Origin of the sequence: Acrocarpospora pleiomorpha, assembly GCF_009687885.1 — a bacterium.
GTDB lineage: Bacteria > Actinomycetota > Actinomycetes > Streptosporangiales > Streptosporangiaceae > Acrocarpospora > Acrocarpospora pleiomorpha.
Genome location: NZ_BLAF01000048.1, coordinates 1 through 57671, shown reverse-complemented (window position 1 = coordinate 57671; position 57671 = coordinate 1). Strand labels below are relative to the sequence as shown.

Below are 57671 nucleotides of genomic sequence, written 5' to 3'. Positions count from 1 at the left end.
GAAGGGCTGGATGCCCCGGTGCATGGAACTGTGCACCTGGAGCCCGAGCTGGCGGAGCGAGTAGTCAGACAGTTTGACGTTGGTGACCAGCACGCTGATCGTGGTGTTGCCGTGCACGGGGGCGAGGTTAGCGCCGTTGATGCCGTTCTCGTAGTCGGTGAGGGGATGACGCCGTTCGAGGGGCTCGCTCCAGAGGTTGCCCCGCACAACCCTTCCCTCACGATCGACGATGACGCCGACGGCGTTGAGCACAGTCACGAAGAGCATCTTGATCTGACCGTACTGCCGGAAAGCGGCGCCCTGACCGGCGAATTCGGCCCGGACATGGTCGACCTTTCCGACGGTCGCGCTGGCCCCGGCCCCAGCCCTGCCGACGGCGATCCGGTCGGCGCGGGCATGGCGCAACGCGGCCCGGCCCAGCTCCTCGTCGGGGGTGATGGCGTTGTCCCTGGCCGAGTAGTCATAGATGACCGCACCCGACACGCACTGCAGCACATCCCAGCGCGTGCAGTTCTGCTGCCGTTCCAGCAACTCCGCGCTGACCCCGGCCACAGCCGACAGCCCGTAAACCGACCCGCCGGTCAGGCAGATCGCATGGTTCCGGTCATACGCGCCGCTCATCCCGACCGCACCGCCCCGCGCGTCCGTGAACGTACGAGCGCCGGCCGGAACATGCACCACCGTGCACCCGGTCGGCCCTTCCGCGTATTCGGCCGTCCCCACCTCCACCCCCGGAAAGTCGAACGCGACCGTACGCGCACCGGGACTCGCCTGCGGCACCAGGCGCAGGTCCCGGTTGCCGATGACGCCCTGCGCGAACCGGGAGAAGGGCGCGAGGTGGGAGCGGGTGGTCACAATGCCTCCAGTAGCCGGCGTGAGTATTCGTGCTGGGGATGGGTGTAGAAAACTTCGGTGTCGGCGGTCTCGACGACCTCGCCGGCGCACATCACGGCGATGCGCGCGGCGACGTACCGCACGGCCGCCAGGTCGTGGGAGATGAACAGCGCGCCGAACCCGAACTGGGCCTGCAGGTCGCGGACCAGGTTGAGGATCTGCGCCTGCACCGAGACGTCGAGCGCGCTGACGGGTTCGTCGAAGACGATGAACTCCGGCCTGGTGATCAGCGCCCGCGCGATCGAGACGCGCTGCCGCTGCCCGCCGGAGAGTTCGTGCGGGTAACGCCGGGCGAGGCTGGGGTCGAGGCCGACGTCGGCGAGCAGGTTCGGCACCCGCTCCGCCGTTTCGGCTTTGGACGCGCCGCCGAGCACGTCGAGCGGTTCGGCGACGCTCTGCCCGATCCGCATGCGAGGGTTCAGCGACCACTGCGGATGTTGCAGCACGGCCTGCAGCCGACCGGCCAGCAAACGCCGATTCTTGGGAAACGGCACACCGCCGAACCGCACTCGTCCGGTCGTCGGGCGGCGCAGCCCGAGGGCGGCCATGCCGGTCGTGGTCTTGCCCGAGCCGGATTCGCCGACCAGGCCAAGCGTCTCGCCAGGCCGTACCAGCAGGGAGACGTTGCGCATCGCGTCGTGCGCGTGCCGCCGGAACGGCGGACCGGTGCGGAACCGCACGGTCACCTCGTCGAGTTCGAGCAGTGTCATGAGACTCCTTCCGCCACGCGATGGCAGAGCACCGTACGACCGTCGACCTGTGTCGGGACCGGGCGTTCGCTGCGGCAGCGATCCTCGGCGAAGGCGCAGCGTGCCGCGAACGCGCACCCGGCCGACTCTGCGGTCAGCACCGGCGGACGCCCGGGGATCGCCTCCAATCGCTCGCCGCGCACGGTGTTACCGGGCACGGAACGGGCGAGCGCCGCCGTGTACGGATGCAACGGAGCCCCCAGCACCGCCGCGGTCGGACCGTCCTCGACGACGCGGCCGCCGTACATGACGGCCATGCGCGAGCAGCGGCGGGAGACGGCCGACAGGTCGTGGGTGAGCAGCAGGATGCCGGTTCCGGCCTCGGCGGCCAGCGCGAACACGGTGTCGAGCACGTCCTGCCGGACCTGGCTGTCGAGCGCCGCCGTGGGTTCGTCGGCGACCAGCAGGCGGGGGCGGGCCGACAGCGCCATGGCGATGCCAACTCGTTGCGCCATGCCGCCGGAGAGCTGGTGCGGGAACGCCCGCATGACACGTTCCGGGTCGCCCAGGCGCACCCGTTCGAGGCTCTCGCGATCGCCTCCCGCCAGCCGCATCTGGCGGCCGATCCGCATGGTCGGGTCGAGGGCGCCGATCGGGTCCTGGAAGACGAAGCCGAGCCGCTCTCGCCGTACCTGCCTGATCCGCGCGTTGGACAGACCGGTCAGCGACTCGCCCAGCACCGCGACGTCGCCGGACCGCAGGTCGGCGGAGGGCGGCAGCAGCCGGCCGGCGGCCGAGCCGAGCGTGGACTTGCCGGAGCCGCTCTCGCCGACCAGCGCCACGCTCTCCCCCTCCGCCATGGTGAGGCTGGCCCCGTCGAGGGCGCGCACCCGGCGATCGGCCAGCACGTAGTCGACGACCAGGTTCCGCACGTCGAGCAGATGTGTCATGTCAGCGACCTCGAAGTTCGCGGGTCGAGCTGGTCGCGCAGGCCGTCGCCGAGCACGTTGATGGACAGGATCGCCAGCACGAGCACCATGCCGGGGACCGAGCAGCAGCCACGGCGCGTATGTCAGGTAGACGGTCCCTTCCGAGATCAGCACGCCGAGGGAGGCCTGCGGCGGTTGCACGCCCAGCCCCAGGAAGCTGAGGCCACCTTCGACGAGGATGCCGATGGACAGCGCGTACGTGCCCTGGACGGCGACCGTTCCGGCGACGTTCGGGAGGATGTGCCGTGCGAGCACGCGGGGCAGGCGCGCGCCGCTGATGATCGCGGAGGTGACGTAGTCGCGGTGCGAGACGGTGAGCGCCGCCGCCCGCACCACGCGGGTCATGAGCGGGATCGTCACCAGCACGATGCTGGCCACGGCCGCGTCCAGCCCCGGGTTGACCAGCGCGGCGACCAGAATCGCCAGGATGATGGCCGGAAACGAGTACAGGACGTCGACGACGCGCATCACGATCTCGTTCAGCGCGCCACCCTTGTATCCGGCCAGCACGCCGAGCGCGGTCGCCACCACGGCCGTCGCGAGCACGGCGACCGCCGACAGCAGCAGCGAAGTCCCGGTGCCCTGCAGCACCCGGGGCAGCGTCGAACGCCCCAGACTGTCGGTGCCGAGCCACCACTCCGGCCCCGGCGGCGCCAGCCGAGGCCCGACGATCTTCTCGGGGTCGCCGCCGAGCCCGGTCAGCTGCGCGACCACGACGAGCACCACGAGCGCCAGCAGGAATATGAGCCCGCTCCGCGCGATCCCATCGAGCCGCTTCATTTCGACACTCCGAGCCGCGGATCGATCACGCCCACGAGCAGGTCGACGACCGTGTTCGTGAGGATGAACAGCGCGGCGGCCAGCAGCACCCCCGCCTGCACGACGGCGTAGTCGCGGCGGCTGATGGCCTGCACCACGTAGGACCCCACTCCGGGCAGATTGAACAGATACTCGACGATCACGGCCCCGCCCAGCAGGTACGCGGTGACGGTCGACGCCACGACCAGCACCGGAATCGCGGCATTCCGCAGCACGTGATACCGGACGATCGACCACGGCGACTGGCCTCGTGACACGGCTGTCGTGATGTACGGCTCGTGCAGCACGTTCAACACCGCGTCCCTGGTCGTACGCGCGGTCGCCGACACCACGAACACGGCGAGCACGCTCGCGGGCAGCACCATCGCGGCCAGGTTGGTGGCCGGATCCTCACCGAACGGCACGTAACCGCCGACGGTGAGGCCCAGGGCGTACCTGGAGAAGAGGTACACGGCGATGCCGCCGATCACGTATTCCGGCAGGCTGACGCCGAGGGCGCTGGCGATCCGGCCCAGGGCGCGGCCGCGGGTGCCGCGCCGTACGGCGATGAGGATGCCGAGGGCCGCGCCGATGAGCACGCCCGGAATGGCGGACATGAGCGTGAGCTGCAACGTCACCGGCAGCCGGGAGCCGAGCTCGGCGGCCACCGGATCGTTGCTGACCAGGGATCGGCCGAAATCGCCGCCGAAGGCCGTCTGGATCCAGTGGGTGTACTGCACCAGAACCGGGTCGTTCAGCCCGAAGCTGGCGGTGAGTTCGGCGCGCTGCTCGGGCGAGGCGAGCGGTCCGAGCACGATGGTGGCGTAACCGCCGGGCATCAGCCGCATCGCGCCGAAAATGAGGATCGACACCCCGAGCAGCGTCAGCGCGGCGCTGAGCAGCCGGGTGGCCGACCACACGAACAATCTCATCGGCTCAGCTCACGGAAGGTGGAAATCATCCGATACGGGTTGCCGTAGCCCTCGCTTGCCATGATGTTCGGACTCAACGTGTCCGACCGGTAGGCCAGGTACTGCGGCCGGGTCGCCAGCGGGATCATCTCCGCGTTCGCGTCGGCGCGGTCACACAGCTGCTGGAACGTCGCGGCCCTGGTCGGACCGGGCAGATCGGCGGCGGCCTTCTCGATGAGGGCGTTCAGCTCGGGGTCGGTCTTCATGAACGCCTTGTTGAAGTGCGAGGTGTCCGGGTTCCACCAGCGGGAGACCATCGCGCCATCCACATACCCGGCGAACCAGGTCATCGAGGCGTCGAAATTGGGAGGGCTCTCCACATACACCCGGTTGGCCCAGGTGCCCTCGTCGAGCAGCTCGATCTTCATGGTGACGCCGATCCGCTGCAGGTTCTGCTGCATGATCTGCGCGATCTGCCCCAGCACCGGATCCGTCGTATACGTGACGAGGGTGAACGTGAGGTTCTCCGCGCCCGCCTCCTTGAGCAGCGCTTTCGCCTTCTCCAGCCCGGCCGTCGCCGACGGGACCTTCGCGGGGTCGCAGGCGTCGGGCAGGCCTTCGGGGGTGACGCCGGTCGGCTTGCTCTGCCCGCCGGTGGCGACCTCCGCGATCTGCTTGCGGTCGAGGGCGATATTGACCGCCTGCCGTACGCGCTGGTCGGCGAAGGTCTTCCCGAGCGAGTTCAGGTTCAGGTAGTGGTAGTCAGTGGTGGCCTGACCGGCGACCCGCACGTTCGGCACACCCTCCAGCAGCTTCGCCGTGTCGGCGTTCACGAACGCGGACATCTGCGCGCTACCATCCCGAAGCGCCGCCAGCCGGGTCGCCTCCTGCGGCACGATCTCCACGGTCAGCGTGTCCACCACCGGCTGCTCTTTGTTCCAGTACGCCGGGTTCTTCTTGAACGTCCACGCCACGTCCTGCCGGTGCTCACCCACCACGAAAGGACCGGTGCCCAGCGTCTCCTTGGTGATGTCGATCGACTTCTCGTCGATCTCCTTCATCGGCAGGATCGACGCGTTGATGTTGGCGAGCGCCCCGAGCAGCGGCGTGTACGGCGACTTCAGCTTGAACGTCACCTCGTTGTCGCCCGTCTTCTCCACCGACTCGACCGGACCGAGCTGACCGGCCCAGACGGACTGGCCGGCCAGCAGGCGTTTCATGCTGCCGACCACGTCGTCGGCGGTCAGCGCGCGGCCGTTGGAGAAGGAGACGCCCGGGCGGAGGGTGAACACGTAGGTGGTGGGATCCGGGGTCGCCCACTTCTCGGCGAGCAGCGGCTCGATCGTGTAGTCGGGTCCCACGGTGACGAGCGGCTGGTAGACGAAGCTCATCAGGTTCCACGAGGCCGCCGCCTGGGACATCTGCGGATCCAGCCCCGCCGCCGCCGCGTTGTCGATCGCCACCTGCAGGGTGACCTTGCCGCCCGGGGCCGCGGAGTTGTCCGCCACCGCCAGGAAACCCGGCGTCGACGGCGTGGAGGAGGCCGCGGCCTGGCCCGGTTGCCCGGCCCGCTCCGCGCATCCGGTGGCCAGCAAGGTCGCGGCGACAGCGCAGCACAACAGTCTGCTTCGCATGGCTGATCGACTCCCTGTTCATGGGTCTGGTGCATGGGTCGGCGTTGGAAGGCGCGCCCCGAGGCGACGTAGCCAGCGACCTTCTTTCTTCGTACGGGCAAGTAAAGAATGATGGATTGGGGCATGTCAATACCCTGGACAAGACCGTCTGAGCAGCCCGTTACGGTTCAATTAATTCTTCGCTCGTCTGTACGGCGGATTGGCAGTAGGGTGTCGGCATGTCACGGAAGAAGGATCAAGTTGCCCGGCGGAAGCACCTGCTGGAGGCCGCCCGCAAGGCCATACTCAAGCGCGGGCTGGAGACGGTCGGTGTCCGTGACATCGCCCAGGCGGCGAGCATGTCGCCGGGGTCGGTGACGTACTACTTTCCGACGATCGATGAGTTACTGCGGCAGGTGCAGGCGGATGCGATCGCGCGGTTCGCACACTCGCGCTGGGAGCTCGTGCGGACGATCGATGATCCGGTGGAGCGGTTGCGGGCGCTGATCGAGCGGGGTGTCGCGACCGGTCCGGACGATGAGCTGGCGTGCCTGATCAACGAGTTCACCGGGGTGATTCGCCGCAATCCGATCTACCAGGTCTCGTGGAAGAGCCTCCACGACAGCCAGGTCTCGATCTACGAATCCGTGATCACTACCGGGGCGGCGCTCGGCGTCTTCACCCCCAGCTCGCCCGTGCTGTCCATCGCCCGAAATTTCGTAGGTCTGGAGGATATTTACGGGTTCCATGTGGTCATGGGGGCCAGTATGACCAGGGACCAAGCCTTGGAGCTCATGTACGACTTCGCCATGGGCGCCGTCGGCTGCGACCTCCGCGATCCGCGCCCCCAAACGGAAGTCCTCTCCGGACCTTAGCGTTATGCCCCGCGAACGTTGGTCATGATCGCGTACACCGAGGTGGTCGCCGTCATGAACAGCCAGTTGCGCTTCAGGCCGCCGAAGACCAGGTTCGACGTCTTCTCGGGAAGCTTGAGCTTGCCGATCAATGTCCCATCCGGGGCGAAGCAGTGCACACCTTCGCCCGTCGCGGCCCAGATCCGCCCTGCCGTGTCGAGCCTGATCCCATCGAAACTGCCCGCCGAGCACTCCGCGAGCACCCTGCTGTGTCGCAACACCTGCCCGTCCACGTCGAAGACCCGTAGGTGCTTACGACGCGTGTCGACGACATAAAGCAGGGACTCATCCAACGAGAACGCCAGCCCATTCGGCCTGACGAAGTCAGCCGCGACAACGGTGACCTGCCCCGTCACCCCATCGACCCGATAAACCTGATCGTTGCCGATCTCACTCTCCGCCTGATGTCCTTCGTAGTCGCTGTCGATCCCATACCGCGGATCGGTGAACCAGATCGAACCATCCGACTTCACCACAACATCATTGGGACTGTTGAACCGCTTCCCCTCCCACCGATCCGCGACCACTGTGATCGACCCATCATGCTCGGTACGCGTCACCCGCCGATTCCCATGCTCACAAGAGACCAGCCGCCCCTGCCGATCAATCGTGTGCCCATTCGTATACCCCGCAGGCACCCGAAACGGCCCCACGTTCCCCGTCATCTCATCCCACCGCAACATCCGATCGTTCGGGATGTCACTCCACACCAGATACCGCCCCGCCGCCACGTACGCCGGCCCCTCAGCCCATCGGCACCCGTGATAAATCCGCTCAACCCAGTGATCCCCACCCACCCCAGCGAACCGCTCATCAAGCACCTCAAACTCCGCCGCAAAAGCTCCCATCGGAGTGCCCCTTCCTCTCGCCGACACCTTCTCGGACGCCAACCCTAGGCACGTCCACGGTCTCTCACCAGGGGTCGTTCCAGATCCGAGTCAGAGCCAGAAGATCGCCAGAACGGTGAGACCCAGGCTCAGAGCGACCAAGCGAAATGTTCTGGGTTGCCGGGCGGCCTCCCGCTGCGAGGAGATCACCAGCACGGCGCCCACGGCCACCGCCACCAGCAGGTGCAGGCCGTACCACCAGGGAGTGGGCAGCCTTCCCAGAGCGGTCCCGCTCAGTAGATCGTCGGCGGCCCCATAGCCGGAAAGCCCTCCGAGCACGCCTAGGCACAGCATCGCGAGCGCATACCGGAAACGGCCGAGCAGGGCCCAGACGACGGTCCCAAAGACGAGCAGGTAAGTGGAACTTTGGTGCAGTTGTCGCATGAGTAGGCCGCCGCGCACCTCGAAGCTGATCTCCAGGATCGAGTTGTAGGCGGCGCTCATGGGCATAGTCCGCAGCGGCTCGTAGGCGCCGTCGTAGAACACCATCTGGTTGCCAGGCGTGTAGAAGAACGCCAGGAAGCCGCCGGTGAGCAGGACGACCACGAAACAGCAGACCAGCATCTCGCCCACCAACTGCCTCGCCTGCTCCATGCGGCATATTTCACCACAAGGAGCTACGTTCGGGCTGGGTAGCGGAGGGCTTGACGGTGCTGGTGGCACAGGTAGACGATGCCGCGGTTCTCCGGGAGTTCGCGTTCGCGGAGCCCGCCCCACTCCGCGGTGGGGTCGAGTTCCAGTAGCGCTTCGCGGAGTTGGGTGAAATTCGCGGTGACCCGCTCCGCGTCTGGATGGCCTGCGCCGTCACGGCCTATCGCACGCCGCTCGTGCAGCGCGAAGCTGTCGTCCTCGGGGAGGTCGGTCAGATTGTCGAGGAGCTTGCATGAGAGTTCGAGCCGGGATTTGTCTTCCTCAGTGAGTACGACGCCGAACATGCCCGACAGGACCGGCCCCGCCAGGGGAACGGCCCGGCGAATGCCAGAGAGGATGAATCGCAGGTAGGGGGCGTAGGGGCGCAGCCATTGGGGCAGTCGCTTGAGCTCGTAAACGCCGGCGTTGTCATCGAGGGGATGAGGGCCGTCAGGTTGCTCGCAGAAGAGTCGAAGTTCGTAGGTCAGCGTCCGGGTTTTGGTGATGGTGAAGATGCTGGGGCACTGGGCTGCCTGCTCGCCACGATGACGAAGGAGATCTCTGACACTGTCCAGGACGTGAAGTTGGGAGCGCTCGATCCTGCTCGTGGCATCGGAAATCTGGCCCAGGCTGTCGTTGATGCCGGCTAACGCGGATTCCAGGCGGAGAGGACGAAGACCCAGAAGCAGGGTGCGCGGGTCGACCATGGTGAACGATTCCCCGCATTGCAGGTGTGCGCCGCGCTCCAAGGCGCGCAACACCATCGCGTAGTCGAATTCGTGCCCGCACACAGCCGGGAGTTCAGCGCACCCACACGGGATGAACCGGCGGACCAGCAAACCCGGATAACGCTCGGCCAAGATGCCGGTGAACGCCTCATCCAAGATCGAGTAGAAGGTGTAGGGCGCCGTCCCTCGCACGGTGAGGTGAATCGTCGGCTGGGCCGCGTCATCGTCGATCAGCAACGCCATCGACCGAATGCCGTCCCCGTCGGTAGCACGGGCGGCGTGATCATGGTGGCGCAGCAGCACCCCACGCGCCCAGGCGACGCCCGTGGTGAATCGATGCTCACGCGCGATCAACCACGAGGGGATCCCCGCCTGACGCGACGACAGCCGATAGGTCAGACGCACCTCTGACGTGCCAGGCACGTCCAGGATCCGATCCCACTCGTCAGGTAACCGTTCAGGAGCGCCGGCAGGCAAACGTTCGACCACCAGCGCCGCATCTTCGTGATCAGGAGAATCGACCCGATAGGCCAGATCGAACCGCTCCATCATCGCCGTCAACATCTCCGCCAGCCCCGGATCGGCCAGATCACGCCAAAGCTCGGCTCGGTGCGTACGACTGAGCAGTCCGGCACGGTCGGCGATCTGCTGGCTGTCCAGCACCCGCGTGATCATGCCGTCGACCCAGGCGGGCTGCAGCACGATGGTCTCGCGCAACTGCGGATCATGAGCGAAGTGCAGGATCTCCCCACGGTCATGCAGCGCTGCTCGAAGCACCTTACGCTCCGTCTCGTCATGAACGCCGCAATCGTCCATGATCTGATCGGCCTGCTGGGTCCCGATCCACCGCCCAGGCTGACTGGTCAATTTCTCAGCAGCGGCCATCCAGGTGGTGGGCCACCGCTGCCCCATCAACGGCAGCGCCGCAGCCTGCCGCGCCACCTCCTCCCGCAGCGCATCGATACCGGTGCCGTCGCCGCAATCCACCCGGAATATCCCGGCGATACAGGGATAGCGCCGACGCAGATCCGCTTCGTCCAGATCAGCGACAGACTCCGCGCAGTGGGTCGCCACGATCAGAACAGGGGAATTCGGTGCGGCATTGACGATGGTCTGCATCCATGCCTCGACCTGCCCGCCACTCCGCCACCCACGACGACTGTTCCACACCAGCACAAACAGCGAACGATCGGTCAAATAGAAGCGCTGAGTAGCCCGATACTCCAGCTGCCCCCCAAAATCCCACACGTTCAACCGCATGCCCGGACCCGGCTGATCGATGTGAGAAGGGTGCGGCAGGTCCAAGGGGTCAAGATGCACCCCATGCGTCTGCGGCTCGCGCGGATCATAGGGCAGACCGCAGAGGGCCTTGGCAACCGAGGTCTTGCCCACCGCGGCCTCTCCGACAACCAGCATCTTCGACAACCACTGCTCTGCGCTTCCCCCTTGCAGCGCACGCAGGAAAGCCAACGCCGATCCGCCACCAGCCGCACAGATTTCCGGCGGCGGACTCACCAGCTGATTGCCATTGATGTCCAGGGTGGTGAGCTTGGGAAGGGCGCCGAGCCAATCGGGCAGCACCGTCAGCTGAGTGTGATCGAGGTCCAGGCGGACGAGGTTGGTGAGATTGGCGAGCCAATCGGGTAAGACCGTCAACTGATTGCCATTGAGGTACAAAATGTCGAGGTTGGTGAGGTTGCCGAGCCAATCGGGCAAGGCCGTCAACTGCATGCCGCTCAGGTATAGGGTGGTGAGCTCAGTAAGGTTGCCGAGCCAATCGGGTATGACCATCAACCGATTGCCGAAGAAGGCCAGAGTGGTGAGCCCAGTAAGGTTACCGAGCCAATCGGGTAAGACCGTCAACTGATTGCTGTAGAGGTACACGACGCTGAGGTTGGTGAGGTTACCGAGTGACTCGGGTAGGACGGTCAGTTGATTATCGCCAAGGTCCAGAGCGGTGAGGCTGGTGAGGCCACCGAGCCAATCGGGTAAGACCGTCAATTGATTGCCGCGGAGGTACAGACCGAGGAGACTTGTGAGGTTGCCGATCCAATCAGGTAATACCGTCAACTGATTGCCATGGAGGGCCAGGGTGGTGAGGTTGGTGAGGTTGCCAAGTGACTCAGGCAGGACGGTCAGCTGATTCCCACCAAGGTCCAGAATGGCGAGTTCCCTAAGGTTGCCGAGCCAATCGGGTAAAACTGTCAACTGATTGTTATTGAGGTTCAGGGTGATGAGGTTTGTGAGGTTGCCGAGCCAGTCGGGTAAGACCGTCACCTGATTACCACGGAGGTCCAATTTGGTCAGGTTGGTGAGGTTGCCGACAGACTCAGGCAGATATCTGATGCCGAGGCCCGATAGATCTAGGTCGGTGGATTGTTCACGACCCGCTTGCTCGATTCGGCGGTTCAGTTCTTCGATCTCTTCCGTCATCGATGTCCTCGCCGTTCGTCCACCATCGGGTTGGATGTTCACCCTTTGCTTATCGCACACCTGGCGCGCGCAAGCCAGAGTGGGCATCATTTCACGAAATGACTCCCCTGCGAGGTTGATCGGTTTTGGACGAGCGTCGGCGGTCCCATTGAGTATCAGAACCGCAGGATCGCGCCCACTCCCTCGGGAGAGTCGAGTTCGGGGACGAACCAGAGTTCGGCGTCGGTGGTGGCGACGGCTCGGGCCAGGGCGGCGTCTGCGCGCTCGTTGATCGGATCTGCCACGCCCCAAGCGCACATTTCCTCGCGATCAGGGGAGAACTGCGGACCTTCGGGGCCGATCCACACCATCTCCTCGTACGACGGGCCTTCTGCCACGAGCACCTTGGCGACCTGGCTCACCCGAAGCGCACGAGCCGTCTCGTGCAACCCGCTGACCGCGGGTCCATTCCGGTAGGCGTCGACCAGCTCGTTCTGGCGCTGAACCAGCCAGGACCTGAGTGCTTCGTCGACTTTCCGCAGGTAGCTTTTGGGCATCTCGCCCGGTGAACGCCCGCCGTTCTCGGCCACCACCACCCGCTGAGCCACGTCCCTCCCCAGCCGATCCAGCACCATATGCCGAGATTTCGGATCTCCCCCGAGAACGATCAGTTCGGCCTCGCTCTGAACCGCCTCCTTCGCGATGACCTCAGCGGTCGCGACGGCATTACGCCGCCAGGTCTCCTCGACATCCCGCTCATACCGGGGCTGCGACCTGCCTCCCTGCGCGGGCTTGTGAATCGGCCAGTCCTCAGCCTGAACAACGAGCTCCCGCCGCTCCCCACCACTGAGAACGATCACATCGGCGCCGAGGTGATCCACCACCACCTGCATGTACGGCACCCGCTCCCCCCGCTGCGCCAGCAACGGCATCACGTGCGGAAGCGCGGACCACCGAGCGATATCCCACTCCGGCCCAGCCGCCAGCGGTTCACTGAAGATCACTCCAGAGGAGGAGCAGAAAACCGCCCTCCCCGGCGCAGGATCGCCGACGAACTCCCCGATCCGCGCGATGACCTCATCGGGAGCCCCCGCCTCCGCGAGCCCTTCGCTGATATGCCGCCACCGCAACCCGACCATGACGGCCACCGCCTTGGTGATCCGATTCGTCGGCATATACACGGAAGCGAACGGCCCCCGCTCCTCGTACAGAGATCTGATGAAGTCAAGCCTCATCAAGGCCTCACCACCTCTGGCGTCCGCTCCCGAGGCCAAGCCCCCTCAGCGATCCCGCCGATGTCACGAAATTTCAGGACATCTACATGAGCTCCAGGGAAACCTTGGTCCACCCGGGTTCGCGACGATCGAAAGCCTCGTAGGCGGCGATCGCCGTAGGCAGTTCCTCGTGCTGCGTCAGGATGGTCGTCGGATCGGCAGCCCCGGTGGCGACCTTGCTGAGCAGCCCCGGAACGTAGTGCCGGTGATGGCAGTTACCCGCCTGGATGGTGAGGTTCCGGTTCATGGCCATACCAAGCGGGAAACTATCGAAGTTCGACGGGTACACCCCGATGATGCCGATGGTCCCCGCCTTTGCCGCCATCTCCACCGCCCAGCGCAGCGCCTGGCTCGGCGCGTCCCCCGGCACCCAGTGGCCATCCTCGACGCCGGTCCGCGGCGCCACCTGCCGCCGCTCCCGCTCGAAGGCCGCCTGATCGCCGTCCCGCGCCGCAGGCCCCGCCTTCGGACTCTCGGCATCGACCCCCACCGCTTCGATCACCCGATCGGCCCCGACGCCACCGGTCAGCTCGCGTACGACTTCGACGGGATCCTCCGCGTTGAAGTCGATCGTTTCCGCGTTCTGCAACCGAGCCGTCTCCAGCCGATCGGCGTTACCGTCCACGATCAGGACCCTTCCGGCCCCCTGCATCCTGGCCGACAGCGCCGCCAACTGCCCGACCGGCCCCGCGCCGAGCACCACGACGACGTCCCCGCTGCGCACCTGCGCCAGCCGGGCCCCGAACCACCCCGTGGGGAAGATGTCGCTGATCAGGATCGCCTGCTCGTCCGTGACACCGGGCGGAATCGCCACCATCCCCGTGTGCGCGTAGGGAATCCGCGCGAACTCCGCCTGCAGCCCATCGAAGGGCCCAGTGGCCGCCGGCCCACCGAAGTACGCCGTCCCCGCGTTCGGCCCGTTCGGATTCGCAACATCACATTGCGCGAAATATCCGGCCCGGCAGTACACGCAGTGCCCGCACGCGATCGTGGAACACACCACGACCCGATCGCCCGGATTGAAGTTCCGCACCTGCGTCCCCAGCTCCTCGACCACGCCGACCGCCTCATGCCCGAGCACGGTCCCCGGCCGCATCCCCGGCACCGTCCCCCGGGCAAAATGCAGGTCAGTACCACATATCGCACTGGTAGTGATCCGGACCACGGCATCCTGCGGCCCCCGCACCGCCGGATCCGGCACCTGCTCCAGCGCAATCTTCCCAACGTCATGCCAGACGACCGCCTTCATGAATCTCCCCCTCCGGCTGATGCCTGCACGTACCCCCATGCCCCGCGTGTACGGCCTAAGCCCACGCCCCCATTCCACCGGCCCACAGAGGGACAAACCCACCCCCACAGCACCGACACTCGCCAGGCTACCTGCCACAAAATCGCGACCTTCATCCCGCGCAAACCCTCGGTGAAGTGGAGTTAACGCCCCCAGCCCAAGAACCACTCATCCGCGCCAACAACCAGTCAAGACCGCCCGACAAGCCTTAAATCCGCAGGTTCAGGGTTCGAATCCACCACCTGCATTGCCGCAGTCGTCGACAGAAGGGGTCGAGCGCGAGTAGTTCCCTCAGGCAAGCAGGTCGAAGTGGTCGACCGCCGCGGCGCCTCCGAAGGTGTGGCTCCACTTGACGGTATGACGCTCACCGTCTTCCTGAAGCAGCGATCGCCCCGGCTCCGGGAGCGGTTTTGCGTTACCCGGTCTCCGGTCAATCGTTTCTCGTCGCACTGTGCGGGAGTGCCACTAGGCTTCCGCTGGTAAAAGTGAGCTGTGATACAGGAGTGACCAGGAGTGCAGGAGATCGAGGTCAAGTACCGGCTCTACGACCTGTGCGGCCTGGAGCGCGCCCTGGCGGATCGCGGATTGGTTCTCTCTGCGCCGATATTTCAGGACGATCAAGCCTACGCACACCCCGATTGGGCTTACGGACAATCCAAGATCGGCGTGCCGTTCGCGCGTCTGCGCACCCAGGGTGACCGGCATCTGTTCACAGTGAAGACGCCCCTGGCCAACGAGCTGGCCTGCCTGGAACACGAGTCCGAAGTGGCCGACCGCAACCAGATGCACCAGGCGATCATTCAGATGGGCTTTCGTCCGACCGTACGGATCGTGAAGACTCGGCGGACCGCCCAGGTAGCCGGAATGGCGTTGTGTGTAGACGAGGTCGAGCACGCCGGACTGTTCCTGGAGATCGAAAAAGTCCTCGACGCGGACGAGTCCGGCACGGCCGCTCAGGAGCGACTGAACGCCTTCGCCTGTTCCCTCGGGGTGGAGCTGGAGCGGACCACCGACACCTACGACTCGCTGGTGCGGGCGGCACTGGCTCCGGCCTAGAACAAAAGGATCTCCCCCGACTCGGCCGGGTCGTGCGGTAGCCGTCTCCGGTCCGGCCGATCCAGCTGTAGGGCTGAGAACCGGGCCAGCACTGCTCGTGGGCGTCGGCCAGTCCGTGCTCCTGGAGGGCTTCCAGGAGCACCGCGACCGACCACGCGGGAACGAGACCATCGAGTCCGTCACCTTCGACGCCAGCACGTCCTCGACCGACCTGGCGGCGCTGGTCGACCGGTTCACCGTGGCGGGCAGGCTCAGCCAGAAAGCCGCCGCCAAGCTCCACGACCGCATCCGGAAGCTGATCGACGCCGAGGCGGACGGCAAGACACCCAAGATCCTCAAAGCCCTCAACCGGCTCCGTGAGGAGACCGCAGACGTGGAACTCGTTCCCGACGCGGAGGTCAGGGACATTCTGACCCGTGACGTGGATGAACTCCTCGACCGGCTGCCCGGCGGACAGGGATAAGGTACGGCGCGTTCGCCTGGTCGGGCTGATAGACCACCGCCCTTCCACCAGGCGCTCATACCTCTCCGAATCCGGATTAAGACCGGTCCGCAGGCTTACGATTTTCGACGTGCAGAAGATGGACGGTGGTCGGCGGAACTAGTAGCGTCGGGGGCGCAGCCTGACAGCAGGAGGAGCGAGGATGTCCACCAAGGCACGTCGGAAGCCTGTGGTTGCGTCGCCGCCGGTGGGGGCTCGGGCCGGGCGGGTGAGTCGTCTGGTGGTTGTCGTTGCTGTGGTGGCGGGGCTGGGTGGAGCGGCGGCCGGGTATCTTGTCGCGGTGCCGGACGCGAGTGAGGTCGCTATCGCCGATCTGCGCAAGGCTGACGCGGATCGGGATGTGAAGCAGATCGGCGAGTTGACCACGCTGGCCAAATCGACGGCGGCGGAGCTGGACAAGGTTCTGGCCGCGCTTGCCCTTGCGGTTCCGCGGGACACCACTACCGCGGCGCAGCCGGCCGTGCCGGAGATCGTTCGTGGCTGGCAGGATGTCGTGCGAAAAGTCGCAGAAAAGCATGCTGAATCGCCTTCTGGGATGACTGCCACCAATGTTGCCCGGGGTGGGTTCCGTAGTGCCGTCAACGCGTTGGGGGGCGCGCTCGATACGTACGCGCTCGTGCAAGCCCTTCCCGAGGATCAGCGCAAGCCTCTGCTCGATCTGGTCTCTCGCCAGCGGTCCACCGCCGTCATGATGTGGTCGGTCGCCGCGACGCAGCTCGACCAGCTCAACGTCGACGCTGGTAACGGCCACCAGCACGCCTACCTGACGGGCGTCCCGGGCGACGGAGCGATCGCCCCCGACCAGATTCCGGAAGGAACGCAGTAACGTTCTCCCCCTGACTCGCGGACTACCGTTGATGTGGTCGGCGATCGGAGAGCTGGATGTCGCGTGTGCTGCTGATGGGCGTGAGCCGGTTCGGCCAGGCCGTCGACGCGGACGAAGAGCCCGAGACGGGTGCGCGCACGTGGGCCGACCTGCCTTTTGTCGAAGCGCGTATGCCCCGGTTGGAGCAGGCGTACCGGAAACTGGCCTACGAGGTGACCGCCGTCGCCAATCCGGATCGGGGCGCGGTGCTCGCGCACACTGACGCGGCGCTGGACGGCGGGCATCGCATCATCCACGTGATCTCGCATGGCCACACCAGGCTGTCGGACCGCGGGCGTTCGCGGGACGCGGAGCTGGGGGACAAACTCGACATGGTGCCCTCGTGTGGGCGGACCGGGTTGGGCACCGACGTGGTCGCCTGGGTTCGCACGGCCCACGGCGCGCCCGAGCCGATGCTGTTCATCGTCGACCTGTGCGGGGCGGGGCGGGCCGCGCGGGTGGGCGCGCTCATCGACGTGCCCGAGGACGAGTTACACGCCTGGGTGATCGCCGCCACGGGCCCGAACGACTCCACGTACGACGGGCTGTTCAGCGAGGCGGTCGCCGAGACCCTCGAACGTGTCGCCGAAAATGGTCTGGACACCGACGAGACGCTGCGCCACGTTCGCTGGGACCGGCTCGTCAACGACATCCGATTACGGTTGAGCGCGCTCGGCGCGACCACGCGGCTGCGGACCACGAAGGTCGATTTGGGTTCTCCCCTGCCCGACCTGCCGTTCTTCCCTAACCCCAACTGGCGGCCCGACCCCCGCAGGGAACGGCTGATGGAGGTCGTTCCCCCGGCCCGCGCGTTCGTCGCCGACCTGGACGCCGAGCATTTCATCGACCGCGTGCGCGGCCATTTCGTCGGCCGCCGGACGCTGCGGTCCCGGCTCGCACCCTGGCTGGACGACCCGGCCGCGACGGGGTTGTGCGTGGTCACCGGCGCGCCGGGCTGCGGCAAGTCGGCGCTGCTCGCCTCGCTGGTGTGCGCGGCGCACAAGAAGATCATCGAGGCTGCCCCGGACATCCGGGACTATCTGCTGGCGCAACATCCCGAGGGTGTGCCCTCGCCCAATGACGCGCTGGTCGCGATCCACGCGCGTGGGCGGGGCCTTGAGGAGATCGCCGCCGCGGTGGCCGAGCAGCTTGGCTTTGCCGTACGCGATGAGGCGGTGACCGAGCTGGTCGAGCACATCCAGCAGATGGAGACACCGCCGCCGCTGGTGTTCGACGCCCTCGACGAGGCCGACAATCCAGGTGAACTGGTCGATCGGCTGCTGCTGCCGCTGGCCAAGGGCGCGTGCAAGTTGCTGGTCGGCACCCGGCGCAGCACCCGCTTCGAGCCACTGCTGGCCGCGGCCAAGGGCATGCTCATCGACCTGGACGAGGTCGATCCCGGCGAGCTCCGCGCCGACCTGGAGCAACATCTCGGGCAGCGCCTGGAGGAGGTCCCCGGCTACCAGTCGCGTACCATCCGCGCGGCCATGGCCCGCGCGGTCGCCGCGGCGCTCACCGACGACGTTTCCAGCCGGCGGGGCTGGGGCGCTTTCCTGGTGGCCAGGATCTACGGCCGGGCGCTGGAGTCGCTGCCGGTGCCCGGCGACGCCGCGGCGGCCGAGCGGCTTGGCGGCAGTGTGCCGCGCACGCTTCCCGGCGTGCTCGAACTCGACCTGGGGCTGCGCCCCGACGGCGAGCGGCTGCGGGCCGTGCTGGCCACGCTCGCCTGGGCGAAAGGCGACGGCTTCCCCGCCGACGTCGCGGCGGCCGTCGTGCCGGAGTTCGCGCCCGGCCTGACCGAGAGCGAGGTGCGCCCGCTGCTGGAGGCCGGACGTTTCTACATCTGGACGGGGGTCGACCACGACGGCTGCAAGCTGTTCCGGCTCTTTCACCAGGGCCTCGCCGACTACCTCCAGGACCACCCCTACGAACCCGGAGACATCAGATGAAAATCGTGGGCGTCCACGGCATCGGCAACTTCCGGCAGGGCGAGACGGCCGAGCAGGCCGCGGCGCACCTGTCGGCGCTGTGGGCCAAGCGGCTCGCCGGAGGCTGGGATGTGTCCGTGGTCTACTACGCCGACCTGCTGCGCGATCCCCGCCGGCAGAGCGGCGACGACGAGCTGGAGGACCTCACCGACGAGGAGGGCGAGCTGCTGGCGCAGTTCCTGACCAGCTTCCCGGCGAGCGAGCGGGCCGCCCAGGGCTGGATCTTCTCCCTCGTTCGCGCCCACATCGCTGAGGTCGCCGAGTCGCGGCTGCTGCGCCCCCGGATGGTGGAATGGCTGATGACGCGATTCATCAAGGAGGCCGCCGCCTACCTGCGCGATGGGACCGCCGTGCGAGAGCGGCTGGCGGCCACTCTCAGGGAGGTACGCCCCGATGTGCTCATCGCGCACTCACTCGGGACGGTTGTCGCCTACGAGACCCTGCATGCCGAACCCGACCTCAAGGTCCCGCTGTGGGTGACGCTCGGCTCGCCGCTGGCCGCGCCCAAGGCGATCTTCGAGCGGCTCACCCCGCCCCCGGTCGCGGGCCGGGGCGAGCGCCCGCCCGGCGTCGCCCGCTGGGCCAACCTCGCCGACCCTGGCGACCTGGTCGCGATCCCGCGCAACGGGATCTCCCAGCGGTTCGCCGGTGTGGACAGCGACGACCACGACGTGGTGCACGCCTTCGACTTCCACAAGGTCGCCAACTACCTCCGGACGGCGCGGCTGCGCGCGTTGCTCGAGCCGTGACCAGGGAGCGCGCGGCCGCCGCCGTTTTCCGCCGCCTGCTGGGGACCGCGGCCGTCAACCGCAAGGTCCGCTGGGATCTGGCCTCGCCGTACCTGCGTCGCCATGCCGCCGAGCACGCCGCCGACGCGGACCAGCTGGGGCAGCTGCTCCGCGACCCCGAATTCCTCGTGTACGGCGATCCGATGTCGATCCTCAGCTACGACCTGAAGCTGACCAGGCAGCGTGAGCGCGAGCCGGAGGAGGGTGTGCTGGATCTGAAGCGGATCTTCGACGTCTATCGCGCCTCCCTCCCCCGCCACCTGACCGCGCACCCGGAGGCGCGGCGGCAGATCCTCGCGGTGGACGCCATCCGCTACCGGGAGGGCGATCTCAGCGCGATGCTGGCCAATCCCCGTACGGTCAGGGTGTTGCCCTGGCAGTGCGAGTGGTCCACGTCCGGCAACGTGAGCCGAGCGCTCCGTACCACGCTGACCGGCCATGAACGGGCGGTGCGCATGGTCGCGACCGGGCGGCTGATCGCGATCACCGGTGGCGACGATCCGGTGGTCCGGGTGTGGGGCCTGCGGGGCGGGCTGCTGCTGCGTGAGCTGGGTGGCCATGCCGGGGCTGTGACCGCTCTCGCGTACCTGCCCGGCCACGAGATAGCGATCACCGCCGACGCGGCGGGGGTCGTGCGGTGCTGGGATCTGCGCCACGGCGACCTGCTGCAGGCGCTCCCCACACACAACGGACCGGTCACCGGGCTGGCCGTCGCCGGGCCGCTGGTGGTGACCTGCGGCCAGGATGGCACGGCATGGATGTCGGCTCGGCTGGGCACCGGAAAACGCCAGATCGCGGCCGAGCCCGGGCCGCTGGGCCCGCTTGTCCTCACCCACGACGGCATGACCGCCCTCATCGGAAGTGCCTCGGGCGAGGTGCTCGTGGTGGAGCTCGCCACGGGCCGGTTGGTCGAGCGGCGGCGGGTGGGGGAGGCGGCGGTGACCGTACTCGCCTCGGTTTTCCGGGACGGCAGGATCGTCGTGGTGGCCGGGGGCGCGGACGGCGCCGGGCTGGTTTGGGGTCTTTTGGATGGGAAGGTCATCGCCGAGCTGCGCGGGCGCGCGGGAGATATGGCCGTGATGACCGTCCTGGAGGACGACCCGGATCTGCTCGCCGCGATCGGCGGCGAGGACGGTGCGATCCGGGTGTGGGACCTGTCCGCCGGAGCCGTGCGCAAGACCCTGCTGGGCCATCACGCCGCCATCACCGGCCTTGCCCGTTATTCTCCTTCGCTGTCCGCGCGCCTCTCCCACGTTCTGGGGTCCCCCAACCTGTACATCGCCAGCAGCCGGTCCGCGGTGGAGGAGACGCTGCGCGAGGAGACACGGTCCACCGACTCGCGCATGCTGCTGTCGGCCTCGGCGGACGGCACACTACGCGGGTGGTACGTCTGGGATGTCCAGGCGCGGCAGGTCTACGCCGCGCACACCGGCCCGGTCCGCGCGGTGGCGGCGCTCAACCATGACGGCTCGCCGATGGCGGTGAGTGGTGGCGAGGACGCGACCGTACGGATGTGGGAGCTCGACGGTCCGCGCGTCGCGGACACGCGGGTCAGCCATCCCCAGCCGATCGTCAGCGTGGTCACCCAGCGGCTGGCCCACGAATCGGTGATCATCACGGCCTGCGGCGACGACCGGATGCGGCTGTTCTCCCTCGCGACCGAATGGGGTGTCGGCGGGTACGCCACCGGCGGCGGCACGGCGACCACCCTCTGCCCCGCCTCGTCGCCGGAGGGCCCGCTGATCCTCACCGCCGCGGCGGACGGCACGCTGACCGCCCGGCTGACCGCCACCGGCCACCGGATCTGGCGCGGCGACGAGGGACCGGGCCCGATCGTGGCGTTGGAGGCGGGCGGTTCTTCCCGCCGTCCCGTCGCCGTGGCGCTGGACGCCGCCGGACGCGTGCGGCTGACCGCGATCACGACGGGACGGCCGGTGGCCTGCCCGGCCGTGGACGAACTGTTGGTGAGCGCCATCGCCGTCGGCCGGGTCCGGGAGCGCCCGCTGCTGTTCCTGGGCGGCCGCGATGGCTGCGCCGTCCTCGACCTGATCAGCGGCCGGATTCGGCGGTGGATCAGCCGGGGGCAGGGCATCGTGCGATTGGCGTACGGCCATGGGCCTGACGTGCATTTCCTGGCAGCGACCAACGCAGACGGAAAAATCCGGATTTGGGACGCCGACACCGGCCGCCTTCTGCAAACGATCAATGGCGACTTCGCCGATGTGTCGCTCATGCGCTTCTCGGAGGCCGATCATCCCCTGCTCGGGGTGGTGTCCGACAATGCCGTGAAATTGTGGAAATTTCCGGACGTCGAGGGGCCCACCACGCTCTATCTGCCCGACACCGTACGATCCATTTCCTTCGCCGAGGACCGGCTGGTGATCGGCTACGGCCGCGAACTCGCCGTTTTCGCCCCGGAAAAACCTTCCCCGCGTACGCCGTCACGGCAGGTGGCCGCCACCACCCCAGCCGACGAGCGCCCTGCCACTATCAGGGGGCCGAAACCATCACCAATCGCCCTGCTTCTCCTCGGTGCAATGGCGTCGGACGCGTTGACCTTCCACCAGCTGATCGGTGTTCTGTGCCCGTGTATCCCGCTGCTGAAGGTGCGCGACTCCCTCGCGGAACTCCACCAGCTGCGGCTGATCAAATCTGCCGACAGGGGAGTCGACCATTCCTACCGGCTGACGCGAGAGGGCTCGCGGCTGGTCGACCGGCTTGCCGAGAACCCGGCGCACTTCGTCTATCAGTGCCCCACCGGTCGGCACGTGCCGCGCGACGCGCCTGAGGATCCGACACCGGACCGTACACCAAAGAAGAAGAAGCCCCGGCGGCCGATCTCGAGCAAGCGCAGAACCTGGAACCAAGGTCGCAGGATCTGAATGTGAACAGGGGTCCGAGCATCCCTCATGTTCCATCCGGGGGTTCAGGGAAATACGCACGTCAGCGTGGTTGGCACGGAGGCGGTGTTCCGGCCTGTTCCGCTCCGTTCCATCGGATCCGGAACTGGCCGGAACGCCTTGAGAGAAAGGTGAACGGAAGGCAAGTCAATGAGATCAACAGATGTAGCCGTACCGACCTGGGCTTTGGGAGAGGATCCCAAGGATCGGCGGCGGGAGCCCGCCGATGGGCAGGCCGGGCGGCGGAGGCCCAGCACCGGGCCCGGCGGTCGTCGGGATGCCAGACGGCCGCGACCGCGTACCGATGTGACGCGCCGCCCTAACCGGGGCGGTTCATTATGAAACGCCTAGGTCTGGTGGTTTTCGCGATCATGCTGACGGCCGCGCTGGGCGTCGGAAACGCGGTCGCGGCGGTGCCGGTCAAGGGTTTCCTCACCTCGTGGGGGCTCAACCACCGCGGCCAGATCGGCGATGGCACTACCGATAGTCGCCCCACTCCCGTTGTGGTCGGCCGGCTTCCCTCGAATGGGCACCGCGCCGGGCATCTCCGGCAGGTCTCCGCTGGGAGCGACTTCACCGCCGGGCTGCGCAAAGACGGTGTCGTGTTCGTCTGGGGCAACCGGCGCTTCGGCGACGATCGGTACGAATCCGACTACGCCACCACCCCCGAGCCGGTGCCGGGCCTCAGCGAGATCGGCCAGCTCTCGGTCGGCGCCAAGCACATCCTCGCGCTCGGGGTCGACGGCACGGTCTGGGCCTGGGGCGACAACGAGTACCGCCAGCTGGGCGACGGCACACAGACCAGGCGCCCGGTCCCGCAGCGGGTGGCCGGATTGACGGGCATCATCCAGGTGTCGGCCGGTTACCGGTACAGCCTGGCGCTGGCATCCGATGGCACGGTCTGGGCCTGGGGTCACAACGGGTACGCGGAACTGGGTGACGGCACCACCGTCAACCGCCCGACCCCGGTCAAACTGTCCGGCATCAGTGGCGTCACCCAGATCGCCGCCTCCGCCCACGGCGTGCACTCGATGGCGCGGCGCTCGGACGGCACGGTCTGGACGTGGGGCAACAACGCCAGCGGCCAGCTCGGCCTCGGCGGGAACGTGCCGCGATATATCCCGACAAAGGTGCCCGGCTTGACTGGGGTTACCTCTATTTCGGCCGGTGAGCGTTCCGGATTCGCGGTGGCGGACCCCGAACGCAGCGTGTGGGCCTGGGGTTCCAACATGGTCGGGCAGCTTGGGGACGGAACCACAGCCGAACGGCGTACGCCTGTACGGATCCCGTTGTCCCACGTCACCCAGATCGAGGCGGGCGGGGGCGGCACCACCGCCGCGCTTCTCGACAACCGCAGCGTCTGGACCTGGGGAAGCAACGAAGCCGGCGCTCTTGGCACCGGCGACCCCGCCGGATTCGTTCCCCACCCGTCCCTCGTCCCCGGCGTGGCGGACGTGGAGCAGATCTCGGTCGGCAGGGCCACGGTGACGACCATCGTCGACGTCCACAGTGCTCCCCCGACACCCACGGATCCGCCGGCGGTCATCCAGGTGCCCGACCTGATCGGAACCCTGCGGGACTCCGCCGTCCAGGCCATCTCGTCGGCGGGTCTCAACCTCGGCTCCGAAGGTACGGTCATCGACGATCAGTGCAACGAGGTCGGGCAGGTCATCCGGCAGTCCCCGGCTCCTGGGACGAGTGTCGCACCCGGATCGAACGTCTCGATCGTGGTCGCGGTCAGGCCGGACCATCCGTGTCCGTGACCTCAAGTTGACGGGCGGCCCGCTTTCGCCCCCCAAAGTGGGCCGCCGTTGCCTGTCCCTTGGCGTACGGGAGTCGCCGTCACGGCCAACTGACCCTCGCATAAGGGACTAATGGCCCTGGGTTGGGTTGTCATTTACGTAGTGGAATGGGAGGTAGATAAGGAGAGATCGTGATCAAGCTTGCTCCCGCCCGGAGAGCGGCGGATACCAAGGAAAGTCCTGACACGCGCATGGTTGGTGTTGTGGTTGGGGTGGATGAGACTGCGGGCTGCGAGCCCGCCCTGGAGTATGCGTTCGAGCAGGCCCGGTTGGGCCAGCTGATGCTGCATGCCGTACATGCCTGGCAGGAGCCGGAGCAGGCCTGCGCACCCTATGAGCTGGAGGCGCTGGGGGCGCTGAAGCGGGAATTCACCGCTGGCCGGATTGATATCTGGCGGCCGAAATATCCGGAAATCACGGTAGTGGCGGATGTCCGGCTGGGGCATCCCGTGGACGTCCTCGTCGAGGCGTCGGTCGGTGCGGACCTGCTCGTCGTCGGAGCGCACGGCAAAACTGCCCACACGGCGACCCTGGGCTCGGTGAGCGGCGGAGTTCTTTACCGGGCGAGTTGTCCGGTCGTGGTGGTCCGTTGCCGCAAAGAAGGTCGGGACAATGACTGACCGTGGCCGTACGTAAAGGGCCAAGTGGGACAATGCTTGTATGACGCTGGGCGAGTCGCATCCGCTACTTCCCAGCATGCGCCTGGATGATCTGCTGGCTGAGCTCCAGAATCGCTTGGAAGCAGTGCTGTCCACTCGTGATCGGGTGCATGCTCTGCTTGAGGCCGTCGTCCTGGTGGGCAGTGATCTCCAGCTGGAACTGATGCTGCGCCGCATCGTGGAGACCGCCACCACCCTCGTTGACGCCAGTTATGGCGCGCTGGGGCTGGTCGGCGAAGAGAACACGCTGGTGGAGTTCATCCCGGTCGGCCTGAGCCAGGACGAGATCGCCCGCATCGAGCACTGGCCGCACGGCCTCGGCCTGCTCGGCCTGCTGATCAAGGAGCCGGAGCCGCTGCGGCTGTCCCGGATCTCCGATCATCCCGAGTCCTACGGCTTTCCGCCCGGGCATCCGCCGATGGGGTCCTTTCTCGGCGTGCCGCTGCGGGTGCGGAACGAGGTGTTCGGCAATCTCTACTTGACCGAAAAGCGGGGCGACGCCGAGTTCGACGAAGAGGACCAGGAAGTCGTGATCGCCCTCGCCACCGCCGCCGGCGTCGCCATCGAGAACGCCCGGCTGTATGAGGAGACCCGGCGCAGGGAGATCTGGCTGCAAGCCTCCACCGAGGTCACCACCAGCCTGCTGTCAGGCGATGACGTGGACGACGTGCTACGCCAGGTGGCCAGGCGAGTTCGGGAAATGTCCGACGCCGACCTCTCCACCATCCTGTTTCCGGTCGGCGACGACAAACTGCGGGTAAAGGTCGCCGACGGCATCGACGAACTCGGCGTCGAGGAGCTTGTCGGCGTCGAAGTGCCCATGTCCGAGAGCTTCTCCGGCATCGCGTACACGAGCGCGGAGCCGTACATGCTCAACGACCTGGCCGAAGCGGGCCTCCGGATCGCCGGCCTGGCAACGATCGGCCCCGCGGCCGCCATCCCCCTCGGGGTCGGCGATTCGATACGCGGAGTGCTCTCGCTGGGCAAACGCCAGGGACGGTTCCCGTTCACCTCCTCGGTGGTGCGCATGCTGCACGCCTTCGCCGGGCAGGCCGCGCTGGCCCTCGAACTGGCCGAAGCCCGCAGGGACGCCGAACGCCTGGGCCTGCTGGAAGACCGCGACCGGATCGCCAAAGACCTGCATGACATCGTCATCCAGCGGCTGTTCGCCGTCGCGATGACCTTGATGAGCACCGTCCGGCTGGTCGATCATCCCGAAGCCGCCACCCGCCTGCAGCACGGCATCGACGAACTCGACGAGACGATCCGCCAGATCCGCTCCACCATCTTCGCCTTCCAGGCCCCCCGGACAGGCGACGAGACCACCCTCAGGACCCGAATCATCACCCTGGTCGAAAACACCCGCGCCCGCCTCGGCTTCATGCCCGGCCTCCGCATGGACGGCCGCCTCGACAACGACATCCCCACCCCCGTCGCCGACCACCTCCTCGCCGTCCTCCAAGAAGCCCTCTCCAACGTGGTACGGCATGCGAAAGCCACCAAGGCGGACGTCATCATAGAAACCACCCCGAACAACCAGGTAACCCTGACCGTCCAAGACAACGGCACCGGCATCCCCCCAAAAGGCCGCCGCAGCGGCCTCCGCAACCTCCACGACCGCGCCACCCAACTGGGCGGCTCATTCACCACCACCACTCCCAAAAACGGCGGCACCAGACTCACCTGGACGGTCCCCTTCAGATAGCCCTGGGCGCGCAGGTCAGAGGCGAGGCTCTGGGTTGGGGTCGTTTAGATGATTTGGCGGCCGGTGAGTTGTTGGGCGCGGATCACGATGAAGTGGTTGTGGTCGCCTGGTGCCCAGGTGGTGAGGGGGAGGGCCGTGAGGCGTTGGAGTTCGTCGAATTCTGTGACGGCGCGGGATCTGCCGACGGCGGTGACGGACCAGCCCGTGCGGGTGAGGGGGTCGAATTCGTCGACTTCGAAGGCGACCACGGCGTTGCGGGTGGCGGCGGCCAGTTTGGAGCCGGTGGCCGTGCGGATGACGATGTCGTAGTCGACCAGGAGGTAGTTGACGGGCTGCACGGCCGGGAGCGCCCGGTCGGTGAAGACGATACGGCCGATGGGTACCCGGGTCAGCAAGTGCAGACATTCGTCGGTGGAAAGCACCCGCAGTCCTGCCGAATCCACCTCACCGGTCGCCTCGTGGATCTCGGGGAGTTCGCCGATATCGGGGGAAGGTTCGGGATACCGGAGAGAAGTCACGTCACGTGGAGAAGATGTCATGATTACTTGGGCCGTTCCGCTTTGATCCGGGCCACCAGGGCCGCGGCTTGGGTGCGGCGCTCCATCCTGAGCTTGCCGAGCAGGTTGGACACGTAGTTCTTCACGGTCTTCTCGGCCAGGAAGAGCCGCTGGCCGATCTGCTTGTTGGTCAATCCTTCGCCGATCAGTTCGAGAATGTGCCGTTCCTGCTCCGACAGCGCGGCCAACGGGTCCCGCCGCGAGGCCTGATCGCGCAGGCGTTGCAACATCGCGGCCGTGGTCTGCGGGTCGAGCAGCGAATGGCCGCCCGCCACCGTACGCACCGCGCCGACCAGGTCCGAACCGTGGATCTGCTTGAGCACGTATCCGGAAGCGCCGGCCATGACCGCGTCGAACAGCGCGTCGTCATCCGCATACGAGGTCAGCATCAGGCAGGCCACTTTGGGATCCCTGGACCGCACCTCACGGCAGACGTCGACGCCGTTGCCGTCCGGCAGCCGCACATCCAGCACCACTACGTCCGGACTCATCGTGGAGATCCGGCTGATCGCAGATTCGACTGTTCCCGCTTCGCCGACAATCTCCACGTCATCCTGGGCGTCGAGCAGCGCCGCCACACCGCGCCGGACGACCTCGTGATCGTCGACAAGGAACACGCGAATCATGTTTCCGAACCTAGGCGAGGCTCGAGGTCGAGAGTAGGGACCAAGGTCCCACGACCTGGCCGTATCCGGCCCTTATCGTCACGGTCCGCGGCTTTGCGCCCTTGACCGCCTGCACCACCGGTTTCCAAGCGGCCCACGGTGACTTTGAGCCGAGGGCGCCTCCAGCTTCATGACGAAGCGTGCCGCGTGGACAGCGCCACGCGGCACGCTTCGATGGCCTGCTACGACGTGCGGGTGTCAGTCCAGTCGGACTCGATGATCGTGTACGCGTAGGCGACGGTTCCGGCCTTCAGTCCAGCCTGGAAGCCGCCCGGCTTGATCACGACGCTCTCGCGAGCCAGCGCCCGTCCGGACTTCTCGTCGATGATCACGCGTTCCTGCAGGACGCCCTTGTTGGGATCGCCGACCTTGATCTGGGAATCGGTTTCGATGGCGATTGCCGTACCAGGACGGCCGGTGCTGTCGGTGACCTGGCCGAGGGAGGTGACGGAGGGGAGGGCGGCGAGCATGCGGAAGGCGGCGGCGCGGACCTGAGGGCTGACCGGGCCGTCGATGACCAGGCCGCTCGCGACGCGGAACAGCCACGCGTCCTCGGACATGGGCAGGTCCGACTCGGTGTCGTGGCCTTCGTAGTACTTGAGGATGGAAGCCTTGAGTTCGGCCTCGTCGGACGGCAGGGCGCGCAGGTCGGCGAGGGTGACGTTGCGGCCCAGCCAGTAGATGTACTTGTTGCTGTAGTGGCTGGAATAGGGCTTGCCCGCGGCGGTCGTGATCTGCTTGCCTCCGGTGATCGTCATCATCGACGGCGAACCCGCCGCCTCCCACGCGGCCCGGTCGGCGTCGGTGGCGGGCTTGAGACCGAGAGACTGCCCCGTGGACCACTGCCGCCCATCGGTGGTCCAGGTCTCGCCCTGGCTTTCGTCGGCCATGGCGTACCCACCCTCGACGCCGAACAGCGACCACGACTGGCTCTTGATGTGCCAGAACTTCCCGGTTGGGGCGGGTTGGCTCTCGGCGCTGGTCGCGGCCACCAGCAGGAGCTGCTTGGCGGAGATGTCGACCGGTGGCGCTTCCGCCTGGATCGTGGAGGGGGCGCGCGGCACCGTACCGGCCCCGATTCCGGAGCCGAAGACGGCCACGGCCGTGGCGGCCGCCGCGGCGCCGGCCAGGCCGAGGCCCCAGATGGGCTTGAGGTTCCTGCGCGGTACGGCCCGGGCTTGGGCGAACGCGTATGACAGTTCGGTTTGCCGGGTCCGCGGGTCGACCGGACCGTCGCCGAGATGGGCGGGACGCGCGGCGCGCAATTCGTCGAGGGGGTTCACGACCACTCCTTCGTGAGCTGGACGCGGGACATCGCGGGGGTGATCGGTTCGAGTTCCTGTTCCAGGCGTTTTCTGGCGCGGTGCAGGCGGACTCGGAAGGTGGTGATCGTGCAGCCGAGCACCCGGGCGGCGTCCCGCGGACTCAGGCCCTGCCAGGCGACCAGAATGAGGATTTCGCGGTCGTCTGTCGTGAGCCTGGCCATGGCCTTCAGGACGCCCAGGCGCTCGGCCACATGGTCGGCCACATCGCCGGAGACCCAGTCGCGCATCTCCCGCGCGAGCCCGTCGCGGCGGATCTCGGCCCGGATGTTGTCGCGTAGCACGTTGCGGGCCACGCCGAGCAGCCACGGCAACGCGTGCTGCGGAACCTGGTCGAACTTCCGCCAGGCGATGGCGAACGTCTCGCTCACCACCTCGTCCGCCACCTGCCGCCCCGCGCGACTGACCACATAGGCCCACACGCGTTGCCGACATTCGTCGTAGATGGTGGTGAACCGTTCTCGATCGCTCGTCAACGCCCCAACCCCTCCGTGTCCCGGATAGTCATTTGACATGGGGAAGTGGCGGGAGACGCCCAAGTATTACCGTCAACCTCAAAAGATCTACCTGGAGGTGCCCAACCGAGAAGGACCGTCAGGCGATCTTATGTCGACTACCCCGACGCACCCATGACGTCAGCCCTATACAGAGTGACGTCACGATGCGCTTGACGTGACGTCGCCATGGTGTCATTGTTGGGGCATGGACCTGATGCCGTACGTGGAGAACCTTCGCCGCGAGCTTGCCGTCGCCGCCGAGGCGGGCGGGCCGGACGCCCGCGCGCTGGCCGAACGCCTCACCGGCGTTCTCGAAGCGGCCACCAGGCTCACCCTGCTGGAGGTGCTGTCGGCCGCGGCGGACGAGATCACCCGTGAGCTCGCACCGGGCTCCGTCGACGTGCGGCTGCGCGGCGGCGACCCGGCGTTCGTGGTGACGCCACCGGAGACGTCATCGGAGGGCGCGGTCGGCCGGCCGGAGACCGCGCCGCCCGCCGGGCCGCCGATCACCGAGGACGGCGGCACCGCGCGGATGACCCTGCGGCTGCCCGAGCACCTCAAGCTGCGGGTGGAGGAGGTGGCCGGCCGACAGGGGATCTCGGTCAACGCCTGGCTGGTCCGCGCCATTTCCGCCGCGTTCGAGCCCGGCGCCGGACCTCGTCCCGTCGACCGGCCGCAGCCGCACAGCGGCCGCAGCTACACCGGCTGGGTGCGCTAGCCAGCCCCGTCACTCATCGCCCGGCCCCGAGGCCGGGATGTCGCACCGGACCCATGAGGAGGGCTCCGCCATGCCTACTTTCGACACTCCCGAACCGATCACCGCTGACATCGACATCTACACCGGCCGGGTCCATATCCACGCCGGCGACCGCGCCGACACCGTGGTGGAGGTGCGCCCCACCGACCCGTCCAACGAGGCGAGTGTGCAGGCCGCCGAGCGCACAATCGTCGAATTCACCGGCGGACGGCTGCTGATCAGGGGCCCCAAGCCGAATCCCCTGGCGTCCGTGCTGCCTTGGCGCGGCTCCATCGAGGTGATCGTCGACCTGCCGGCCACCTCTCGCCTCGAGGGCAGGGGCGCCGCGGAGTTCATCGCCACCGGCCCGCTCGGCGAGACCGTGCTGCGCTCGGGCGGCGACGTGCGCCTGGAGGAAACCGGCCCGCTGGAGGTCAAGGCGTCGTACGGCGAGATCTGGGTGGACCGGGTGACGGGACCCGTCGAGGTGACCGCCTCCACCGGGGCGATCCGGATCGGAACCGTCGAAGGCTCCGGCACGGTGAAGTGCTCCACCGGCGGCGTCACCCTCGGCGAGGCGACCGGCGACCTGCAGCTGAAGACCGGCACCGGTGACATCACCGTCGGCCGCACGTCGGCCGACCTCACCGTCAAGACCGCGCACGGCCGGATCCGAATCGACGCGGCGGTGAGCGGCTCCGTCCGCGTGGAGGGCGGCCACGGCAAGGTCGGCATCGGCATCCCCGAGGGCACGGCCGCCCGGCTGGACCTGCACTCCAAGAACGGCGTGGTGCGCAACACCCTGACCGCCGCCGACGGTCCCGAGAGCACCGACGCGGTCGTCGAGGTGCGCGCGCAGACCAGCTACGGCGACATCGACATCCACCGATCCTGACCACCAGTAAGGAGCCCCCCATGAGCAACGCGATCACAGCCGAAGGACTGGTCAAGAGATACGGCGAGGTGACGGCCCTGGACGGGCTGAGCTTCTCCGTCCCGCACGGGACGGTGCTCGCCCTGCTCGGCCCGAACGGCGCCGGCAAAACCACGACGGTGCGGGTCCTGACCACGCTGCTGCGCCCCGACGGCGGCCGCGCCACCGTCGCCGGACACGACGTCGTCGGTGACGCCCGGCGGCTGCGCGCGCGCATCGGCCTGTCCGGCCAGTACGCCGCCGTCGACGAGCACCTCACCGGCGCCGAGAACCTGGAGATGGTCGGACGCCTGTACCACCTGGGCGCCAAACGCAGCAAGGCCCGCGCCCGCGAGCTGATCGAACGCTTCGACCTCACCGAGGCCGCCGACCGGCCCGTGAAGGGCTACTCCGGCGGCATGCGCCGCCGCATCGACCTCGCCGGCGCGCTGGTCGCCAACCCGCCGGTGCTGTTCCTGGACGAACCCACCACAGGTCTGGACCCCCGCGCCCGCGCCGCGCTGTGGGACACCCTCTCCGAACTCGTCGCGGGCGGCAGCACGCTGCTGCTGACCACCCAGTACATGGAGGAGGCCGACCACCTCGCCGACCAGATCCTGGTGGTCGACCACGGCCGCGCCATCGCCCGCGGCACCGCCGACGAGCTCAAGGACCAGGTCGGCGGCAACCGCATCGAACTGACCGTGGCCGACGCCGCCGATCTGGAGACCGCCCGCCAGACCCTCGCCCGGTTCCCTGTCGGCACCATCCGGACCGTGCCGGAATCGCTCCAGATCACCATTTCGGTCACCGACGGCGCCGAGTCGCTCCGCCTGGTCCTCGGCCGGCTGGCCGAAGCCGGAGTCCGGGTGCGGGATGCCGGGCTGCGGCGGCCCACCCTCGACGACGTCTACCTCACCCTGACCGGGCACCAGGCGTCCGGCACCGACCCGCAGGCCCAGGAGGTCACCCGATGAACGCGTTCACCATGCCCATCACCGACGGCTGGACCATCGCCAAGCGCAACACCCTGAAGATCAGGCGGTCACCGGACCTGCTCGGTAGCGTCATCATGCTCCCGATCGTGCTCGTGCTGCTGTTCGCCTACGTCTTCGGCAGCGTCATCAACATCCCGGGGATGTCGTACCGGGAGTTCCTGCTTCCCGGCATCTTCGTCCAAGCCGTGATCACGGGCGCGCAGATCACCGGCTACACGCTGACCCTCGACCTGCAGAAGGGCATCTTCGACCGGTTCCGCTCGCTGCCCATGGCCCCATCCGCGGTGCTGATCGGCCAGACCGTCAGCGACCTGCTGATGAACCTCGCCGGCCTGGTCGTCATGGCGGTGATGGGACTGATCGTCGGCTGGCGGGTGCACACCTCGCCGTTGGAGGCCGTCCTCGGCTTCGGGCTGCTGCTGCTGTTCGCCTACGCGTTCTCCTGGTTCACCGCCACCGTCGCGCTGGCCCTGCGCACCCCGGAAAGCTTCAACAACATCGCCACCATGGTCTCGCTCCCGCTGATGTTCATCTCCAACGCCTTCCTCGACAGCTCCCAGCTGCCCACGCCGCTCCGCGTCGTCGCCGAATGGAACCCCATCTCCACCTTCACCCAGGCCGCACGCGAACTCTTCGGCAACACCAGCCCAGCGATGAAGACCTCGGACGCCTGGCCCATCCAGCACGCCATCCCGGCGTCACTGCTCTGGATCGCCGTCATGCTGATCGTGTTCATCCCGCTGGCGACCCGCCTCTACAAGAAGGCGGTCAGCAGCTGACCGCCGGCACAACGCGAAGGCGCCCCCCACCCGGAGGGCGCCTTCGAGTTCCATTCTTTGGTACGGCATGCGATACCCCCAGCTCACACCGGGCAGGAATCAGCCATGACACATGGGCCTCGCCGCGGTGACCCGCACGGCCGCCCTATCTCATGGATCTTCGTCACCGTGGTCGTCGTCGTCTTCACCACGGGCGGAATCGCATTGATCATCACGAACTGGCCGCTGTTCTGGACCTGCTTCGTGCTGCTGATCCTGGCCGCCCCCATCGGCCGCGCGATCCACATCACCGACGACAGGATCGAACTGCGCTAAAGAGAGTGATACCGCCGGTGCAAGGCATGGATCTCTTCAGTGAGTTCGGGAACCGGCCCTTCCACCCGAATACCCGGCGCGACCTTCTGAATCGGCAACGCGCTGACCGGCGCCGGACCGACGCCGAGTTCGGCCAGCCATCCCACCAGCTGCGCCGAAGACGCCACATACACGATGCGGCCAAGGCCGACCCAAGCATGCGCAGCGGAGCACATCGGGCAGTGCTCGCCCGAGGTGTAGACGGTCGCGAGGGCACGTTCCTCATCTGTGAGGTGGGCCGCGGCCCAGCGGGCGAGCTGGAATTCGGGGTGCAGGGTCTGATCCCTGCCCGTGTTATCGCGATTGCGGTCCTCGGCGAGAGCGGTTCCGTCGGCGGCGGCCAGCACCGAACCGAACGGCTCGTCGCCCGCGTCGATCGCCTCGGCGGCGAGTTCCAGGCAGCGGCGCAGGTGGGTGAGATCAATCTCGCTGAAGGACATATGCGTCACCCCTCCGTCAGGCTGGTCGAGGTCGCGACGACGGCGGCGAGGTGGCGGCGCATGGCGAGGTCGGCCATCTCGGCGTCGCCGTCGCGGATGGCCTCGAAGATAGCCCGATGTTCGGCGCGCGCCTGGGCGGCACGCCCAGGAGAGGCGGAGACGGCCAGAGCCTGGTCCTGGAGCACGGCACGGAGATCCTCGACCAGGCGGGAGAAGAGCGGATTGCCGGTAGCCGAGGCGATGGCGATGTGGAAGAGCGCGTCGATCTTGATACGGTCGGCGGGATCGTCGCTCTTGTCGAACTCCTCGACCAGGGCGGCCAGACCGTCGATGTCCTCCTGGGTACGGCGCTCTGCGGCCAGCCGAGCGGCGGGAACCTCCAGATGGCGGCGGACCTCGTTCAGCTGCGCGGGCAGGTAACGCCCGATGAGCAGCTGGGACTGCACCCGGGTGGCGGCCACGAACGTGCCCTTCCCCGCGTACGACTTCGTGAGGCCGAGCGCGTTGAGACTGTGCAGCGCCTCCCGGATCACCGAGCGGCTGACACCGAAGGACGCGGCCAGGTCCGCCTCGGAGGGCAGCCTGTCGTCGACGGCGAAGTGGCGTGACTCGATGAGCTCGATGAGCTGGGAGCGCACGTGTTCGGCCGCGCTCTTGTGCTCGACCGGGACGACCTTCATTCCGGACGGTTCCTTTCGAAGGTGCCAAGCAGGGGGGGCTGGCGGTGGCTGACCGCGCCTTTGACCGTCTCCCACCGTGCCACGCAGGGACGTCCCGGGGCGAGATGCATGGTGCGATCCGTAACATCCATGATGACGCCCGCGATGGTGGCGGTGCGCTCGCGGGGGTGAAGTGCCTCGTTGGGGTGCTGGCAGACGCTGGACGGGTGGTCGACGTGGTCGGCGAGGACCTGCTTCATGTCATCGACGGTCAGCACGCCCGAGGAGCTGAGGCCGCTGGTGATGTTGCGCAGCCGGTCGAGGGTGTGCGGCTTGCGCTTGGCGTAGAGGTCCTCGCCGGTCAGATCCGTGGCGCGGAAGTGGTTGGCGTGCGTGATCTGACCGTTTCCTGGGGAAAGGCGGCGGACGCCGTCAGGGCGCGGCGCGGTTTCCAGGTCGACGGCGAAGCCGGTGTCGTCGGCGAGCAGGTAGTTGGCCGACAGCGCGCGTTCGGCGGAGGCGATGACCTCGGCCGCGTCCCGCGCCGACTCGCTGTCGAGCGCGGTCCGCAGCAACACGTGGTACGGCACGCCGATGCGCCCTTCGTCCCCATCGCTGACCAGCGTGTTGGTGCAGAGCCCGAGCCCGGCCTCGTTCATCCCGACCTTGGCCAGCAGCCCGGCCTCGACCAGGGTGACGAAGGAGGGCCCGTCGTCGCGGGTCACTTCGAGCACGGTCGCGGTCTCCTGAGCGTGCAGCAGCCAGTCCCAGTTCTGGGCGACGATCATCGTACCGGTGGTCGTGCGGTGCGGCAGTAACGCGAATGACGTGCACTCGTGCGGGATGCCGGTGTCCCCGGCGGCGAACATGATCTCGCTGCGGGTGTTGAGCGCGAGGATCTCCTCCAGGTCGACGCCCGCGCCGGCGGCGATGCCGCGCATCTCGGCGATCAGGGCCGGGGCGAAGTCGTCGATGGTCTGGGTGAAGCGGGCGGCGTGCCGCCGTACGGTGGCCCAGTCCCAGCCCGCGTAGTGCTGGAAGACGCGTTCGTAGGCCGCGATGGAGCGGTGGATTCGGTCGCGGGCCAGGGTGCCGTACTGCAAGCCGCGCTCGGCGGGAGGGCCGGCGACGCGGACGACGGGGAACGTGATGCCGCTCGTGCGGTGCATGAAAGAGGCCGCTCCCTCGGGTCACTTACCGTGGACATGCCCTGAAGGCAGGAGTCCAGGATGCCTGGCTGTCAGACATGTTGATTCTGGGACGAGCACTCTGAAAGTGTCAACTAGCGACATTTACGGGCAGAACACCCTTGCAAATGGCCGAGACGCAGGGTCATGATGTCAGGCAGTCCGACAGGTTGGAGTGATTGTGACATCCGTGCTGATCGCCGGCGGTGCCAGCGGCATCGGAGCCGCGACCGTGAGACGGCTGCGCGCGGCCGGCGCCGGGGTGCACGTGGCCGACATCGACGCCGCTGGAGCCGCCGCGGTCGTCAAAGAGGTCGTCAAAGCGGAGCATCCGGGCCTGGGCACGTCGTCGTACTGCGATCTGTCGACCCCGGAAGGGCCTGGCCAGGCGGTCGCCGACGCGCTGGCCGCGCACGGGCGGCTGGACGCGGTCGTGTTCTGCGCCGGGTTACTGGTGGAGACGGAGCTGGCCGATTTCACGGTGGCCGAGTGGGATCGCACGATGGCGCTCAACCTGCGCGCTCCGTTCCTGATGGCGCAGGCCGCCGCGCCCGCTCTGGTGGCTTCGCCGCATGGCCGGGTGGTGTTGACCGGGTCCACGGCGGCGTTTCGCGGTGGCGGCGGGTCGTTCGCGTACGCCGCCTCGAAGGGTGGGCTGGTGGCGCTGACCAGGTCGCTCGCGGTGGCGCTCGGCCCGGACGGGGTGACCGTCACGTGTGTGTGTCCCGGGTGGATCGACACGCCGTTCAATGATCCGTACTGGCAGCGGGTGGGCGGGCGTGACGGCGCCCAGCAGGCCCTGGAAGCCCGGATCCCGCTCGGGGGGCAGGGCGAACCCGACGATGTGGCCGCGGTGATCGAGTTTCTGGTGTCGCCCGGATCCCGTTACCTCACCGGACAGGCGGTCGTCGTCGACGGCGGCCTGCTCGCGTCCTGAATCCGGAGCGTTCGATGACCGACCTGCTGACCGAAGCCACCGTTTCCCTCGACCTGGCCCGGCGGATCGCCGCCGCGGCCGAGGCGGAGGCGCGGCGGCTGGACAAGGCGATGGGCGTCGCCGTGGTGGATCGCGGTGGCCAGATCATCGTGGCGAGCCGGATGGACGGCGCCAGCCCGGTCGCCCTGCAACTGGCGATCGACAAAGCTTTCACGGCCGCCGCGTTCAATGCCCCTACCGACGCGTGGGGCGAAGTCACCAAACCAGGCGCTGCCGACTGGGGACTCACGTCCGCGCTCGGCGGCCGGATCGTGATCTTGGCGGGTGGCCTGCCGATCCGCGTGGACGGGCAGCTGGTCGGCGCGCTGGGCGTCAGTGGCGCCGCCCCCTCAGTCGACCTCGCCTGCGCGCAAGCGGGACTAACCGCCCTAACACCCAAGTAACCCATCCAAGGAGAGTCCATGTCGCTGGCTCAGCGAAAGGTCGTCGTGCTCGCCTATCCGCGCTACCAGGAGCTCGACTTCTGGTACCCGGTGCTGCGCAGCCGCGAGGAGGGGGCGACCGTGCACATCGTCGGCGAAGCCACCGAAAGCATCCTCGGCTACCCGGTCATCCCCGACACCGAAACCGTGGATCCCGCCCAGATCGCCCTGATCATCGCTCCCGGCGTGGCCGCCGGGGAGAGCCCGCTCGCCTCGGCCGGGCAGGTCGCGCTGGTCTCCGCCGTGCACGCGGCGGGCGGCCTGGTCGCCGCGGTCGGCAACGGAGCCGAGGTGATCGACGCCGCCCTGCCGGACCAGAACGACCGGATCATCCTGGCTGATGGCACCGACGACCTGGCCCCCTTCTTCGGCACCATCCGCAGCACGCTGACACAGGAGTAGCCCCATGGAAGTCTTCAGGACCGTTCTCGGTGACGTCTCGCCGGAGAAGTCCGGCATCATCCTCACGCACGAACATCTGCTCTACGGATACCCGGGCGCCGAGCTCGACCACCGCACCGTGCTCGACTACGAGAACAATGTCGCCTTCATCGCCGGGCAGGTCAGCAAGGGCATGGCCGACCACGGCTACGGAACGCTGGTCGACATGACGCCGCCCGAGGTGGGGCGGCATCCGGAGTTGATGGCGGAGGTGGCGCGCCGTACCGGGCTGAACGTGATCGCGATCACGGGGTTCTTCCCGGAGCGCATGGGCGTGCCGTACTACTGGCGGCGGCAGACCGTGGCGGAGCTGACCGACTTCTTCGTCAAGGATCTGACCGAGGGCATGGTGTTCGCCTGGCAGCAGACGCCGTACAAGGCGGGGGCTATCAAGATCGCGACCGGGCAGGAGAGCGTGACGCCGATGCCCAGCCCGGTCGGGCCGAACGGGCGGCGCATTCACGAGGTCGAGGATCGGGTGATCCGGGCGGCCGGGCGGGCGTCGCGAATTGTCGGGTGTGCGGTGAACACGCACACCGACCCGATGGACTACCGGGTCACCAACCCGGGGATCGAGCAGCTCGACATCCTCGAGGAGGAGGGCGCCGATCCGGCGAAGGTGATCATTGGGCACGCGTTCGTGGAGCCCAACGACGATCAGCTGCGCGAGATCCTCAACCGGGGCGCGAACGTGCAGATCGACCACATCGGCATTCCGTGGCGGGTGGAGACGGCCGAGGAGCTGGACGAGCTGATGGCCAACGCGCTGGTCGGGCTGCTCGCGGATGGTTTCGGCGGCCAGATCGTGCTGTCCTACGACCGCTGGTTCTACAACCCGCGCTCCGACGTGACGGAGTCGGACCCGCAGCTCGCCAACGAGCGGGTCGACCTGGGTTACCTGTTCACCCATTTCATCCCGCGGCTCAAGGGCAAGGGCGTCACCGACGAGCAGATCCAGGCGATCCTCGTCGACAACCCGCGCCGCATTCTTTCGATCAAGGTCTGAGGAGCGAGAGTGCAGCTCACCGAGGCACGCGTCATCGTGCTCGTCGAGAATCTCTACCAGGAGCTGGAGCTCTGGTATCCGGTGCTCCGGTTCCGCGAGGAGGGCGCGGACGTGCGGGTGGTCGGCCCCTCCGTGGACGAGGTGTACGCCAGCAAGCTCGGCTATCCCGCCCGCGCCGATCTCACGGTGGCCGACGTCGATCTGGACTCGGTCGACGCGGTGATCATCCCGGGCGGGTTCTCGCCCGAGTATCTGCGCAGAAATCCGGACATGGTCAAGCTGGTACGGGACGCCGACGCGAAGGGGCTGCTGGTCGCGGCGATCTGCCACGCCGGGTGGCTGCTGGCGACGGCGGGCATCGTCAAGGACCGGGACGCGACCTGTGTGATCACCATCAAGGACGATGTGATCAACGCTGGGGCGCGGTATGTGGACGAACCCGTCGTCATCGATGGCAACCTGATCACGTCGCGGCTCCCCAACGACCTGCCGGAGTTCTGCGCGGCGATCAAGGGCGCGCTGCTGGCGCGGGATCCGGCCAAGGGCACCGCGCTGCCGGCGGCGGCGAACCCGCCCGCGTCCTCCCCCGCCTACAACGCGACCGCGATCCTGAAGAACCGCGCCGCGGGTCCCGGGTCGGCCAACTACCGCGCCTACGCGGTTCTCGAAAACTAACGATATGAAGGTCGACGTCCATCACCACGCGATATTTCCGAAATATCGTGATCGGCTGGCCGAGCTGGGGATCGGCGCGCAGCCCGGCATCGGGCTGCCCGAATGGTCGGCGCGGGACTCGCTGGCGATGATGGACCGGGTCGGCATCGACCTGGCGATCCTGTCGGCCGGCTCGCCGGGGTTCTTCTTCGGCGACGCCGGCCTGGCCAGGGAGTTGTGCCGCCAGACCAACGACGACCTGGCCGCGACGGTCGCCGAGCATCCCGGGCGGTTCCTGGCTTTCGTCGCGATGCCGCTCCCATCCGTCGAGGACGCGCTGGCGGAGCTGGATCGGGTCGGTTCCGGCAAGGCGTTCGCCGGGGTCGGTTTGCTGACGAACTACGCCGGTCGATACCTGGGCGATCCGGCCTTCGACCCACTGCTGGCCGAGCTCAACCGGCGGGCTTGCGTCGTGCACGTGCACCCGACCCTGCCCGTGCACTACCCCGCCGCCGAGATCGACCTGCGCCCTTCCCTGATCGAGTACGTCTTCGACAGCACGCGCGCCCTCGTCAACCTCATGCTCAATGGTGTCCCGGACAGGTTCCCGCAGATCCGCTGGATCTTCTCCCATTGCGGGGGCACCGCGCCGTTCCTGGCGGGACGCCTGGCCATCGCCGAACCCCTGCCGGAACTGACGAAGGTCGACGGCGTCTACCGGACAATGCGCTCGTTCTACTACGACTTCGCGCTGGCCACCACGCCGTACGCGCTGGGTTCTGTCGCCCTCCTGACCGGCGACGAACGCCTGCTGGTCGGCTCCGACTTCCCGTTCGTGGACGCCGGCACCGTGCACGCCTGCTTCGACGAGGCGACCGAGGTGCTCGGCCCGGCGTCGATGCAGGTCGTCGCCGTGGACAACCCCGCGCGCCTGTTCAAGGAGGTGATCTGATGTCCCAGTTCGATCTTCCGCTGGAGCAACTCAGGGCCTATCGCTATCCGTATCCGGAACCTTCGGATTTCGAGGAGTTCTGGGCGAAGACGCTGAAGGAGACCGGCAGCCTTAACCCGGTATTCACGCCATACGACGGCGAATTGCGCACCGTGGACGCCTTCGATGTGACATTCGCCGGGTACGGCGGCGACCCGATCAAGGGCTGGCTGCTCCTGCCGGGAAATCGCACCGGACCTGTGCCCACCGTTGTCGAATATCTCGGATATGGCAGCGGGCGCGGCATTCCGCTGGAGTCCCTGGCGTACGCCTCCGCCGGATACGGGCACTTCGTGATGGACACCCGGGGACAGGGCAGCAGCTGGCGCGCGGGCGACACCGGCGACCCGTCGGCGACCGGACCCGCCGTGCCCGGATATATGACCCGTGGCATCACTGATCCACACGATTACTACTACCGGCGCCTTTATGTCGACGCGATCCGCGCGGTCGACGCCGCCAAGGCCCACCCCGACGTGGACGGCACCTGCATAGCCGTCACCGGCCGCAGCCAGGGCGGCGCGTTGTCCCTGGTCACGGCAGGAATCCGGGACGACCTCTTGGGCGCCATCCCGCACGTCCCGTTCCTGAGCGCGTTCCGCCGCGGCACGGCCATCACCGACCGCGAGCCGTACGCCGAGATCGTCCGCTGGTGCTCCATCCACCGCACCAAACACGAGACCGCCTTCGCCACGCTCGACTACTTCGACGCCACCGCGTTCGCGGCCCGCGCGACCTGCCGGGGGTCGTTCTCGGTGGCCCTGATGGACGGGGTCTGCCCTCCTTCCACCGTGTACGCGGCCTACAACGCGTACGGCGGGGAGAAGGACATCACCGAGTGGCCGTACAACAACCACGAGGGCGGCGGACCGCAAGATCAGCTCCGCACGATCCACGTCCTGCGCCAGCTTTTTGGGTAAAAACTCTCAATCCTCGCTTAAAGCTGCTTAATACACCAAAACGTGACAAATAAGATACGAGCCAGAGCCTTGTCCAGCTCTGGGGGCTGAAGTCAGAATTCAAACTTGCCAGACAAGCAGACAGTCTGATTAGCAGAAAAGGAGTTGGAGTGAAGGCCGCACTGCTCTACGGGCACAACGACCTGCGCATCGAGGACGTGTCAGAGCCTCGCGCCGGGGCCGGCGAGGCGGTCGTCGCCATCCACGCCTCCGGCGTCTGCCCCAGCGACATCCGCAGCTACACCGGTTCCGGCGCGGCCAAACGAGCCCCCTGGACGCCCGGCCACGAGGTCGCCGGCGTGATCAGCGAGCTCGGCGACGGCCCGACCGGCGGCTTCGCCGAAGGAGACCGGGTGGTGCTCGACTGGCGCGGCGTCTGCGGGCGCTGCCACGAGTGCACCCGGGGCGCGGCCAACTTCTGCGAGAACCTGGTGAAGTTCCCCATCGCCGGGTTCGCCGAGGCGACCGTAATGCCGGTGACCCAGCTGCGGAAGGTGCCGGACGGCCTGAGCCTGGAGGCGGCCTCGTTCTGCGAGCCGCTGGCCTGCGTGGTCAACGCGCACCGCCAGCTGCCGATGCCGCTGACCTGCAACGTTCTCGTCGTCGGGGCAGGGCCGATCGGGCTGCTGCACACCCAGGTGGCGCGCTCCCGGGGAGCCCGGGTGATCGTCGCCGACCTGAAGCCCGAACGGCTGGAGACCGCCCGGAGCCTGGGCGCGCACGACACGATCGAGGGCTCCGGCCGGGAAGCCGTGCTCAGCCTCACCGAAGGGCGCGGCGCCGACGTGGTCATCGTCACCGTGGGCGCCCCCTCCGTGATCTCCGCCGCGTTCGAGCTGGTCGCCCGCAACGGCGCCGTCAACCTGTTCGCCGGAACCCACCCCAAGGGCGTCGTCGAACTCAACCCCGACGTCCCCCACTACGACCAGGTCGCCATTACCGGCAGCCACGACTTCATCCCGCACGACTTCGCCACCGCGCTCCGCCTCCTGGAGTTCGGCCTGGTCGACGTCGCTCCCCTGATCAGCCACCGCTTCTCGCTCGACTCGGTGGCCGACGCCTTCGAGACCACAAAGCAGCAGAAGGGTCTCAAATCCCTAGTCGTGTCCGAGCTCTGAGACCCCCGCTCTCCCCCACCTGAGGAAGTCATGACCCACACCAGCTGGCCGCGCCGCCGGATGCACCACGTCTTCGCCCCCGACGGCCGGGCCGTCATCGCCGCGATGGACGCCGGGATCAAGGGCGTCGCCCCCGGCCTGGAGAACGGCCGCGCCGCGGTCCGGCGCATCGTCGACGGCGGGGTGGACGCCATCCTGGCCACCATCGGCCTGGCTCGCGCCGCCGCCGACGAGCTCGGCGGCACCGGCCTCATCCTGGCCCTGGACAGCGAGATCCCCTCCGCCCAGTACGGCGTGAGCCAAGCCGTCCGCTGGGGCGCCGACGCCCTCGAACTCAAGGTCTTCCCCGGCAACCCGTCGGTCACCAAGCTCGGCGAACTCCGCGAACTCTGCGCCGAAGCGGATAAATACGGAATGCCGGTCATGGCGGAACCGATCCCGGTGTCGTTCAAGGACGTCGAAGCCCACACGCTGACCAACGTCGCCAACGGCGCGCGCCTGTCCGCCGAGGCGGGAGCCGACTTCGTCAAGGCGCAGTATGTCGGCACCGTGGACGAGTTCCGCAGCGTGGTCGAGGGCTGCCTGGTCCCGGTGCTCGCCCTGGGGGGTCCGATGAAGCCCACCCCGGTGCACGCTCTCCAGATGGCGGCCGACGCCGTCGAGGCCGGAGCGCGAGGCGTCGTCTACGGGCGCAACATCGTCGAGGCCGAACGCCCGGACCGCATGGTGGCCGCGCTCGTGGAGATCGTCCACGGCGGCGCGAGCGTCAAGTCCGCCGCCAAACACCTGAACCCGCCGCTCGGTTAATGAGAAACCCGTCCCACAGCCGCCGACCAGCCGACTCACCGCTGCGGCTGTCCAGATCACGACTTTCTCAGTAATAGGAGGGCCGATGTCCACCCAGCACGCCGCTGTCTTCTATGGAGGCAGGGATATTCGCGTCGAAACCCTGCCGATTCCCGAGCCGGGGGCCGGTGAGGTGCTGATCCGGGTCGGCGCGGCCGGGATCTGCGGGAGCGACGTGCTGGCCTTTCGCGGGCTCGGGCCGTGGCAGCACAGTGCGGACAAGCCTGGCCGGGACGGGCATGAGCTGGCCGGTGAAGTGGCCGCGCTCGGGGCCGGGGTGACCGGTTTGGCGGTCGGGCAGCGGGTGGCGGTCGAGCCGAAGCATTTGATTCATTGCGGGGTTTGTCCGGCGTGTGAGGCGGGGCGTACGCATCTGTGTCAGCGGCGGGGTTATGTCGGTGACACGCATGTGACCAGCGAAGGCTTCGCGGAGTACGACCTGTGTCCGGCCGAGCGTGCGCATCCGCTGCCTGATCATGTCTCGCTCGCGGCGGGGGCGATCCTGGACTGTTACGCGTGCGGCGTGCACACGTACAACCTGGTGGAGACCCCGCCGGGGAGCACGGCGGTGATTCTCGGCGCGGGCACGATGGGGCTCACCATGGGCCAAGTCGCGCGGTCACATGGGTTGAAAGTGCTGCTCACCGGGATGAGCCGGGAGTCGCTCGACCTGGCGATCAAGGCCGGGGCCGCCGACGAGGTGGTGCTGGTCGGGGCCGAGGACGTAGCCGGGGCGACGGCCGAGTTCACGCAAGGGCGTGGCGCCGATCTGGTCGTGGACGCGGTGGCCATTCCGGAGATCACCCTCCAGCAGTCGGTGGAGCTGGTCACACCCGGTGGGCAGGTCTGCGTGCTGGGCGTCTATCCGGTGCCGCCGCGACTGGAACCGCATCTGGCCTACGTCAAGGAGGTCTCGCTGCACTGGTCCAACAGCTACGGGACCTTCCGGGGCGTTTCGGAGTACGCGACCGCGCTCGACCTCGTGGCCTCCCGGACGGTCGCCGCCGACGCGCTCATCACGCATCGGTACCCGCTGGACCGGATCGTCGAGGGCTTCGTCGCCGCCGACGAGAAGGACCGCTCGCTCGCCATGAAAGTCCTCATCCAACCCTGACGGAGGTGATCCCGTTATGTCGTATCTACTCACCGTCGACCAAGGCTCCAGCGGGACCAAAGCCGCCGTCTTCGACGCCGATGGGCATTTGCTGCGACAAGCCGCCCGCCGGACCGTGATCGACCACCCTGACGTCGTCGCCGCCGAAGCCGATCCCGAGCGCTGGTGGCTGGCCCTGGTCGAGTGCGTACGCGAGGTGCTCAACGGCCCCATCCCCGCCGAACTGATCGGCGCGATGGCGGTCTGCGGCTTCATGCACACCCTGGTTCCCGTCGGCGAGAACGGCACGGTGACCGGCCCCGCCCTGCTCTGGCCCGACCAGCGCCCGATGGCCGACGGCTCCTGCGTCGAACGAATGCGCTGGTGGGTGGCGGAACACCCGGAAGCCGCCGCCAGAACCCGCTGGTACCTCCCCGTCAAAGACTTCCTCCGCTACCGCCTGACCGGACAGATCGCCACCGACCGCTACGACGCCGGCGGCACCGGCTTCACCGAGCCGAGATCACCTCGCACTGGCTTCACCGAGCCGAGATCACCTCGCACCAGCTCACAGCAGGCCTGGAGATCACCGAACTCGAACCAGGGCTTGGGCTCGAACCAGCCCTCACCCGCAAATGGGCATATTTCGCCCGACGCCAGGAATGCATCACACGAGCCGCACGCCTGGTCCTCCGCCGTGGCCGCATATGCCGAAATTTCGGTACAACAGCTGCCGCCGATTCATGAACCGCTTGACGTCGCGGGCGAGATCACCCCCAAAGCGGCCGCTCTGACCGGTCTGGCTGCCGGAACCCCGGTGGCTGTCGGCACCGGGGACTGGATGGCGACCCTTCTCGGCGCAGCCGCCGTACTCCCAGAAAGGGCTTGTGTCTATCTCGGCACAGCGGGAGCCATCGGCGGATTCGCCTCCGCGCAAACCGCCGCCAACCTCACAGAACCCCTCTGCTTCGCCGCCACCACCGCGACCGGCTCCGCCCTCACCTGGCTGGCCGACCTGGTCGGCGACGACGCCCCCAGCCTCGCCACCGCCGCCGAAAAGGTCCCCCCAGGCGCGCGCGGCGTGAAATTCCTCCCCCACCTGATGGGCGAACGCGGCGACGCCCCCCGCCCGTCGGCCCGAGGCTCCATCCTCGGGCTCACCCTCGCCCACACCCAGGCCGACCTGGCCAGATCCGTGCTGGAAGGCACGGCCATGTGGCTGCGTACCATCGCCGCGACCGAGCTCGACCGCCGTGACCCGGCCGCGCTCGTCGCCGTCGGCGGCGGAGCCCGGAGCGAGGTGTGGCTGCGGATCCTGGCCGCCGTGCTCCAGCGCGACCTGCTCGTGCCGGAGACCACCGAGGCAGGCCTGCTCGGTACGGCCATGATCGCGGCCACCGCGATCGACCCCAGCGGCGACGAGGGCGTGGCAGCCCTCATGGACCGATGGGTGCGAACCACCAGAACCGTGCCCGCCGAGCCGGATCTGGTGCGGAGGTACCAACCGCTCTACGAGGAGTTCCAGCTGGCCGAAGTCATGGCCAGAAACAACCTGGAACCCCACAAGTCGTCACGGCCGGTTCCCGGACGTGGACGTCCCCGGTAGCCCGGCCGCCAAGCCGTGCACCTAACCCAGACATCGCAAAGCGCGCGGGGGCGCTCATACACCGCTACCGAGAACGCCAGGCCAGGAGTTGAAGATGCAACACCGATGGAGAATTCTGACGGCGACGTCCGCCGCGGCGGGCCTGCTATTGCTGTCCGCCTGCGGGGAGGACGCCCCCGCCCCCGCGACCGGTGGCGAGGTCACCGGAGCCATCGACGTCTGGATGGGCGACCCGATCGGCGCCACCCAGCAGCCGGTGGTCATCCAGCTCGCCAAGGACTACGAGACCGCCTACCCGGGCACCAAGGTCAATCTGCGCTTCCTCGGCGCGGACGCGCACAAGACCTATCTGACCAGCATCGCGGGCGGCACGGTGCCGTGCGTGGCGCTGATCGGCAACACCTGGAGCCCGGAGTTCGCGGGTCTGCAGGCGCTGGAGCCGATCGCTCAGGATCCGGCGTCGATGCAGGGCACCTACACCCAGAGCATGATCGATTCGACCGTGCTCGACGGGGTTTCCTACGCGGTGCCGTACGACACCGGGGTGCGGGCCCTCATCTACCGCAAGGACCTCTTCGACGCGGCGGGGCTCGCGGCGCCGAAGACCTGGGATGAGGTGCTGACCGCGGCGACGACCGTGCAGAAGGCCAACGAGGGCGTCAACGGGTTCGGCATCGTCGGCGGGAACCAGTGGTACTGGCTGCCGATGATCTGGAACTGGGGCGGCGAGATCGCCGTCAACTCCGGCGGCGCCTGGACCGCGAAGGTCAACTCGCCGGAGGCCGTCGCGGCCTTCACCTTCTACTCCGAGCTGCTGACCAAGCACAAGCTGGCGCCGGCGGGCTCGGTGACCTGGCAGGGCGCCGACGCGGCCAAGGCGTTCGCGCTCGGCCAGGTGGGCATGATGGTGGGCGGCAGCTGGGACCTGAAGACGATCATCGCCCAGAACCCGGGCATGGAGGCGCAGCTCGCCACCGCGCCGATGCCCAGCGGCCCCGGCGGCAACAACGACACCTTCGCCGGGGGCAGCAACCTGGCCATCTTCAAGGGCTGCAAGAACAAGGCCACCGCGAAGAGCTTCGTGGACTTCATGATGAGGACCGACAACCTGGTCCCGGTCACCACCAAGATCGGCCTGCTGCCGGCCACCACGGACGCCCTGGAGAAGGAGCGCACCACCGGCTCGTTCTCCGCGCCGCTGCTCAAGGCCTACGCCGAGCAGGCGCCGAACACCCGGTCGATCCCGCCCGTTTCCACCTGGGGCAAGGTCGAGGGCACCGGCGCGATCGTGAACGCGATGCAGTCGATCATGAATGGTCAGAAGACGGCCGAGGCGGCCATGCAGGAGCTGGCCGGCCAGATTGACGCGGCGATCGGTCAGCAATGACCCTCACCGCACAGGAGAAGCGGGAGGCGAGCGCGCCCCAGCGCGCTCGTCCCCCCCGGTTTCGGCGGCTCAACGGGTATGGCCTGCCCAGCCTGCTACTCGCCCCACTGCTCGCGGTGGTGGTTGGGGTCGTCGGCTACCCGATCGTGCGAACCGTCTGGCTCTCCTTCCACGAGGGCGAGTATCTGATCTCGGGCCCGTTCAACGGCCTGGACAACTACACCGCGCTGTTCGCGGACCCGTACTTCGTGGCCGCGCTGATCCGCACCACGCTCTTCGCGGTGGTCTGCGTCTGCTGCACCCTGCTCATCAGCCTGGCGGTCGCGCTGGTGCTGGACGTGGGGACATGGCTGACCAGGATCGTGACGGTGATCGTGCTGCTGCCCTGGGCGATGCCCCGGGTCGCCTCCGGCATCGTCTGGAAGTGGATCTTCAACGATCAGTACGGCATCGCCAACTGGCTGCTGGTCAGCCTGGGTTTCGACCAGTTCCAGGGCTACGCCTGGTTCAACAGCGGGTTCAGCTCGCTGGTGGCGATCACCATCGCGGTGGTGTGGCATTCGGTGCCGTTCATCGCGATCTCGATGCTGGCGGGGTTGCGGGCCACGCGCGGTGAGGTGCTGGAGGCGGCCCGGGTGGACGGGGCGAACTTCATGCAGCTGCTGCTGCGGATCCGGCTGCCGATGATGAAGCCGCTGCTGACCATCCTCGGGGTGATGTCGACGATCTTCGCGTACCAGTCGTTCGACCACTTCCTGGTGATGACGACGCCGCCGGGCGGGCCGAGCCACAGCACCGAGGTGTTGTCGCTGCTGACCTGGTTGCAGGCGTTCACGGTGCTCGATCAGGGTGCGGCGGCCGCGATGGCGGTGGTCACCTTCGTGCTGCTTGCCGGGATCACGGCGGTTTACGTGCGGCTGTCGAAGGAGGACAAGTGACCAAACGTGTGCTCCTTTACGGCGCAGTGCTGGGCATTGTCGTGGTGAGCCTGTTCCCGTTCTTCTGGATGGTCGTCACGTCCCTCAAGCCGGACGCGGACATCTTCACGAAGACGCCGGAGTTCCTGCCGACTTCGCCGATCTTTGACCGGTATCTGCATCTGTTCGATGGGCCGGTGCCGCGGCAGTTCCTGAACTCGGTGCTGGTGGCCGGGGCGACGACGCTGATCACCGGGGTGATCGCGCTGCTGGCTGGGTACGCGCTGGCGCGGTACAAGATCCCGCTCAGGCGTTATCTGCTGATCGTGATCCTGTCGATCCAGATGTTGCCGCAGACCGTGCTGGTGATCCCGCTGTTCGTGGTGTTGCGCAACACCGACCTGCTGGGGACCTATCAGGGGCTGATCCTGTCCCATCTGGCGCTGACGGTGGGGCTCGCGACGTACATGCTGCGGAGTTTCTACCTGGACATCCCGGTTGAGCTGGAGGAGTCGGCGATGGTGGACGGCGCGAGCCGGTTGAAGGCCGTCCGGTTGGTGGTGTTCCCGCTGGTCTGGCCTGGTCTCGCCGCTAGTTCCATCTACGGATTTATCACCTCTTGGAATGAGCTGATGTTCTCGGCGACGTACATGCAGCAGTCGGAGCGGGAGACGCTGCCGGTCGCGTTGCAGCAGTACTTCTCCAGTTACTACTCGGACTGGGGTGGCGTGATGGCGGCGAGCGTGATCTTCACGATTCCGGTGGTGGTGTTCTTCCTGCTGGTCCAGAAGCGGCTGATGCAGGGCATGGTCGCGGGCGCCGTCAAGGGCTGACCCCGTTAGAGAGGATTCATTGTGTTGAAGCTTGGTGTGCTGGGCGTGGGCGCGATCGCCACGGTCGACTACGGGGTGCTGCCCAATCTGCACCACATCGCGGACAAAGTTGAGCTGGTGGCGCTGGCCGATCCGGTCGAGGAGCGGGTGATCGACGCGGCGAAGCGGTTCGGGGCGGCGGAGACGTACTCCTCGCTGGAGGAGATGCTCGACGGCGCGGACATTGACGCGGTGCTGAACCTGACGCCGATCCCGGCGCACGGGTCCACGTCGTTGCAGATCCTGCGGGCGGGCAAACACCTCGCGACGGAGAAGCCGCTGGCCACGACGATGGCCGACGCCGACGCGATCATCGAGGCGGCGCGGGAGGGCGGGCTGAAGGTCGTCTGCTCGCCGCCGAACATGCTCTACCCGACCAGGATCGAGGCTGCCCGGCTGATCCGCGAAGGCCGCATCGGGAAGGTGGCGTTCGCGAAGGTCCGCGCCTCGCACGGCGGCCCGGCGTCGATGATGAACTGGCCGACCGACCCGACCTGGTTCTACCAGGAGGGCTCGGGGCCGCTCTTCGACGTCGGCGTGTACGGCATCACGGAGGTGCTCGGCCTGCTCGGCCCGGCCAAGCGGGTGAGCGCGTTCTCGGGCATCACCGAACCGACGCGGGTGGTGCGTTCCGGGCCTTTCGCGGGCAAGGAGATCACCGTCACCACCGACGACAACACGCTGATCATGCTCGACTTCGGGGGCGGGACGTTCGCGGTGGTGGACGGGACGTTCAACGTGAACGCCGCGAAGGGGCCCCGGCTGGAGGTGTTCGGGCGGGCGGGCACGCTCAACCTGCCCAACAACATCAACCAGAACGGCGGGCGGACCATCGACCTGTTCCTGCTGGACGCGGTCGGCGGGCTGAGCGGGTGGATCGATGTGGATCTCGCGCACCTGGAGCCCGCGCAGCAGCGGGTGGACAAGCTGCGGCGGGCGCTGCTGGTCGATCACCTCGCCGATCTGGTGGCGGGCACGGCGACCGAGGTGATGGGCGCCGACGTGGCCAGGCACGCGCTGGAAATCATGCTCAAGGCGCACGAGTCCGCACGAACCGGACGGGCGATCGAGCTGGAATCCAGCTTCTGATACTCGGAGCCGCCGGAGGGCAATGTGGCCTACCGGCGGCTTCGGCATGCTCGGCCCGGTTCCCCGTGGGAAAGACTATTCTTACCGGATCATCACACCGAGCGTGCGGGCCGATGCCCCCCGGAGGTCCTGAGATATGGGCTCATTGCGTCCGCCGAAGACGGCCATGCTGGTGGCCCAGCGCATCGTCGCGGACATCAACCGCCGGGGGAACACCGTCGGTGACCGGTTACCGCCGGAGAAGGTGATGCTCGACACGTACGAGGTGGGTCGGGGGACTTTGCGCGAATCCCTCCGCTTCCTGGAACTCCAGGGGGTGCTCTCGCTCAAGCCGGGCCCCGGCGGTGGTCCGGTCGTTCAGCAGCCCGACGCGACCAGCCTGGCCACCACGCTCACCCTGCTGCTCCAGTTCGAGCACGCGCCGTTCCGCACGATCACCCAGGCCCGCTCCAGCCTGGAACCGATGATCGCGCACCTGGCCGCCGAGCGGCTGAGCGCGGAGCAGCTCGCCGGGCTCAAGTCCAGTGTCGACACCATGCGCGATCACCTGGACGACCAGAACGTCTTCCTGGCCGAGAACAAACGTTTCCACGAACTGATCGCGCGTGGCTCCGGCAACGCGATGTTCCACTACCTGATCGACGCCCTGCTCCAGATCCTGGACAACTCCGGCCATCCCGAGGTACGGCGTTCCGCCGTCCACCAGGCCCACACCCGCATCTACCAGGCCCTGGCCGACCGCTCCCCCGAAGCCGCCGCCACCGCGATGGCCGACCACATCAACGACTACATCCGCGAGGCCGAACACAAGAACCCCGAAGCCCTGGCCGCCCCTATCGTGTGGGGTCCCCCTCGTGGATGAGCTGACCCTCGGCGAGCGAGTCAGCCCGCTCGATCGTGGTCGACAGGGGTTTCTCGACGACGAAGCACAGGACGATCGTGGAGAGGAGGGCGAGCGGGGCCATGACCAGGAAGATCGGGAGTAGGGCCTCGTTGTAGGACTTGATGATCGGGGTCCGGAGCGCGGCGGGGAGCGAGTTCACCAGGGCGGGGGTGAAGGAGTTCGAACCGGACGCGGTGCCGCTGCTCGCCGGTAATCTCTCGGCGAGGAACGAGGTCAGGCGGGACGCGAACACCGCGCCGACGACCGCGGAACCGAGCGTGGCGCCGGTCTGGCGGAAGTAGTTGGTGGCCGCGGTAGCCGTGCCCACCTGGGTGATGGGGAACGAATTCTGCACGATCAGGACCAGGATCTGCATTGTCATGCCGACGCCGATGCCCAGAATGCCCAGGTAGAGGCAGGCGATCGGGGTGGGGGTGCTGACTTCGAGCGTCGACAGCAGGGCGAGGCCGGCGCCCATGACGAGGGAGCCGATGATCGGGGACAGCTTGTACTTCCCGGTGCGGGAGACGATCTGGCCTGAGGTGATCGACGCCAGCAGCAGGCCGCCCATCATCGGGATCATCAGGAGGCCGGCGTGCGTGGCATTGGCGCCCGTCACCATCTGCAGGTAGGTGGGCATGTATCCGATGGACCCGAACATGATCACGCCGGTGAACAGGGCCCCGATGGTCGCCAGGTTGAAGTTGCGGTCCTTGAACAAGGTCAGCGGGATGACGGGTTCTTTCGCCCGGGACTGTACGAACACGAACAAGACGGCGACGGCGACCGTGAAGACGCTCAGTCCGATGATCTCGGGGGAACTCCAGTCGTACTCGGAGCCGCCCCAGGTGCCGACCAGCACCAGGGCGGTCGTCGCGGCGGCGATCAGCGCCATGCCCAGGTAGTCGATCCGCGGCCGTTCAGCGCCCGTACGCCGGGGAATGCGCAGGAAGAGCATCGCCGCGACGATGGCCAGCGCCCCGAGCGGGATGTTGATCCAGAACGCCCACCGCCAGCCGGGACCCTCGGTGAACCAGCCGCCGAGGAGCGGCCCGGCCACGGACGCGAAGGCGAAGACGGCGCCCATGACGCCCATGTACTTGCCCCGATCGCGGGCCGGGACGACGTCGGCGATGGCCGCCTGGGAGAGGATGATCAGCCCGCCGCCGCCGAGGCCCTGGAGGACGCGGCCCACGATCAGCCACTCGATCGTGCCCGCCAGGCCGCCGGTCACGGATCCGGCCACGAACGCGACGATCGCCGCGATCAGGACGGGCCGCCGGCCGATCAGGTCGCTGATCTTTCCGTAGACGGGCATCATGATCGTGGACGCCAGGATGTATGCGGTGATGACCCAGGTCATGTGGTCGACGCCGTGGAGTTCGCCGACGATGGTCGGCAGGGCGGTCGACAGGACCGTCTGGTTCAGCGACGCTAACAGCATCGTCACCATCAGGCCGGCGAACAGCAGGGTGAGGCTGCGGGTTCGGCTCGGTTGTGGGGGCGCCTCCGTGGGGGCGGACAGGGTCATGAAATGTCCTCCAGGACCTTTTTGAATGTGGCGATCGCCGACTCGATGGCGGCGGTTTGGTCGGGTTCGACGCTGCCTGGGTCGCGTGCGTAGACGAATCGCAGGACGGTGCCGGCGAGCATCAGCAGGGCACGTGTGGACTCGCGTGCGGCCGCTCCCGAGGCCGACAGTTTGTCGTCGAGGATCGTCTCGACCAGGCGTTCGGCCGCGGAGACGTGGTGCGCCAGCCGTTCGCGGAGCTCGGGGAAGCGGTGGGTCAGGGCCGCGCGCTCCCGGTAGGACGAGCTGTCCGCGATCGTCGACCGGAGAATCGCCACGATCAGGCGGATGGTGCGCGTGAACTGGTCGTCTTCATCGCCGTCGAGGAACTGGTTCAGGGCGTCCTCAGGGACGGTGGGGGTACGGGTGCCCAGGACGGCGTCCTCTTTGGTGGCGAAGTAGTTGAAGAAGGTGCGTCTTGATACGCCCGCGCGGTCGGCGATCGCTTCGACGGTCACTGCCGAAAGGCCGTGTTCCATCACCAACTCGACTGCTGCCCTGTTCAGCTCCTTGATCGTCCTGATCCGGTGACGCTCTCTGAGCCCGGGTGCTGATGCGTGCATGCATGCACTCTATGCATTAGTGCAAGTTTGCCCAAGTGCAAGATCTATCTGAGGTGGGGTTTGGGTGGTTTGTCTGCATATGGGCGGTGCGTCGGCGCTCGATCATGCGCACGAGGCGGTCGGGTGGCGTTTCTGCACTTACGCGGCACGCCAGCGCTCGATCATGCCCGCAGCGCCTCGCGGTCGGGTGGCGTGTCCCACGACTACCCATTTGTCCCGCAACCACGGCGGCAACGGGATCGGGCGGAGCCCGAGGGGAAAACAATGGGCTGGGCGGGTGGGAGAACCACGGTCCTGCGACTACCCATTCGTCCGGCAACCATAGCGACCTCGGCTCGCGCTCGTATGTCAGCTCGGCGAGGTGCGGTCCTGGGTGTCGGGGGTGACTCCGGCCGCTCGGAGGGTGTTGCGTTGCACGCGCTGGGAGGGTGTTTTTGGGAGGTCCGCGACGAATCGGAGGTAGCGTGGGACGGCGAAGTCGGGGATGCGGGTGTCGCACCATTCCCAGACTTCTTCGGGGGTGACCTCCTCCCGCACGATCAGGTAGGCCATCACCTCGTCTTCGCCCGTTTCGCCGGGTACGGCGATCACGCAGCACTCCTCGACGGCCGGGTGTGCCAGGATCGCCAGTTCTACCTGGAATGAGCTGATGTTCTCGCCGCTTCGGCGCAGTTTGTCCTTGATCCGGTCGACGAAGTAGAACCAGCCGTCCGCGTCCCGGCGCAGCATGTCGCCGGTGTGGAACCAGAGGTTGCGCCAGGCTTCTACGGTGATGTCGGGCATGTTGTAGTAGCCGGTACTGCAGATGAACGGGACCTTCGGCCGGACGATCAGCTCACCGGTCACGCCGACGGGAACCTCCTCGTCGGTGTCTGGGTCGACCAAGGCCACGTCGAACCATTCGTCCGCTTGCAGGCCGACCGCGCCCGGCGGGCGGTCCTCCCCGTATGGCGTCATGATCGGGGCTGTAATCTCGGTCAGGCCGAAAACGTCGACGAACGCTTCGATGCCGTACCGCTCGCGCATGGGTTCCTGGATCGACAGGGGGCCGCCTGCGGCGAAGACGCAGCGCAGGGGGTTGTCGGCGTCGTCCGGGCGTGGGGGTTGCCGCCAGATGCCGTCCATCATCGCGCCGGCGAAGGTGGTGACCGTCACGCGGCTCTCTCGAATCTGGTCGATCCAGTCAGGCGCGCTGAAACCGCTGCGCAGGACGAATCTGGCACCCGCTACCAGGGTCGGGTAGGCCGCCATCAGCTGGGCGTTTCCATAGAAGAGCGGAGTGACCGCCATCCAGGCGTCCTGGGGGGTCAATCGGGTGAGGGAGACGCAGAGGTCGGCGAAGAAGTACATCTGGGCGTGTGGCATGGCCACACCTTTGGACAGGCCGGTCGTGCCGGAGGTGAACAGGACCGAGGCCAGGTCGCGCGGGTTGACCACCGGCAAGTCGGAGGGACTCGACGGTGGAGTCTCGGGGATCTCCCCCGTGGGCTGGGGGATCTTCCCCATGACCTCGGGAATTTCCCCAACAGCCTCAGGGATCTTCCCCATGGCCTCGGGGGTCTCCCCCATGGATGCATCGTTCTCCAGGTCCTCCCAGGGCACGGCCTCCCAGCCCGCGCTGCACAGGACCTCGATAGCATGATCGCGGCTACCGGTATCGATCACCCAGAACTTCTCGATGTCCGTGGACGCTGTGGCTATTCGGACAAATCGTTCAGCGTAGATGTCGTCGACCACGGCGTACTTAGCCCGGATCGTCCGTATCTGGTGGGCGAGAAACTCCTCCTCGTACGCGGTGTTGACCGGCACCTCCACCAGTCCGCCCATCCCGCAACCCAGCCAGGTCCGTACAAATCTGGAAGAGTTCCCCGCCACGACGACAACCCGGTCGCCCGGCACAGCCCCGGCCGCGAGCAGGGCGCGCGCCACCGTCTCGGCGGCGGCCAGCATCTGCCCGAACGTCCAGGTCCGACCCTCTTCTGGCACGTCGAGCCACACCGCGTCCGGCCGATGCTCCGCCTGATACCGCAAAACAGCCGGAAGCGCCCAATCCCCCCGGTCACCGAAGGTCGGCCGCAGGTCACGGTAGTGCCTCACAAGCTCGCCCTTTCGCTCCGACCAGGCTTCCGATGATTCCGGAACTGCCCGCCCAGCCGTGGGCGCAACGCTCATAAGACAGATTACTCACCGACCAGAAAGAGCAATCGACCTACTCTCCAGATATATGCCGAAATCCTTCCTGAAACCGCCGAATGCCTGCGGCCGTCCGTTCAAGCTCACCATTTCGCTCCGAACCCGCCGCGCGACCCCCAGTGCGCGCCCCTCATCCGCACTCCACACCGACGCCGACCGCCGCGAACCATTCGCGATCGCCACAGCCTGATCCTCGCTGTCGTACGCGATGACCTCGAGCACCGGCCCGAAGACCTCCTCCCGGGCCAGCCCAGGGGGAACATCGGCCAGCAGCGTCGGAGCCACGAACCACCCCGGCAGTGTCGGCAGCGAACCGCCGGTCACCACCCGCGCACCCGCGTCCGCGCCCTGCTCGACGTAGCTCCGCACCTGATCCCGGTGCCGCTTGCTGACCATCGGCCCGATCGTGGTCGCCGGATCCATCGGATCACCCACCCGCTGCCCGCGCAGCGCCTCCGCCAGCGCCTCCACCAGGGCGTCCTCCCGCGCCCTGGGCACCAGCAGCCGCGTCTGCGCGATACACGCCGGCCCGTTGTCCAGCAACGCCACCGGCAGCAGCGCGGAAACCACCTGATCGATATCCGCGTCATCGAGAATGATCGCCGCCGACGTCCCGCTCAGTTGCAGCGTCAGCCGCGCGATCCGGTCCGCGCAGGCAGCCATCACCTCACACGCGGCCGCGTCACTCCCCACAAAGGCGACCTTGTCCACCTGCGGATGTTCGACCAGGTGCGCGCCCGCGCTTTGATCCCCGGGCAGCACACTGAGCACACCCTCCGGCAAGCCCGCCTCAGTCAGCGCTTCGGCCAGGTGGTAGGCGATGAGCGGCGTCTCCGGCGGCGGCTTCAGCACAACCGAACAGCCCGCCGCGAGGGCGGGAGCGACCTTCAGAGCGGGCATGCTGAGTGGCCCGTTCCAGGGCGTGATCGCCGCCACCACCCCGACCGGCTCCCGCGTGACCAAACTGGTGCGAACGCCATCGGTACGCCGCTCGTCGTACGGGAAGTTCTCCGCCACATCCGCGTAATACCGCAGATGCCTGATCGCATCGGGCACGTGCACCCGATCGCTGAACCCGATCGGGCAACCAAGCTCGGAGGTGACCAACCGGGCGATCTCCGACGCCCGTTTCTCCAGCAGGTCGGCGGCGGTCCGCAGCACCCGCGCCCGCTGCTCCGGACCGGCATCGGCCCAGGTCCTGGACTCGAAACCGGCCCGCGCCGCCGCCACCGCGTCGTCGATGTCGGCCAGCGAGGCCAGCGCCGCCCGGCCCACCCGCGTCCCCGTCGCCGGATTGCGCACCTCGATCAGCCGCGAACCCGTCCCCGTGACCCAACGTCCCCCGATGAACACTTCCGAACGCTCCGTCACACGGGCCCCTCTATTTCATGATAATCAATAGGAACCTAGCCACCATCGGAATACCGGTCAAGAACGCCTCCGTACCCCGTTTGAACTCTGGTGCGGCGTGGCGCGTACTCCTCAGTGCATCACCGGAACGGGTCAAGGGACCCGCCCTGAGGAGGTGGAGCAAGTTGAGCGGATCCGTCGATCTGGCGTTGTGGCGAAATGGCGCACACAGCCCGTCATACTTCGCACTGAAGCGCGGTTCATCCGGCCATCGGCGTGATCTGGTGGATTTCTGCATCCCGTGCAACCCGTACTTCCCGACCAAGGACATGTTCGAGGGCTTGAGCCGGAACCTGGTCGACGTGCTCAAGTACTACCCGAGCGACTCCGACACGATCACCAAGGAGCTCTGCTCGACGCTCGGCCTCAACCCTGCCACGGTCGCCATGGGCAACGGCTCCACCGAGTTGATCACCTGGATCGACCACCTGATGGTCCGCGAAAGCCTCGCCATCCCCGTCCCCACCTTCGGCCGCTGGACCGACCAGCCCCTGGAAACCGGCAAACGGGTCGACATGTACCCACTCCTGGAGACCCAGGGCTTCCGGCTGGACGTCGAGTCGTATATCCGTTTCGTACGGGATCGCGGGTCGAAGGTGGCCGTCATCTGCAACCCCAACAACCCCGACGGCGGCTACCTGGCCCGGCACGAGGTCATCCGCATGCTCGACCGCCTCACCGACCTCGACCTGGTCATCGTGGACGAATCCTTCATCGAGTTCGTTGACGCCGAACCCTACGCCAGCGTCGCCGACCAGGCCGCCATCCGCCCCAACGTGATCGTCCTCAAGAGCCTCGGCAAGAACTTCGGCCTCCACGGCATCCGCTTCGGCTACCTAATCTCAAACCCCGCCATAGCCGGAAAAATCCGTAAATCCGTGCCGAAATGGAACCTGAACTCGTTCGCCGAAGTCATCGTCTTCATGCTCAAAGAGCACATGCAGGAGTACCAGCACAGCCTCCGCCTGCTCGCCCACGACCGCGAAACCATGATCCGCCAACTCCGCTCCCTGACCGACCTCACCGTCTTCCCCTCCCAAGGCAACTTCGTCCTGGTCAAACTCCCCCCCGGCAAGGACGGCCGCGACCTCCGCGACTACCTCATGTCCGAACACAGCGTCTTCGTCAGAGAATGCGGCAACAAACTAGGCACCACCAGCCAATTCCTCCGCCTGGTAGTCCGCCCCCACGCCGACGTCCAACGCCTCCTCATCGGCCTCTACACCTACCTCTGCGCCCCCGCCCACCCCCAAGC

53 protein-coding genes (1 of these 53 running past the window's edge) are annotated in these 57671 nt (G+C 67.5%); 32 read left to right on the top strand and 21 right to left on the bottom strand.

The genetic code is table 11. The features are described from left to right. The 5 genes in view from Aple_RS34700 to Aple_RS34675 are tightly spaced (each overlapping or abutting the next) and all read right to left on the bottom strand, a layout consistent with a single transcriptional unit that may run on beyond the window. Window positions 1-855, bottom strand: the 5' portion of a protein-coding gene (locus Aple_RS34700) for a P1 family peptidase (protein WP_155348969.1). 135 nt of this gene lie to the left of the window's left edge; the window shows 855 of its 990 coding nt (coding positions 1-855); its start codon is at window positions 853-855; its stop codon lies beyond the left edge, outside the window. Further along, window positions 852-1604: an ABC transporter ATP-binding protein gene (locus tag Aple_RS34695; protein ID WP_155348968.1), complete on the bottom strand. Its 753-nt coding sequence runs from the start codon at window positions 1602-1604 to the stop codon at window positions 852-854. The genes Aple_RS34700 and Aple_RS34695 overlap by 4 nt, the downstream gene beginning before the upstream one ends. Next, window positions 1601-3352 carry a dipeptide/oligopeptide/nickel ABC transporter permease/ATP-binding protein gene (locus Aple_RS53735; protein ID WP_218038648.1) on the bottom strand — a complete coding sequence of 584 codons (1752 nt, stop codon included), beginning with the start codon at window positions 3350-3352 and terminating at the stop codon, window positions 1601-1603. The genes Aple_RS34695 and Aple_RS53735 overlap by 4 nt, the downstream gene beginning before the upstream one ends. Beyond that, window positions 3349-4302 carry an ABC transporter permease gene (locus tag Aple_RS34680; RefSeq protein ID WP_155348966.1) on the bottom strand — a complete coding sequence of 318 codons (954 nt, stop codon included), beginning with the start codon at window positions 4300-4302 and terminating at the stop codon, window positions 3349-3351. The genes Aple_RS53735 and Aple_RS34680 overlap by 4 nt, the downstream gene beginning before the upstream one ends. Then, the gene (locus Aple_RS34675; protein ID WP_155348965.1) at window positions 4299-5915 is read right to left on the bottom strand and encodes an ABC transporter substrate-binding protein; all 1617 of its coding nucleotides are present in this window, start codon (window positions 5913-5915) and stop codon (window positions 4299-4301) included. The genes Aple_RS34680 and Aple_RS34675 overlap by 4 nt, the downstream gene beginning before the upstream one ends. Window positions 5916-6133: 218 nt before the next feature. Between Aple_RS34675 and Aple_RS34670 the strand changes: the two genes are divergently transcribed. Further along, entirely contained in the window at window positions 6134-6769 is a 636-nt protein-coding gene (locus Aple_RS34670) for a TetR/AcrR family transcriptional regulator (RefSeq protein ID WP_155348964.1), read from the top strand. Between the two features lie 2 nt (window positions 6770-6771). Here the strand turns inward: Aple_RS34670 and Aple_RS34665 are convergent, their stop codons facing one another. From Aple_RS34665 to Aple_RS34645, 5 genes are all read right to left on the bottom strand, one after another. After that, window positions 6772-7656, bottom strand: coding sequence for an SMP-30/gluconolactonase/LRE family protein (locus Aple_RS34665; RefSeq protein WP_155348963.1), 885 nt, complete (start codon window positions 7654-7656; stop codon window positions 6772-6774). A gap of 90 nt (window positions 7657-7746) precedes the next feature. Next, window positions 7747-8289, bottom strand: a complete 543-nt coding sequence (locus Aple_RS34660; RefSeq protein WP_155348962.1) for a cytochrome b family protein — start codon at window positions 8287-8289, stop codon at window positions 7747-7749. A 23-nt stretch (window positions 8290-8312) separates the two neighbouring features. Beyond that, on the bottom strand, window positions 8313-11486 hold the full coding sequence (locus Aple_RS34655) for a leucine-rich repeat domain-containing protein (protein WP_170321800.1): 3174 nt from the start codon (window positions 11484-11486) through the stop codon (window positions 8313-8315). Between the two features lie 155 nt (window positions 11487-11641). Beyond that, a complete protein-coding gene (locus tag Aple_RS34650) occupies window positions 11642-12700 on the bottom strand; it encodes a baeRF2 domain-containing protein (RefSeq protein WP_155348960.1) in 1059 nt (352 codons plus the stop codon). Between the two features lie 82 nt (window positions 12701-12782). Then, entirely contained in the window at window positions 12783-13988 is a 1206-nt protein-coding gene (locus tag Aple_RS34645) for an alcohol dehydrogenase catalytic domain-containing protein (protein WP_155348959.1), read from the bottom strand. Between the two features lie 552 nt (window positions 13989-14540). On the opposite strand from Aple_RS34645, the gene cyaB reads away from it, so the two are divergent. The 9 genes from cyaB (at window position 14541) to Aple_RS34600 (ending at window position 26292) form a co-directional block, all read left to right on the top strand. Further along, on the top strand, window positions 14541-15083 hold the full coding sequence (cyaB, locus tag Aple_RS34640; RefSeq protein ID WP_155348958.1) for a class IV adenylate cyclase: 543 nt from the start codon (window positions 14541-14543) through the stop codon (window positions 15081-15083). A 97-nt stretch (window positions 15084-15180) separates the two neighbouring features. Beyond that, entirely contained in the window at window positions 15181-15546 is a 366-nt protein-coding gene (locus tag Aple_RS34635) for an FIMAH domain-containing protein (protein WP_155348957.1), read from the top strand. A 181-nt stretch (window positions 15547-15727) separates the two neighbouring features. Next, complete coding sequence (locus tag Aple_RS34630) at window positions 15728-16411, top strand: hypothetical protein (RefSeq protein WP_155348956.1); 684 nt, start codon at window positions 15728-15730, stop codon at window positions 16409-16411. Between the two features lie 56 nt (window positions 16412-16467). Next, window positions 16468-18399: an AAA family ATPase gene (locus Aple_RS34625; RefSeq protein ID WP_155348955.1), complete on the top strand. Its 1932-nt coding sequence runs from the start codon at window positions 16468-16470 to the stop codon at window positions 18397-18399. After that, window positions 18396-19187 (top strand): serine peptidase, encoded by a 792-nt coding sequence (locus Aple_RS52895; RefSeq protein ID WP_174889917.1) that lies wholly within the window; start codon window positions 18396-18398, stop codon window positions 19185-19187. The genes Aple_RS34625 and Aple_RS52895 overlap by 4 nt, the downstream gene beginning before the upstream one ends. Continuing rightward, complete coding sequence (locus Aple_RS34615) at window positions 19184-22108, top strand: WD40 repeat domain-containing protein (protein WP_155348954.1); 2925 nt, start codon at window positions 19184-19186, stop codon at window positions 22106-22108. The genes Aple_RS52895 and Aple_RS34615 overlap by 4 nt, the downstream gene beginning before the upstream one ends. 356 nt (window positions 22109-22464) lie before the next feature. Next, window positions 22465-23889 (top strand): RCC1-like domain-containing protein, encoded by a 1425-nt coding sequence (locus Aple_RS34610; protein WP_155348953.1) that lies wholly within the window; start codon window positions 22465-22467, stop codon window positions 23887-23889. A gap of 170 nt (window positions 23890-24059) precedes the next feature. Continuing rightward, complete coding sequence (locus Aple_RS34605; protein WP_155348952.1) at window positions 24060-24548, top strand: universal stress protein; 489 nt, start codon at window positions 24060-24062, stop codon at window positions 24546-24548. 40 nt (window positions 24549-24588) lie between these two features. After that, entirely contained in the window at window positions 24589-26292 is a 1704-nt protein-coding gene (locus tag Aple_RS34600) for a sensor histidine kinase (protein ID WP_155348951.1), read from the top strand. A 44-nt stretch (window positions 26293-26336) separates the two neighbouring features. Here Aple_RS34600 and Aple_RS34595 read toward each other — a convergent pair whose 3' ends face one another. The 4 genes from Aple_RS34595 to Aple_RS34580 all read right to left on the bottom strand — a co-directional run bounded on the left by Aple_RS34595 (window position 26337) and on the right by Aple_RS34580 (window position 29312). Continuing rightward, window positions 26337-26810, bottom strand: coding sequence for a pyridoxamine 5'-phosphate oxidase family protein (locus Aple_RS34595; protein ID WP_308805532.1), 474 nt, complete (start codon window positions 26808-26810; stop codon window positions 26337-26339). A gap of 23 nt (window positions 26811-26833) precedes the next feature. Further along, window positions 26834-27475, bottom strand: coding sequence for a response regulator (locus Aple_RS34590; protein WP_155348949.1), 642 nt, complete (start codon window positions 27473-27475; stop codon window positions 26834-26836). 221 nt (window positions 27476-27696) lie between these two features. Next, window positions 27697-28797 carry a CU044_5270 family protein gene (locus Aple_RS34585; protein ID WP_155348948.1) on the bottom strand — a complete coding sequence of 367 codons (1101 nt, stop codon included), beginning with the start codon at window positions 28795-28797 and terminating at the stop codon, window positions 27697-27699. After that, a complete protein-coding gene (locus Aple_RS34580; RefSeq protein WP_246264982.1) occupies window positions 28794-29312 on the bottom strand; it encodes an RNA polymerase sigma factor in 519 nt (172 codons plus the stop codon). The genes Aple_RS34585 and Aple_RS34580 overlap by 4 nt, the downstream gene beginning before the upstream one ends. 226 nt (window positions 29313-29538) lie before the next feature. Between Aple_RS34580 and Aple_RS34575 the strand changes: the two genes are divergently transcribed. The 5 genes from Aple_RS34575 to Aple_RS34555 all read left to right on the top strand — a co-directional run bounded on the left by Aple_RS34575 (window position 29539) and on the right by Aple_RS34555 (window position 33074). Further along, entirely contained in the window at window positions 29539-30051 is a 513-nt protein-coding gene (locus tag Aple_RS34575) for a hypothetical protein (protein ID WP_155348946.1), read from the top strand. 70 nt (window positions 30052-30121) lie between these two features. Further along, window positions 30122-30964 (top strand): DUF4097 family beta strand repeat-containing protein, encoded by an 843-nt coding sequence (locus Aple_RS34570; protein WP_170321799.1) that lies wholly within the window; start codon window positions 30122-30124, stop codon window positions 30962-30964. A gap of 20 nt (window positions 30965-30984) precedes the next feature. Next, window positions 30985-31959: an ATP-binding cassette domain-containing protein gene (locus Aple_RS34565; protein WP_155348944.1), complete on the top strand. Its 975-nt coding sequence runs from the start codon at window positions 30985-30987 to the stop codon at window positions 31957-31959. Continuing rightward, window positions 31956-32759 (top strand): ABC transporter permease, encoded by an 804-nt coding sequence (locus Aple_RS34560; RefSeq protein WP_155348943.1) that lies wholly within the window; start codon window positions 31956-31958, stop codon window positions 32757-32759. Before Aple_RS34565 ends, Aple_RS34560 begins: the two co-directional genes overlap by 4 nt. A gap of 105 nt (window positions 32760-32864) precedes the next feature. Beyond that, window positions 32865-33074: a hypothetical protein gene (locus Aple_RS34555; protein WP_155348942.1), complete on the top strand. Its 210-nt coding sequence runs from the start codon at window positions 32865-32867 to the stop codon at window positions 33072-33074. On the opposite strand, the gene Aple_RS34550 is transcribed toward Aple_RS34555, so the two are convergent. The 3 genes from Aple_RS34550 to Aple_RS34540 are packed head-to-tail and all read right to left on the bottom strand — an operon-like array spanning window position 33071 to window position 35381. Further along, window positions 33071-33553, bottom strand: coding sequence for a nucleoside deaminase (locus Aple_RS34550; RefSeq protein ID WP_155348941.1), 483 nt, complete (start codon window positions 33551-33553; stop codon window positions 33071-33073). The two genes, Aple_RS34555 and Aple_RS34550, sit on opposite strands and share 4 nt — an antisense overlap. A gap of 5 nt (window positions 33554-33558) precedes the next feature. Continuing rightward, the gene (locus tag Aple_RS34545; protein WP_155348940.1) at window positions 33559-34233 is read right to left on the bottom strand and encodes a FadR/GntR family transcriptional regulator; all 675 of its coding nucleotides are present in this window, start codon (window positions 34231-34233) and stop codon (window positions 33559-33561) included. Continuing rightward, the gene (locus Aple_RS34540) at window positions 34230-35381 is read right to left on the bottom strand and encodes a C45 family autoproteolytic acyltransferase/hydrolase (RefSeq protein WP_155348939.1); all 1152 of its coding nucleotides are present in this window, start codon (window positions 35379-35381) and stop codon (window positions 34230-34232) included. Before Aple_RS34540 ends, Aple_RS34545 begins: the two co-directional genes overlap by 4 nt. Window positions 35382-35580: 199 nt before the next feature. Between Aple_RS34540 and Aple_RS34535 the strand changes: the two genes are divergently transcribed. The 16 genes from Aple_RS34535 to Aple_RS34460 all read left to right on the top strand — a co-directional run bounded on the left by Aple_RS34535 (window position 35581) and on the right by Aple_RS34460 (window position 50659). Continuing rightward, window positions 35581-36336, top strand: a complete 756-nt coding sequence (locus tag Aple_RS34535) for an SDR family NAD(P)-dependent oxidoreductase (protein WP_170321798.1) — start codon at window positions 35581-35583, stop codon at window positions 36334-36336. Window positions 36337-36350: 14 nt separating this feature from the next. Then, the gene (locus Aple_RS34530; RefSeq protein WP_155348937.1) at window positions 36351-36779 is read left to right on the top strand and encodes a GlcG/HbpS family heme-binding protein; all 429 of its coding nucleotides are present in this window, start codon (window positions 36351-36353) and stop codon (window positions 36777-36779) included. Window positions 36780-36797: 18 nt separating this feature from the next. Beyond that, window positions 36798-37220, top strand: a complete 423-nt coding sequence (locus Aple_RS34525) for a DJ-1/PfpI family protein (protein ID WP_155348936.1) — start codon at window positions 36798-36800, stop codon at window positions 37218-37220. 4 nt (window positions 37221-37224) lie between these two features. Then, window positions 37225-38265 carry a phosphotriesterase family protein gene (locus tag Aple_RS34520; RefSeq protein WP_155348935.1) on the top strand — a complete coding sequence of 347 codons (1041 nt, stop codon included), beginning with the start codon at window positions 37225-37227 and terminating at the stop codon, window positions 38263-38265. Between the two features lie 9 nt (window positions 38266-38274). After that, on the top strand, window positions 38275-38940 hold the full coding sequence (locus Aple_RS34515; protein ID WP_155348934.1) for a type 1 glutamine amidotransferase domain-containing protein: 666 nt from the start codon (window positions 38275-38277) through the stop codon (window positions 38938-38940). A 4-nt stretch (window positions 38941-38944) separates the two neighbouring features. Continuing rightward, window positions 38945-39871 carry an amidohydrolase family protein gene (locus Aple_RS34510; RefSeq protein WP_155348933.1) on the top strand — a complete coding sequence of 309 codons (927 nt, stop codon included), beginning with the start codon at window positions 38945-38947 and terminating at the stop codon, window positions 39869-39871. Then, window positions 39871-40830, top strand: coding sequence for an acetylxylan esterase (locus Aple_RS34505; RefSeq protein ID WP_155348932.1), 960 nt, complete (start codon window positions 39871-39873; stop codon window positions 40828-40830). The genes Aple_RS34510 and Aple_RS34505 overlap by 1 nt, the downstream gene beginning before the upstream one ends. A 149-nt stretch (window positions 40831-40979) precedes the next feature. Next, window positions 40980-41987 carry an alcohol dehydrogenase catalytic domain-containing protein gene (locus Aple_RS34500; protein ID WP_155348931.1) on the top strand — a complete coding sequence of 336 codons (1008 nt, stop codon included), beginning with the start codon at window positions 40980-40982 and terminating at the stop codon, window positions 41985-41987. 30 nt (window positions 41988-42017) lie between these two features. Further along, window positions 42018-42794, top strand: coding sequence for a class I fructose-bisphosphate aldolase (locus tag Aple_RS34495; protein WP_155348930.1), 777 nt, complete (start codon window positions 42018-42020; stop codon window positions 42792-42794). Between the two features lie 85 nt (window positions 42795-42879). Next, window positions 42880-43947, top strand: coding sequence for a zinc-dependent alcohol dehydrogenase (locus tag Aple_RS34490; RefSeq protein ID WP_155348929.1), 1068 nt, complete (start codon window positions 42880-42882; stop codon window positions 43945-43947). A 16-nt stretch (window positions 43948-43963) separates the two neighbouring features. Next, window positions 43964-45532: a xylulokinase gene (locus Aple_RS34485; RefSeq protein ID WP_155348928.1), complete on the top strand. Its 1569-nt coding sequence runs from the start codon at window positions 43964-43966 to the stop codon at window positions 45530-45532. 94 nt (window positions 45533-45626) lie between these two features. Continuing rightward, complete coding sequence (locus tag Aple_RS34480; RefSeq protein ID WP_155348927.1) at window positions 45627-46919, top strand: extracellular solute-binding protein; 1293 nt, start codon at window positions 45627-45629, stop codon at window positions 46917-46919. Next, window positions 46916-47857, top strand: coding sequence for a carbohydrate ABC transporter permease (locus Aple_RS34475; RefSeq protein WP_155348926.1), 942 nt, complete (start codon window positions 46916-46918; stop codon window positions 47855-47857). Before Aple_RS34480 ends, Aple_RS34475 begins: the two co-directional genes overlap by 4 nt. Further along, the gene (locus Aple_RS34470; RefSeq protein ID WP_155348925.1) at window positions 47854-48669 is read left to right on the top strand and encodes a carbohydrate ABC transporter permease; all 816 of its coding nucleotides are present in this window, start codon (window positions 47854-47856) and stop codon (window positions 48667-48669) included. Before Aple_RS34475 ends, Aple_RS34470 begins: the two co-directional genes overlap by 4 nt. Window positions 48670-48690: 21 nt before the next feature. Next, entirely contained in the window at window positions 48691-49797 is a 1107-nt protein-coding gene (locus tag Aple_RS34465) for a Gfo/Idh/MocA family protein (RefSeq protein ID WP_218038647.1), read from the top strand. 136 nt (window positions 49798-49933) lie between these two features. Beyond that, on the top strand, window positions 49934-50659 hold the full coding sequence (locus Aple_RS34460) for a FadR/GntR family transcriptional regulator (RefSeq protein WP_170321797.1): 726 nt from the start codon (window positions 49934-49936) through the stop codon (window positions 50657-50659). On the opposite strand, the gene Aple_RS34455 is transcribed toward Aple_RS34460, so the two are convergent. The 4 genes from Aple_RS34455 to Aple_RS34440 form a co-directional block, all read right to left on the bottom strand. Next, window positions 50631-52211 (bottom strand): MDR family MFS transporter, encoded by a 1581-nt coding sequence (locus tag Aple_RS34455; protein ID WP_155348923.1) that lies wholly within the window; start codon window positions 52209-52211, stop codon window positions 50631-50633. The two genes, Aple_RS34460 and Aple_RS34455, sit on opposite strands and share 29 nt — an antisense overlap. Beyond that, complete coding sequence (locus Aple_RS34450; protein WP_155348922.1) at window positions 52208-52813, bottom strand: TetR/AcrR family transcriptional regulator; 606 nt, start codon at window positions 52811-52813, stop codon at window positions 52208-52210. Before Aple_RS34450 ends, Aple_RS34455 begins: the two co-directional genes overlap by 4 nt. A 348-nt stretch (window positions 52814-53161) precedes the next feature. Then, on the bottom strand, window positions 53162-54910 hold the full coding sequence (locus Aple_RS34445; protein ID WP_246264981.1) for an AMP-binding protein: 1749 nt from the start codon (window positions 54908-54910) through the stop codon (window positions 53162-53164). Between the two features lie 87 nt (window positions 54911-54997). After that, a complete protein-coding gene (locus Aple_RS34440) occupies window positions 54998-56377 on the bottom strand; it encodes an aldehyde dehydrogenase family protein (RefSeq protein WP_155348920.1) in 1380 nt (459 codons plus the stop codon). 263 nt (window positions 56378-56640) lie between these two features. Between Aple_RS34440 and Aple_RS34435 the strand changes: the two genes are divergently transcribed. Continuing rightward, window positions 56641-57671, top strand: a 1031-nt coding sequence (locus Aple_RS34435; protein ID WP_218038646.1) for a pyridoxal phosphate-dependent aminotransferase, incomplete at its 3' end; no start/stop codon positions are given.

What these genes read in the sequence shown, in the direction of transcription:
- Aple_RS34600 (WP_155348951.1), top strand. Translation starts at nt 24,589, where the DNA reads ATGACGCTGGGCGAGTCGCATCCGCTACTTCCCAGCATGCGCCTGGAT.
- Aple_RS34520 (WP_155348935.1), top strand. Translation starts at nt 37,225, where the DNA reads ATGGAAGTCTTCAGGACCGTTCTCGGTGACGTCTCGCCGGAGAAGTCC.
- Aple_RS34510 (WP_155348933.1), top strand. Translation starts at nt 38,945, where the DNA reads ATGAAGGTCGACGTCCATCACCACGCGATATTTCCGAAATATCGTGAT.
- Aple_RS34650 (WP_155348960.1), bottom strand. Translation starts at nt 12,700, where the DNA reads ATGAGGCTTGACTTCATCAGATCTCTGTACGAGGAGCGGGGGCCGTTC.
- Aple_RS34645 (WP_155348959.1), bottom strand. Translation starts at nt 13,988, where the DNA reads ATGAAGGCGGTCGTCTGGCATGACGTTGGGAAGATTGCGCTGGAGCAG.
- Aple_RS34660 (WP_155348962.1), bottom strand. Translation starts at nt 8,289, where the DNA reads ATGGAGCAGGCGAGGCAGTTGGTGGGCGAGATGCTGGTCTGCTGTTTC.
- Aple_RS34455 (WP_155348923.1), bottom strand. Translation starts at nt 52,211, where the DNA reads ATGACCCTGTCCGCCCCCACGGAGGCGCCCCCACAACCGAGCCGAACC.
- Aple_RS34475 (WP_155348926.1), top strand. Translation starts at nt 46,916, where the DNA reads ATGACCCTCACCGCACAGGAGAAGCGGGAGGCGAGCGCGCCCCAGCGC.
- Aple_RS34480 (WP_155348927.1), top strand. Translation starts at nt 45,627, where the DNA reads ATGCAACACCGATGGAGAATTCTGACGGCGACGTCCGCCGCGGCGGGC.
- Aple_RS34610 (WP_155348953.1), top strand. Translation starts at nt 22,465, where the DNA reads ATGAAACGCCTAGGTCTGGTGGTTTTCGCGATCATGCTGACGGCCGCG.
- Aple_RS34675 (WP_155348965.1), bottom strand. Translation starts at nt 5,915, where the DNA reads ATGCGAAGCAGACTGTTGTGCTGCGCTGTCGCCGCGACCTTGCTGGCC.
- Aple_RS34625 (WP_155348955.1), top strand. Translation starts at nt 16,468, where the DNA reads ATGTCGCGTGTGCTGCTGATGGGCGTGAGCCGGTTCGGCCAGGCCGTC.
- Aple_RS34680 (WP_155348966.1), bottom strand. Translation starts at nt 4,302, where the DNA reads ATGAGATTGTTCGTGTGGTCGGCCACCCGGCTGCTCAGCGCCGCGCTG.
- Aple_RS34560 (WP_155348943.1), top strand. Translation starts at nt 31,956, where the DNA reads ATGAACGCGTTCACCATGCCCATCACCGACGGCTGGACCATCGCCAAG.
- Aple_RS34695 (WP_155348968.1), bottom strand. Translation starts at nt 1,604, where the DNA reads ATGACACTGCTCGAACTCGACGAGGTGACCGTGCGGTTCCGCACCGGT.
- Aple_RS34460 (WP_170321797.1), top strand. Translation starts at nt 49,934, where the DNA reads ATGGGCTCATTGCGTCCGCCGAAGACGGCCATGCTGGTGGCCCAGCGC.
- Aple_RS34555 (WP_155348942.1), top strand. Translation starts at nt 32,865, where the DNA reads ATGACACATGGGCCTCGCCGCGGTGACCCGCACGGCCGCCCTATCTCA.
- Aple_RS34490 (WP_155348929.1), top strand. Translation starts at nt 42,880, where the DNA reads ATGTCCACCCAGCACGCCGCTGTCTTCTATGGAGGCAGGGATATTCGC.
- Aple_RS34665 (WP_155348963.1), bottom strand. Translation starts at nt 7,656, where the DNA reads ATGGGAGCTTTTGCGGCGGAGTTTGAGGTGCTTGATGAGCGGTTCGCT.
- Aple_RS34630 (WP_155348956.1), top strand. Translation starts at nt 15,728, where the DNA reads ATGTCCACCAAGGCACGTCGGAAGCCTGTGGTTGCGTCGCCGCCGGTG.
- Aple_RS34505 (WP_155348932.1), top strand. Translation starts at nt 39,871, where the DNA reads ATGTCCCAGTTCGATCTTCCGCTGGAGCAACTCAGGGCCTATCGCTAT.
- Aple_RS34495 (WP_155348930.1), top strand. Translation starts at nt 42,018, where the DNA reads ATGACCCACACCAGCTGGCCGCGCCGCCGGATGCACCACGTCTTCGCC.
- Aple_RS34450 (WP_155348922.1), bottom strand. Translation starts at nt 52,813, where the DNA reads ATGCACGCATCAGCACCCGGGCTCAGAGAGCGTCACCGGATCAGGACG.
- Aple_RS34545 (WP_155348940.1), bottom strand. Translation starts at nt 34,233, where the DNA reads ATGAAGGTCGTCCCGGTCGAGCACAAGAGCGCGGCCGAACACGTGCGC.
- Aple_RS34655 (WP_170321800.1), bottom strand. Translation starts at nt 11,486, where the DNA reads ATGACGGAAGAGATCGAAGAACTGAACCGCCGAATCGAGCAAGCGGGT.
- Aple_RS34565 (WP_155348944.1), top strand. Translation starts at nt 30,985, where the DNA reads ATGAGCAACGCGATCACAGCCGAAGGACTGGTCAAGAGATACGGCGAG.
- Aple_RS34485 (WP_155348928.1), top strand. Translation starts at nt 43,964, where the DNA reads ATGTCGTATCTACTCACCGTCGACCAAGGCTCCAGCGGGACCAAAGCC.
- Aple_RS34525 (WP_155348936.1), top strand. Translation starts at nt 36,798, where the DNA reads ATGTCGCTGGCTCAGCGAAAGGTCGTCGTGCTCGCCTATCCGCGCTAC.
- Aple_RS34530 (WP_155348937.1), top strand. Translation starts at nt 36,351, where the DNA reads ATGACCGACCTGCTGACCGAAGCCACCGTTTCCCTCGACCTGGCCCGG.
- Aple_RS52895 (WP_174889917.1), top strand. Translation starts at nt 18,396, where the DNA reads ATGAAAATCGTGGGCGTCCACGGCATCGGCAACTTCCGGCAGGGCGAG.
- Aple_RS53735 (WP_218038648.1), bottom strand. Translation starts at nt 3,352, where the DNA reads ATGAAGCGGCTCGATGGGATCGCGCGGAGCGGGCTCATATTCCTGCTG.
- Aple_RS34575 (WP_155348946.1), top strand. Translation starts at nt 29,539, where the DNA reads ATGGACCTGATGCCGTACGTGGAGAACCTTCGCCGCGAGCTTGCCGTC.
- Aple_RS34570 (WP_170321799.1), top strand. Translation starts at nt 30,122, where the DNA reads ATGCCTACTTTCGACACTCCCGAACCGATCACCGCTGACATCGACATC.
- Aple_RS34540 (WP_155348939.1), bottom strand. Translation starts at nt 35,381, where the DNA reads ATGCACCGCACGAGCGGCATCACGTTCCCCGTCGTCCGCGTCGCCGGC.
- Aple_RS34590 (WP_155348949.1), bottom strand. Translation starts at nt 27,475, where the DNA reads ATGATTCGCGTGTTCCTTGTCGACGATCACGAGGTCGTCCGGCGCGGT.
- Aple_RS34550 (WP_155348941.1), bottom strand. Translation starts at nt 33,553, where the DNA reads ATGTCCTTCAGCGAGATTGATCTCACCCACCTGCGCCGCTGCCTGGAA.
- Aple_RS34670 (WP_155348964.1), top strand. Translation starts at nt 6,134, where the DNA reads ATGTCACGGAAGAAGGATCAAGTTGCCCGGCGGAAGCACCTGCTGGAG.